Source organism: Pseudoclavibacter sp. 13-3, from assembly GCF_021168475.1.
Taxonomy (GTDB): domain Bacteria; phylum Actinomycetota; class Actinomycetes; order Actinomycetales; family Microbacteriaceae; genus Pseudoclavibacter_A.
This window is the reverse complement of sequence record NZ_JAJOZT010000001.1, coordinates 228,979-286,183: the sequence shown is the minus strand read 5'-3', so window position 1 is coordinate 286,183 and position 57,205 is coordinate 228,979. Positions and strand designations below refer to the sequence as shown.

Annotated in this window: 48 protein-coding genes and 1 riboswitch (1 of these 49 cut by a window edge); of the genes, 28 read left to right on the top strand and 20 right to left on the bottom strand. The window is 68.2% G+C overall.

Annotated features, from left to right (window positions below; translation table 11 throughout):
• The 7 genes from LRX77_RS01340 to LRX77_RS01310 all read left to right on the top strand — a co-directional run.
• On the top strand, positions 1–2,338 hold the final stretch of the coding sequence (locus tag LRX77_RS01340) for an ATP-dependent helicase (RefSeq protein ID WP_231831041.1). 2,441 nt of this gene lie to the left of the window's left edge; 2,338 of the gene's 4,779 nt are visible here — the last part of the coding sequence; its start codon lies off the left edge, out of view; the stop codon is at positions 2,336–2,338.
• Positions 2,338–3,150, top strand: coding sequence for a DNA-formamidopyrimidine glycosylase family protein (locus LRX77_RS01335; RefSeq protein WP_231831040.1), 813 nt, complete (start codon positions 2,338–2,340; stop codon positions 3,148–3,150). Before LRX77_RS01340 ends, LRX77_RS01335 begins: the two co-directional genes overlap by 1 nt.
• 27 nt (positions 3,151–3,177) lie before the next feature.
• Entirely contained in the window at positions 3,178–4,329 is a 1,152-nt protein-coding gene (locus LRX77_RS01330; protein ID WP_231831038.1) for a polysaccharide deacetylase family protein, read from the top strand.
• 292 nt (positions 4,330–4,621) lie between these two features.
• Complete coding sequence (locus LRX77_RS01325; protein ID WP_231831037.1) at positions 4,622–5,791, top strand: LLM class flavin-dependent oxidoreductase; 1,170 nt, start codon at positions 4,622–4,624, stop codon at positions 5,789–5,791.
• The gene (locus tag LRX77_RS01320; RefSeq protein ID WP_231831035.1) at positions 5,778–6,299 is read left to right on the top strand and encodes a MarR family winged helix-turn-helix transcriptional regulator; all 522 of its coding nucleotides are present in this window, start codon (positions 5,778–5,780) and stop codon (positions 6,297–6,299) included. Before LRX77_RS01325 ends, LRX77_RS01320 begins: the two co-directional genes overlap by 14 nt.
• Before the next feature lie 78 nt (positions 6,300–6,377).
• Positions 6,378–7,100: a CE1759 family FMN reductase gene (locus LRX77_RS01315; RefSeq protein ID WP_158031156.1), complete on the top strand. Its 723-nt coding sequence runs from the start codon at positions 6,378–6,380 to the stop codon at positions 7,098–7,100.
• 157 nt (positions 7,101–7,257) lie between these two features.
• A complete protein-coding gene (locus tag LRX77_RS01310; RefSeq protein WP_231831034.1) occupies positions 7,258–8,046 on the top strand; it encodes an isocitrate lyase/PEP mutase family protein in 789 nt (262 codons plus the stop codon).
• 84 nt (positions 8,047–8,130) lie between these two features.
• Here the strand turns inward: LRX77_RS01310 and LRX77_RS01305 are convergent, their stop codons facing one another.
• The 5 genes from LRX77_RS01305 to LRX77_RS01285 form a co-directional block, all read right to left on the bottom strand.
• On the bottom strand, positions 8,131–8,973 hold the full coding sequence (locus LRX77_RS01305; RefSeq protein ID WP_231831033.1) for a GTP pyrophosphokinase: 843 nt from the start codon (positions 8,971–8,973) through the stop codon (positions 8,131–8,133).
• A 10-nt stretch (positions 8,974–8,983) separates the two neighbouring features.
• Entirely contained in the window at positions 8,984–12,364 is a 3,381-nt protein-coding gene (locus LRX77_RS01300; protein ID WP_231831032.1) for a DNA polymerase III subunit alpha, read from the bottom strand.
• Between the two features lie 5 nt (positions 12,365–12,369).
• Positions 12,370–12,684 carry a DUF6504 family protein gene (locus tag LRX77_RS01295; protein ID WP_231831031.1) on the bottom strand — a complete coding sequence of 105 codons (315 nt, stop codon included), beginning with the start codon at positions 12,682–12,684 and terminating at the stop codon, positions 12,370–12,372.
• 80 nt (positions 12,685–12,764) lie between these two features.
• A complete protein-coding gene (locus LRX77_RS01290; RefSeq protein WP_231831030.1) occupies positions 12,765–13,619 on the bottom strand; it encodes an aldo/keto reductase in 855 nt (284 codons plus the stop codon).
• A 10-nt stretch (positions 13,620–13,629) separates the two neighbouring features.
• The gene (locus LRX77_RS01285) at positions 13,630–16,458 is read right to left on the bottom strand and encodes an ATP-dependent Clp protease ATP-binding subunit (RefSeq protein WP_231831029.1); all 2,829 of its coding nucleotides are present in this window, start codon (positions 16,456–16,458) and stop codon (positions 13,630–13,632) included.
• Between the two features lie 174 nt (positions 16,459–16,632).
• Between LRX77_RS01285 and LRX77_RS01280 the strand changes: the two genes are divergently transcribed.
• From LRX77_RS01280 to LRX77_RS01255, 6 genes are all read left to right on the top strand, one after another.
• Positions 16,633–17,841, top strand: coding sequence for a glycosyltransferase (locus LRX77_RS01280; RefSeq protein WP_231831028.1), 1,209 nt, complete (start codon positions 16,633–16,635; stop codon positions 17,839–17,841).
• Positions 17,838–18,794, top strand: coding sequence for a Ppx/GppA phosphatase family protein (locus tag LRX77_RS01275; protein ID WP_231831026.1), 957 nt, complete (start codon positions 17,838–17,840; stop codon positions 18,792–18,794). The genes LRX77_RS01280 and LRX77_RS01275 overlap by 4 nt, the downstream gene beginning before the upstream one ends.
• Positions 18,791–20,221, top strand: coding sequence for a sugar porter family MFS transporter (locus LRX77_RS01270; RefSeq protein ID WP_269453594.1), 1,431 nt, complete (start codon positions 18,791–18,793; stop codon positions 20,219–20,221). The genes LRX77_RS01275 and LRX77_RS01270 overlap by 4 nt, the downstream gene beginning before the upstream one ends.
• Positions 20,222–20,247: 26 nt before the next feature.
• Entirely contained in the window at positions 20,248–21,273 is a 1,026-nt protein-coding gene (locus tag LRX77_RS01265; protein WP_231831024.1) for a magnesium transporter CorA family protein, read from the top strand.
• A complete protein-coding gene (locus LRX77_RS01260) occupies positions 21,270–21,956 on the top strand; it encodes a LysE family transporter (protein WP_231831022.1) in 687 nt (228 codons plus the stop codon). Before LRX77_RS01265 ends, LRX77_RS01260 begins: the two co-directional genes overlap by 4 nt.
• Before the next feature lie 79 nt (positions 21,957–22,035).
• Complete coding sequence (locus LRX77_RS01255) at positions 22,036–23,958, top strand: DUF2207 domain-containing protein (RefSeq protein WP_231831021.1); 1,923 nt, start codon at positions 22,036–22,038, stop codon at positions 23,956–23,958.
• A gap of 10 nt (positions 23,959–23,968) precedes the next feature.
• Here LRX77_RS01255 and LRX77_RS01250 read toward each other — a convergent pair whose 3' ends face one another.
• From LRX77_RS01250 to LRX77_RS01235, 4 genes are all read right to left on the bottom strand, one after another.
• Positions 23,969–25,210: an acetyl-CoA C-acyltransferase gene (locus LRX77_RS01250; RefSeq protein ID WP_231831019.1), complete on the bottom strand. Its 1,242-nt coding sequence runs from the start codon at positions 25,208–25,210 to the stop codon at positions 23,969–23,971.
• Between the two features lie 62 nt (positions 25,211–25,272).
• The gene (locus tag LRX77_RS01245) at positions 25,273–26,529 is read right to left on the bottom strand and encodes an acyl-CoA dehydrogenase family protein (RefSeq protein ID WP_231831018.1); all 1,257 of its coding nucleotides are present in this window, start codon (positions 26,527–26,529) and stop codon (positions 25,273–25,275) included.
• A gap of 76 nt (positions 26,530–26,605) precedes the next feature.
• The gene (locus LRX77_RS01240; RefSeq protein ID WP_231831017.1) at positions 26,606–28,885 is read right to left on the bottom strand and encodes a 3-hydroxyacyl-CoA dehydrogenase NAD-binding domain-containing protein; all 2,280 of its coding nucleotides are present in this window, start codon (positions 28,883–28,885) and stop codon (positions 26,606–26,608) included.
• An 82-nt stretch (positions 28,886–28,967) separates the two neighbouring features.
• Positions 28,968–29,738, bottom strand: a complete 771-nt coding sequence (locus LRX77_RS01235) for a TetR/AcrR family transcriptional regulator (protein WP_231831015.1) — start codon at positions 29,736–29,738, stop codon at positions 28,968–28,970.
• A 116-nt stretch (positions 29,739–29,854) separates the two neighbouring features.
• Between LRX77_RS01235 and LRX77_RS01230 the strand changes: the two genes are divergently transcribed.
• The 7 genes from LRX77_RS01230 (at position 29,855) to LRX77_RS01200 (ending at position 39,743) form a co-directional block, all read left to right on the top strand.
• Positions 29,855–31,414, top strand: a complete 1,560-nt coding sequence (locus LRX77_RS01230; RefSeq protein ID WP_231831014.1) for a succinate CoA transferase — start codon at positions 29,855–29,857, stop codon at positions 31,412–31,414.
• Positions 31,415–31,490: 76 nt separating this feature from the next.
• Positions 31,491–32,567, top strand: coding sequence for an AI-2E family transporter (locus LRX77_RS01225; RefSeq protein WP_231831013.1), 1,077 nt, complete (start codon positions 31,491–31,493; stop codon positions 32,565–32,567).
• A gap of 105 nt (positions 32,568–32,672) precedes the next feature.
• The gene (locus LRX77_RS01220; protein ID WP_231831012.1) at positions 32,673–33,992 is read left to right on the top strand and encodes a uracil-xanthine permease family protein; all 1,320 of its coding nucleotides are present in this window, start codon (positions 32,673–32,675) and stop codon (positions 33,990–33,992) included.
• A 68-nt stretch (positions 33,993–34,060) separates the two neighbouring features.
• Positions 34,061–34,696 carry a uracil phosphoribosyltransferase gene (gene upp, locus LRX77_RS01215; RefSeq protein ID WP_231831010.1) on the top strand — a complete coding sequence of 212 codons (636 nt, stop codon included), beginning with the start codon at positions 34,061–34,063 and terminating at the stop codon, positions 34,694–34,696.
• 120 nt (positions 34,697–34,816) lie between these two features.
• A complete protein-coding gene (locus tag LRX77_RS01210; RefSeq protein WP_231831009.1) occupies positions 34,817–37,042 on the top strand; it encodes an NADP-dependent isocitrate dehydrogenase in 2,226 nt (741 codons plus the stop codon).
• Between the two features lie 394 nt (positions 37,043–37,436).
• Complete coding sequence (exaC, locus tag LRX77_RS01205) at positions 37,437–38,960, top strand: acetaldehyde dehydrogenase ExaC (RefSeq protein WP_231831008.1); 1,524 nt, start codon at positions 37,437–37,439, stop codon at positions 38,958–38,960.
• A gap of 237 nt (positions 38,961–39,197) precedes the next feature.
• Positions 39,198–39,743 (top strand): DUF779 domain-containing protein, encoded by a 546-nt coding sequence (locus LRX77_RS01200; RefSeq protein ID WP_231831007.1) that lies wholly within the window; start codon positions 39,198–39,200, stop codon positions 39,741–39,743.
• Here the strand turns inward: LRX77_RS01200 and LRX77_RS01195 are convergent, their stop codons facing one another.
• Positions 39,744–41,585, bottom strand: coding sequence for a sigma-54-dependent Fis family transcriptional regulator (locus tag LRX77_RS01195; RefSeq protein WP_231831006.1), 1,842 nt, complete (start codon positions 41,583–41,585; stop codon positions 39,744–39,746). It abuts the gene before it with no gap.
• 25 nt (positions 41,586–41,610) lie between these two features.
• Positions 41,611–42,414, bottom strand: a complete 804-nt coding sequence (locus LRX77_RS01190; RefSeq protein WP_231831005.1) for an alpha/beta fold hydrolase — start codon at positions 42,412–42,414, stop codon at positions 41,611–41,613.
• A 100-nt stretch (positions 42,415–42,514) separates the two neighbouring features.
• Between LRX77_RS01190 and LRX77_RS01185 the strand changes: the two genes are divergently transcribed.
• A complete protein-coding gene (locus LRX77_RS01185; protein WP_231831004.1) occupies positions 42,515–42,718 on the top strand; it encodes a hypothetical protein in 204 nt (67 codons plus the stop codon).
• Positions 42,719–42,808: 90 nt separating this feature from the next.
• Here LRX77_RS01185 and ybaK read toward each other — a convergent pair whose 3' ends face one another.
• The 3 genes from ybaK to thiE are packed head-to-tail and all read right to left on the bottom strand — an operon-like array spanning position 42,809 to position 45,032.
• Positions 42,809–43,324, bottom strand: coding sequence for a Cys-tRNA(Pro) deacylase (ybaK, locus tag LRX77_RS01180; RefSeq protein WP_231831002.1), 516 nt, complete (start codon positions 43,322–43,324; stop codon positions 42,809–42,811).
• Between the two features lie 22 nt (positions 43,325–43,346).
• Positions 43,347–44,246: a fructose bisphosphate aldolase gene (locus LRX77_RS01175; protein ID WP_231831001.1), complete on the bottom strand. Its 900-nt coding sequence runs from the start codon at positions 44,244–44,246 to the stop codon at positions 43,347–43,349.
• Between the two features lie 60 nt (positions 44,247–44,306).
• Positions 44,307–45,032, bottom strand: coding sequence for a thiamine phosphate synthase (thiE, locus tag LRX77_RS01170; RefSeq protein ID WP_331716120.1), 726 nt, complete (start codon positions 45,030–45,032; stop codon positions 44,307–44,309).
• A gap of 159 nt (positions 45,033–45,191) precedes the next feature.
• Here thiE and LRX77_RS01165 point away from each other — a divergent pair, with 159 nt between their 5' ends.
• The 4 genes from LRX77_RS01165 to moeB are packed head-to-tail and all read left to right on the top strand — an operon-like array spanning position 45,192 to position 48,676.
• Complete coding sequence (locus LRX77_RS01165; RefSeq protein WP_231831000.1) at positions 45,192–46,469, top strand: FAD-dependent oxidoreductase; 1,278 nt, start codon at positions 45,192–45,194, stop codon at positions 46,467–46,469.
• The gene (thiS, locus tag LRX77_RS01160; protein WP_231830998.1) at positions 46,466–46,702 is read left to right on the top strand and encodes a sulfur carrier protein ThiS; all 237 of its coding nucleotides are present in this window, start codon (positions 46,466–46,468) and stop codon (positions 46,700–46,702) included. Before LRX77_RS01165 ends, thiS begins: the two co-directional genes overlap by 4 nt.
• Before the next feature lies 1 nt (position 46,703).
• Entirely contained in the window at positions 46,704–47,489 is a 786-nt protein-coding gene (locus LRX77_RS01155) for a thiazole synthase (protein WP_231830997.1), read from the top strand.
• Positions 47,486–48,676 carry a molybdopterin-synthase adenylyltransferase MoeB gene (moeB, locus tag LRX77_RS01150; protein WP_231830996.1) on the top strand — a complete coding sequence of 397 codons (1,191 nt, stop codon included), beginning with the start codon at positions 47,486–47,488 and terminating at the stop codon, positions 48,674–48,676. The genes LRX77_RS01155 and moeB overlap by 4 nt, the downstream gene beginning before the upstream one ends.
• A gap of 15 nt (positions 48,677–48,691) precedes the next feature.
• On the opposite strand, the gene thiD is transcribed toward moeB, so the two are convergent.
• The 3 genes from thiD to LRX77_RS01135 all read right to left on the bottom strand — a co-directional run bounded on the left by thiD (position 48,692) and on the right by LRX77_RS01135 (position 51,746).
• Entirely contained in the window at positions 48,692–49,555 is an 864-nt protein-coding gene (thiD, locus tag LRX77_RS01145) for a bifunctional hydroxymethylpyrimidine kinase/phosphomethylpyrimidine kinase (protein WP_231830995.1), read from the bottom strand.
• A riboswitch (TPP riboswitch) is annotated at positions 49,545–49,641 on the bottom strand. (Overlaps the previous gene by 11 nt.)
• A 32-nt stretch (positions 49,642–49,673) precedes the next feature.
• Positions 49,674–50,387, bottom strand: a complete 714-nt coding sequence (locus tag LRX77_RS01140; RefSeq protein ID WP_231830994.1) for a DsbA family oxidoreductase — start codon at positions 50,385–50,387, stop codon at positions 49,674–49,676.
• A gap of 99 nt (positions 50,388–50,486) precedes the next feature.
• Positions 50,487–51,746: an MFS transporter gene (locus LRX77_RS01135; protein WP_231830992.1), complete on the bottom strand. Its 1,260-nt coding sequence runs from the start codon at positions 51,744–51,746 to the stop codon at positions 50,487–50,489.
• A gap of 124 nt (positions 51,747–51,870) precedes the next feature.
• Between LRX77_RS01135 and LRX77_RS01130 the strand changes: the two genes are divergently transcribed.
• On the top strand, positions 51,871–52,569 hold the full coding sequence (locus tag LRX77_RS01130) for a M48 family metallopeptidase (RefSeq protein WP_231830991.1): 699 nt from the start codon (positions 51,871–51,873) through the stop codon (positions 52,567–52,569).
• Between the two features lie 11 nt (positions 52,570–52,580).
• Here the strand turns inward: LRX77_RS01130 and LRX77_RS01125 are convergent, their stop codons facing one another.
• Together LRX77_RS01125 and LRX77_RS01120 are read right to left on the bottom strand one after the other, a co-directional pair.
• The gene (locus LRX77_RS01125; RefSeq protein ID WP_231830990.1) at positions 52,581–53,366 is read right to left on the bottom strand and encodes an SGNH/GDSL hydrolase family protein; all 786 of its coding nucleotides are present in this window, start codon (positions 53,364–53,366) and stop codon (positions 52,581–52,583) included.
• Complete coding sequence (locus tag LRX77_RS01120) at positions 53,359–54,078, bottom strand: DedA family protein (protein ID WP_231830988.1); 720 nt, start codon at positions 54,076–54,078, stop codon at positions 53,359–53,361. Before LRX77_RS01120 ends, LRX77_RS01125 begins: the two co-directional genes overlap by 8 nt.
• Before the next feature lie 154 nt (positions 54,079–54,232).
• Here LRX77_RS01120 and LRX77_RS01115 point away from each other — a divergent pair, with 154 nt between their 5' ends.
• The gene (locus LRX77_RS01115) at positions 54,233–55,021 is read left to right on the top strand and encodes a sulfite exporter TauE/SafE family protein (protein WP_231830987.1); all 789 of its coding nucleotides are present in this window, start codon (positions 54,233–54,235) and stop codon (positions 55,019–55,021) included.
• A gap of 48 nt (positions 55,022–55,069) precedes the next feature.
• On the opposite strand, the gene LRX77_RS01110 is transcribed toward LRX77_RS01115, so the two are convergent.
• Positions 55,070–56,629 carry a helix-turn-helix domain-containing protein gene (locus LRX77_RS01110; RefSeq protein WP_231830985.1) on the bottom strand — a complete coding sequence of 520 codons (1,560 nt, stop codon included), beginning with the start codon at positions 56,627–56,629 and terminating at the stop codon, positions 55,070–55,072.
• A 132-nt stretch (positions 56,630–56,761) separates the two neighbouring features.
• On the opposite strand from LRX77_RS01110, the gene LRX77_RS01105 reads away from it, so the two are divergent.
• Positions 56,762–57,172, top strand: coding sequence for a hypothetical protein (locus LRX77_RS01105; RefSeq protein ID WP_231830984.1), 411 nt, complete (start codon positions 56,762–56,764; stop codon positions 57,170–57,172).
• Positions 57,173–57,205: the final 33 nt, after the last annotated feature.

The window sequence follows — 57,205 nt, the reverse complement described above, 5'->3', positions numbered from 1 at the left end:
CCAGCGTTCGGCCCGACTGCTCGAGATCGCCGCACGGCATCCGCAGTTTCCGATCGTGCTCGAGACCGTGCGCGAGTGTCTGCAAGACGTCTATGACATCGACGCGCTCGTCGGTCTGATGCAGCGTGTCGACTCGCGTCGCGTGCGTCTGCGCGAGGTCGCCTGCGAGCTGCCCTCGCCCTTCGCCCGGTCGATGCTCTTCGGCTATGTCGGCGAGTTCATGTACGAGGGCGACCAGCCGCTGGGCGAGCGTCGCATCGCCGCGCTCACGGTCGACCCGCACCTGCTGCGCGAGCTGCTCGGCGAGGTGGAGCTGCGCGAGCTGCTCGACGCCGACGCGGTGACCGACGTCGAGGCCGAGCTGCAGCGCACGTCGCCCGCCTTTCGCGTGCACGGCGGCGAGGGCGTCGCCGACCTGCTGCGGATGCTCGGGCCGCTGAGCACGGCAGAGGTGTGCGCCCGTCTGGCGGCGGCGTCGCCTGCGGCAGCCGAGCTGTTGGGCGAACTCGAGAACGCACGACGGGTGATCTGTGTGCGCGTCGCCGGCATCGATCGCTGGGCTGCCGTCGAAGACGCCGGTCTGCTGCGCGACGCGCTGGGCACTGCACTCCCGGTCGGTGTCGCAGAGGCGTACATGAAGCCCGTCTCAGACCCGCTGCGCGAACTGATCGTGCGTTGGGCCGCCACCAACGGGCCGTTCACCGCTGCGTCGGCGGCTGCGCGCTTCGGCCTGGGCACGGCGGTGGTGCGGGGTGCCCTGGAGCGCTTGGTCGTCGAGGGGCTGTTGTTGCGCGGTCGGTTCCGACCGCAGCACGCAGCAGCTGCCGCGGGCGCTGATGACGACGCAGATGTCGAGTGGGTGCATCGCGACGTGCTGCGCCGCCTGCGGTCGCGCAGCCTGGCGAATCTGCGCGGCAGCATCGAGCCGGTGCCGCAGCGCGCCTTTTCGATGTTCCTGAGCGACTGGCAGGGGTGTACGAACCAGCAGCGGGGGCTTGACGGTCTGCTCTCGGTGATCGAGCAGCTCGCCGGTCTGCCCCTGGCGGCGTCGACGCTCGAGACGATGGTGCTGCCGCAGCGCGTCGTCGACTATGCGCCTGCGATGCTCGACGAGCTGATCGCTTCGGGGCAGGTGCTCTGGGTGGGCGAGGGAGACCTGCCCGGGCATGACGGGCGCGTCAGCCTGCACCTGGCCGACGCGCTCGATCTCACCAGACGCATCGCAGACGACGGCGATCAGGCGAGTGACGCGAGCGGCACCGGCGCCGGCCTGTCGGGACTGCCGCAGCTGATCGCCGAGGTGCTGAATGACGACGGTGCGCTCTTCGCCCACCAGCTTCGGCAGCACCTGATCGCACGGGGCGCCCGTTTCACGACCGAGCAGCTGACCGATGCCGTCTGGGAGCTCGCCTGGTCTGGGGCGATCACGACCGACAGTCTCGGCCCGCTGCGGGCGACGGTCGGCGGAACCCATGCCGCCCAGAAGACGCGACATCGCCCGAGTGTCGGCCGCAGCATCCGCCGGGGCGCGTTCGCGCGGGTGCGCGACGCCAGAGCCCACGGCCAGGTCGTCGGCGACGAGCGCGACCCTGCCATGCGCACCGGGGCCGCGCAGGCCGCCGCGACCGAGCCGCGGCTGGCCGGGCGCTGGGCGCTGGTGCCGCACAGCACCGCCGAACGCGCCGAACGGCTCTCGGCGCAGGCGGGGCTGTTGCTCGACCGGTACGGGGTCGTGACGCGTGGATCGGTCATGGCCGAGGGCTTTCCCGGAGGCTTCGCTCAGGTCTATCAGCTGCTCGCCGAGTTCGAGCGCAGCGGCTACTGCCGGCGCGGCTATCTGGTCGACGGGCTCGGCGGGGCGCAGTTCGCCGCATCTGGCACCGTCGACCGGCTGCGGGAGTTCGCCGATCAGCATGCATCGTCATCGGGTCAGTCGCTGACGCTCTCGGCGACCGACCCGGCGAACCCGTTCGGGGCGTCGCTGCCCTGGCCTGACGACGGCCCCTCCGGCGCAGGCCGCCCGAAGCGCAACCCCGGCGCGCTGGTCACCATCGTCGACGGCGAGCCCGTGCTGTATCTCGAACGAGGCGGGCGCACCGCCGTCTCGTTCGTTCCGGCCGATGCAGACTCACCCGACGAGTCGGCGGCGCGGCAGACGCTGCGCGAGACCGCAGCGCGCTCTCTGGTCGACACGGTGCAGAGCCGGCACCTGGCGACGTTCACCGTGCTGAAGGTCGACGGCGAACCCGTCGGCGGCTCGATCTGGCGACGGCCGCTGCTCGACGCCGGGTTCGAAGAGACGCCGCGAGGCCTGATTCTGCGCAGGAGGGTGCGCTGATGCCCGAAGGCGATACCGTCTACCGCACCGCCCGGCTGCTCGACGACGCGCTGCGCGGGCAGACGCTCACCCGGTTCGACGTGCGCGTGCCGCGGTCGGCCACGGTCGATCTGACCGGATGCCGGGTCGAGCAGGTCACCTGCTATGGCAAGCACCTCCTGCATCGCATCGGCGACTACACGCTGCACTCCCATCTGCGCATGGAAGGGCACTGGGATCGGTACCGTCCCGGTCAGCGCTGGCGTTCACCCGGCTATCAGGCACGGGCGGTACTCGCCACTGAGACGATCGTGACCGTCGGCTTCGAACTCGCCGAGGTGCGCGTCGTGCCGCGCGCCGAAGAGCACCTGCTGACCGACCTGCTCGGGCCCGACCCGCTGAAGCCGCAGTGGGATCACGGCGGGCTCGAGATCGCCGCCGAGCGCCTGGCCGCCGACGCACGCCCGGTGCACGTCGCCCTGCTCGATCAGCGCACCGTGGCCGGGTTCGGCAACGAGTACGGCAATGAGATCTGCTTTCTGCGCGGCATCGACCCGCACACCCCGGCGAATCAGGTCGACGCCGTGGCGATGCTGCGTCTCGGCGCGCGGATGATCCGCGCGAACCGCGACCGCGTCGAACGCACCACGACTGGCAACCGTCGGCGCGGCGAACGTCTCTATGTCTGCTTTCGCGCCGGGCTGCCCTGTCGACGCTGCGGGGCAGAGATTCGCTTCGACCGTCTCGGCGCCGATGCGACCCGGCTGCGCGATGTCTACTGGTGCCCGAAGTGTCAGCCGGTGGTGGCAGACTGTGGGTGGCCCGGTGCGTGACGGCACTCGGGTAAAGGGGGAGACCGAATGAGCAAGCCAAATCGACGCAGACCGCATCGACATGCCCGCGGGCGGCATCGGCTCGCCTCGATTCGTCTGCTGACGGCTGCCCTCGTCGCCCTCGCGGCGGTGCTGCTGATCGTCGGCGCGCTCATTCCGAGCACCGGCACCGTGTCGTCGCAGCCTGCCCGGGATGCCGCCCTCGCAGCTGCCGGCGCCGACGCGCCGGATTCGACGGCGGAACCGAGAAGCGACGGTGTCGACGACGCCGGCCTCTGCACGGTCTCGTTCGCCGGCGAAGACGTGCACGAGCCAGAGGTGCCCGAGACCGTCGGAGAGCTCTACCACGACCTGCCGGTGCCGAGTCGAACCGGGTGGGTGTTCGCCGGGTGGTACGCCGATGACGTGAGCGCCGCATCCGCCGATCAGCGCGCCCGGGTCAACGGGGCGCATCTGGTCGACTGCACTGACGGCGAGCGCACCCTGCATGCCGCGTGGCAGACGCCGGATGCGGTGCGTGCGGCCGACGTGCGGGTGCCGATTCTGATGTATCACCAGTTCACGACGAAGCCGGAGGGCGAGAGCGGCTGGCTGCGTCTGAACTACGCGTACATCGGAGACTTCGAGGAGCACATTCGCTATATCTCTGAGAACGACTACTACCTGCCGACCTGGGACGAGCTCGACGCGTTCGTCGACGGGCGCCTCGCCCTGCCTCGAAAGTCGGTGATCGTCACCGATGACGACGCCGACTCATCATGGATCGACCTTGCCGCGCCGATCGTCGAGCGGTACAAGGTGATGACCACCTCGTTCGTGATCACGAGTGCTCGCACCGATGCGGCGCCCAACCGCTTCGTGCTGCAGCGCTCGCACACGGACGACATGCACCGCGCCGGTGCGAACGGCAGAGGGCGCATGGTGAACGAGTCGGCGCAGGTCGTGGCGCAGGATCTGCAGACCTCTGCTGACATCCTGGGGGTCAAAGAGGTCGTCGCATACCCTTTCGGCCATCACAACGCCGTCGCAGAGCAGGGGGTGCGGCAGGCGGGATTCGATCTCGCGGTCACCGTCGCCGGCGGCACCGTGCATCAGGGCAGCGACAAGCTCGCCCTGCCTCGCGTGCGCATCGACTACGGCACGAAGCTCGCGACGGTGAAGGCCGTGCTCTCTCAGTGACCGCAGTGACAGCTCAGCGCGCGCACGCCGTGTGGCTGGGCATACTCTGCTGCTGTGTGCGTCGTTCGCCCACCACTGACGAATACCGCGAGCGGATGCATGGGCCGGGTGAGTGTGCAAGGCATCGTCTGCGGTTCGTCGTCGCTCATCTGCGGGAATATCTATTCAGTTGCATAAGTTGCAGAGACAAGTAGAATGACACCAGGCCGACGAATCGAGGCACAGCGCATCGATCGACGAGATCGCCGCAGCACCACGGCATCCACCGGCCACACGATGAGAGGCGGCAGACATGCAGTTCGGAATCTTCTCGGTCAGCGACATCACGCGCGACCCGGTCAGCGGCGAGACCCCCAGCGAGGCGCAGCGCATCAAGGCCGCGGTGACCATCGCGAAGAAGACCGAAGAGGTCGGCATGGACGTCTTCGCGATCGGCGAGCACCACAACCCGCCGTTCTTCTCGTCGTCGCCGACCACGCTGCTCGCCAGCATCGCGGCGCAGACCGAGCGCATCGTGCTGAGCACTTCGACCACGCTGATCACCACGAACGATCCGGTGCGACTGGCCGAGGAGTACGCGATGCTTCAGCACGTCTCTGACGGACGCATGGATCTGATGCTCGGCCGCGGCAACACCGCGCCGGTCTACCCCTGGTTCGGCAAAGACATCCGCGAGTCTCTGCCCATGGCGCTCGAGAACTACAACCTGCTGCACCGGCTGTGGCGAGAGGACGTCGTCGACTGGCAGGGCAGCTACCGCACGCCGCTGCAGGGATTCACCTCGACGCCGCGGCCGCTCGACGACGTGCCGCCCTTCGTCTGGCACGGTTCGATTCGCACACCAGAGATCGCCGAGCAGGCGGCCTACTACGGCGACGGCTTCTTCGCCAACAACATCTTCTGGCCCAAAGAGCACTACATGCGGCTGATCCGCATGTACCGGCAGCGCTTCGAGCACTACGGGCACGGCACGGCGGCCCAGGCGATCGTCGGACTCGGCGGTCAGGCCTACATCGCGAAACGCTCGCAGGATGCCATCCGCGAGTTTCGGCCGTACTTCGACCACGCGCCGGTCTACGGCAACGGGCCCACGATGGAGGACTTCACCAGTCAGACGCCCCTCAGCGTGGGCAGCCCGCAGGAGGTCATCGACAAGACGCTCACGTTCCGGGAGTCGTTCGGCGACTACCAGCGTCAGCTGTTCCTGATGGATCACGCGGGGCTGCCCCTGACAGCCGTGCTCGACCAGCTCGAGCTGCTGGGCGGCGAGGTCGTGCCCGTGCTGCGTCGCGAGCTGGCGGCGCTGCGCGCTCCAGGTGTGCCCGACGCGCCGACGCACGCGTCTCTGGTGCGTGCGAAGTACGGCGACGCCGAACCGCGCCAGCCGCGCCCGAACGCCAACCGCGGCGACAACGTCACCGGTGGCTCGCCCTACCAGGACACCGACGATGTGCGCCGGTGAGCCGTTCGCGACCGGCGCCGGTGCTGTCGCCGGCCGAGGCGGCGCGCACCGGTCGGCGCGCCGGTCGGTGCGCATCGCGAACGAGGCGTGGGAGGCGCTCTTTCGCGCTCAGGGACGACTGCTGCACGCCTTCGAGGCCGACGACATCTGGCAGCAGGTGTCGCTGAGCGAGTACGACGTGCTCTACACCCTGGCGAAAGAGCCGAACGGGCTGAGCATGGGCGAACTGAACGCGAGTGTGATGCTCACGCAACCGACCCTCTCGCGCCTGATCGAGCGGCTGGTCGGCCGTGGTCTGGTCGGTCGCGAGCGGATGCCGCACGACAGCCGGCGGGTCTGCGTCACGCTGACTGCAGAGGGAAACCGAGTGCAGCGGATGGTCGGCCGACGGCATGCACGACTGGTGGCCGACCGTCTGACGGCGGCGCTGAGCGACGCGGAGCTGGAGCAGCTGCGCGATCTGGCGGCGCGGCTGGCACGTTCGGCTGCCGAAGACGGCGAGGCATGAGCCGGGGGAATGGTCGTGCGCGAGACGACTCAGCACAGCGAGACGAGTCAGCAGAGTGAGAGAGAACAGGTGAGAACGATGGAACCGCAGAAAGACGAGGCGACCGGGCGCACCCGGCAGATCGTGGTGATCAGCGCCGGGGTGTCGCAGCCGTCGTCGACGCATCTTCTGGCCGATCAGTTCGTGCGGCGGGTGCTGCAGCGAGCCGAGGCGGCGCAGGTCACCGTCGAGGTGCGTCAGATCGAGCTGCGCCCGCTGGCACAGCAGATCGTGCAGGCGATGATCAGCGGTCTGCAGAGCGTCGAGATCGCACAGGCGATCGATCGGCTGGCCACAGCGGATGCGATCGTGGTCGCGACGCCGATCTACAAAGCCGGCATGAGCGGGCTGCTCAAGAGCTTTCTCGACATTCTCGACCAAGACCTGCTGCTGGCGAAGCCGACCGCGCTGCTGGCCACGGCCGGCACTGCGCGGCACGCGCTCGTGGTCGACGAGCAGCTGCGTTCGACGATGGCGTTCTTCCGCACGCTGACGATTCCGACCTCGGTCTTCAGCACATCTGAAGACTGGGGCTCGGCGAGTCTGGGCGGGCGGCTTGATCGCGCGGCAAGCGAACTGGTCGTGCTGCTGGCGAGCGACGTCGCGCGGGCGATCACCAGCAGCGGTTGGCAGCACTACCAGCATGAGTTCGGATCGGTCGCCGAGCAGACGGCGGCAGTGAGGGGCAAGACTAGTGCAGGGGATGCTGCCGGGCTCGACTTCGACTCTGACCTGATGCGGCTGGCTGCCGGTGGGCAGTGACGCTGCCGTTCGGCGACGTATACGGTGTTCGCGCTGGGAGGAAGCAATGCGGTTCGCCGGGCGACCGGTCGCTAGTCTCGTGGCAACGGGCCGGGACATCGGCTCGACCCCGGCCGACACGACCGGATCGGCCGGACTCCGACGAGAGGAACCGACCATGAGCGAGACGACGAGAGCCGAGACCGCGCGCAGGGCCGAGACGTTGGGTGCGCTGCATCGCGACCCGGGCATCCTGCAGGTGGTGAACGTCTGGGACGCGGTCACCGCCACAGTGGTCGCAGACCTGCCCGAGACCAAGGCCCTGGCGACCGCCGGGCACTCGATCGCAGCGAGTCACGGCTATGCCGATGGTGAGATTCCGCTTGATCTGCTGCTCGCAGCCACTGCGCGCATCGTGGCTGCGACCGAGCTGCCGGTGAGCGCTGATCTGGACGACGGGCACGGTGATGCCGCCGAGACGGTGCGCCGTGCGATCGATGTGGGCGTGGTGGGCGCGAACATCGAAGATCGTCTGCGGCCGTTCGAGACGTCGGTCGAGACGGTGCGCCGCGTCGTCGCAGCTGCGGGGTCAGCCGGGGTCGACTTTCAGCTCAACGCTCGTACCGATGCGTTCGTGCTCGGTGGCGACCGACCCGTTGACGTGATCATCGACGATGCGGTGACCCGAGGCCGCGCCTATTTGGAGGCCGGTGCGGCACTGGTGTTCGTGCCCGGAGTGCTCGATCGTGAGACCACCGAACGACTGGTCGATGGCCTCGGGCGAGGCCGTCTCAGCGTGATCGGGCTGCCGGGCGCGTTGAGCGCAGCAGAATACGAGCAGCTCGGCGTCGCTCGCATCTCATATGGGCCGATGACCCAGCGGCATGCGCTGCGCGCGCTGCGCGATCTGGCGACGAGTCTCTACGGCGACGGTGTGATTCCCGAAGACACGCCCGAGCTGAACTGAGTGAGCTGGGCGATCTGGGCGATCTGAGTGAGCTGAGTGAGCTGGGCCGAGCAGTGCGCGTCTGTCTCGCAGACGGCTGACTGATCAGGTCGCGTCTTGGCCGTATCGGTCTCGCAGATGGGCCAGGCGGTTGATCAGATGGTTGTGCAGCGGCAGCCCGGGCGTCTCGGTGCTGTTCGCTGCATGGCTGTCGCGCGGATGCGAGTGGAACAGATCGGGATCGTCGATCGTCTCGGCGTCGTCGAGGCCGTGCACCTGCTGATGCAGATCGGCCATCAGCTCGTCGAGTTCGGTCGCCGTCTGGGCCGATTCGTGCAGCTGGCGTCGAATCTGCTCGGGCACGTCATGGCGGTATTTGTAGTAGATCTTGTGCTCGAGCGACGCCCAGAAATCCATCGCGATGGTGCGAATCTGAATCTCGACCGTCACCGGAACCGTTCCCGATGAGAGGAACACCGGCACCGAGACGATCATGTGCAGGCTGCGGTAGCCGTTGGGCTTGGGCTGGTGCACATAGTCTTTGACCTGCAGCACGGTGAGATCGTCTTGGCGCAGCAGGGCGCGGTAGACCTGTTCGATGTCAGAGACGAAGCTGCAGGTGATGCGCACGCCGGCGATGTCGGTGATCTCGGCGCGGATGGAGTCGAAGTCGGGGGCGATGCCCTTGCGCTCGATCTTGTCGAGCAGGCTCTCGGGCGACTTGAGTCGGGACTTCACATGCTCGATGGGGTTCTCACTGTGCAGATGCGCGAACTCATCGCGCAGAATGTTCACTTTGGTGAGCACCTCGTCGATGGCGAACTTGTACTGCAGCAGAAAACCGGTGAACTGCTCTCTGAGCTGACGCCAATGAGCGACGTCGTCGTCTCCCAGCCGAGCCAGGTTCTGATTCGTGAGCCGAGGCACGAGCTCATAGTCAGCGTTCATGGAATACACGTTAGCCTGCCGTTCTCTGCAGCGACTGTGGATCGCGCGGCTGCAACGATCTCGGATGCCCGGCACCGGGCTGCTGCTGCGCCTGCACATCGTGCTGCGCCTGCACATCGACGAGATTCCAAGCCATCGAACCGGTGACGCTGATGCCCTTCGCCCCGCTGCGCCGGGTGACTCCGCGTACGAGCATGAACTGGGTGCGGAAGACCCCGCTGCGGATGCGCTCCTGGGCGTCGTGGAAGAAGACGATGTTGCTCACTGCGGTGCCGTCGTCGAGCGAGACGAACACCACGCGTCGGCCGCCGCGCATCGGGGGAGTGTTCGTCGCTCTGCGCACCCCGGCGACCAGCACCTCGGTGCCTCCTGGCAGCCCGACGAGATCTCGCGCCGGGGTCACCCCGAGTCGTCGGAACAGCGGGTGGAAGCGGGTGATCACATGGTGTCCGACGCCGACGCCGAGATGCTCGATCTCGAGATCGGTCTGGGTGGGGGTGCGCAGGTCGATCGCGGTGACCTCGGGATGCGGCGAGGTCGGCAGATCGAGGTCGAAGGCCAGCTGCTGGGCGGGAATGCGTATCGGTGCGGCGGTGATCGATCTGATCTGAGCGAGCAGCTCATGACGTCGTCGGGAATCGTGCCCGATGAACGCGTCGAGTGCGCCGACTCTGGCCAGCGCTTCGAACGTGCTGCGACGCGGACGCACACGATCGCGGAAGTCTTGCAGATTCGCGAACGGCTGATGCGCGACCAGGCGCTCCTGCTCGGCCCGGGCGCTGCCGATCAGCTCGGTCACCGGCACGCGGATGCCGAGACTCCGGTCTTGAGGCTCGGGCAGCCGCTCGACTCGGTAGTCGAGCCCGGAGCACTGCACGTCGAGCGGCAGCAGAGGGATGCTCAGGCGGCGTGCCTCGGCGAGCAGCAGGTCTTTGGGCCACATGCCGGGATCGTGGGTCAGCAGCCCGGCGAGGAACTCAGCCGGATGATGCGTCTTCAGCCAGGCGGACTGATAGGTGGGCAGAGCGAAGGCTGCGCCGTGGGCCTTCGCGAAGCCGAAGCTGGCGAAGCCCCGCAGCATTCGCCAGCAGCGGTCGAGCACCGACGGCGGAAAGCCGCGCCGCGCCGCCTGGTCGAAGACCATCTGTTCGATCTGGTCGAGCTGCTGGTCGTCTGCCATCGACCGCCGGTACACGTCGGCCTTGGCCAGGCCGCAGCCGGTGAGCTCGTCGAGCAGACGCATCACCTGCTCGTGAAAGACCACGACGCCCATCGTCTCGCGCAGAATCGAGTCGATGCGCGGGTGGATGCGCGCCGGCGACACCTCGCCGTGTCGAGCCTGCAGATACTGCAGCGGCATGTCGTTCTTCATCGGGCCGGGGCGAAACAGGCTGATGTCGACGGTGAGGTCGTTGAACACCTCGGGCTGCAGCTTGCCGACCAGCTCCATCTGCCCCGGCGACTCGATCTGGAAGATGCCCAAGGTCTGCGTCGAGCGAATCGTCTCGAACGTGGCCGGGTCGTCGAGCGGCAGCGCGTCGAGATCGATCGGCGTCTCGTGCAGCCGGTTCGCCTCGCGCACGGCGTAGGCCATCGCCGACTGCATGCGCACGCCGAGCACGTCGAGCTTGATCAGCCCCATCGGGTCGACGCTGTGCTTGTCGAACTGCGACATCGGCAGCCCGATGCCCGAGGGCTGCACCGGCGTGCGGTCGAGCAGCGACAGATCAGAGAGGATGACCCCGCAGGGATGCATGGAGATGTGCCGCGGCAGCGCGTCGAGGCGTTCGGTGGCGTCGACGAGCAGATCGAGCTGTGGAGTGGTGCGCACCTGCTCGGCGAACTCGGCGAGCTCGGGCTTCTCTGCCAGAGCGCGCCGAAAGCTGCCGGCGCTGAACCGCCACAGCTCTTTGGCGATCGCGTCGACGCGGCCGGGCTCGATGCCCAACGCGAGCCCGGCGTCGCGCACTGCGCCGCGCGAGCGATAGGTGTTCATCATCGACATCAACGTCACCCGCTGCTCGCCGAAATCGGCGAAGATGCGCCGGTAGACGTCATGGCGCCGAGCAGACTCGACATCGAGGTCGATGTCGGGCAGCGTGCGGCGTTCGGGCGAGAGGAAACGCTCCCAGAGCAGCCCGTTGTCGAGTGGTTCGACGCCGGAGATGCGCAGCAGATAGTTCAGCATCGAGCCGACCCCAGACCCACGGGCCTGCACCCGCACCCCCATGCCGCGAATCAGATCGACGACTCTGGCGACGGTCAGAAAATACGGGGCGAACCCCAGCGTCTCGATGTCGGCGAGCTCGTGATCGAGACGGTCGTGCACCGCCTGCAGACGAGCGGTGTCGGCCTGGGCGTACCGCTCGGGGACAGCGGCTCGGACCCGCTCGGTCAGTGCGCGCATCGGGTCTCTGTCAATGCCGATCACGCCGGCCTCGGGCATGCGCGGATGCCCCCAGCCGAGATCGACTTCGGGGTCGAGCATGCAGCGTTCGGCGAGACGCTCGGTGGCGGTGAGCAGGTCTGCGGCGGTGGTCGTGTGGTCGCTCACGTCGACGACCATGCGGGCGATGCGCCGCATGGCAGCTGCCGGCTTCAGCCACGCCTGCCCGGTGGCGGCGAGCCGCCGGTCGCGGTCGAGCTCGTCGAGCGGCAGCAGCGTGCGCGCGGAGTCTGAGATGTCTGCGGTGGCGGCCTCGTCTGGCTCGCCGTAGCGAACCTGATTGGTGAGCACGGCGGTGAGCCCCTGCGATTCGGCCAGCGAGAGCATCCGCGTGGCCGGCGTGACACTGCCGGGCCGACCGGGCTCGGCCAGCCAGCACACCACCTCGATCGCCAGCAGATCGCGCGGCACCAGCCGGCACCAGGCGTGCAATGCCGCAAGAGCCTCGGGCAGACGGTGCGCCTCGACCAGCCGGCCGACGTCGCTGGAGGGGCCGAGCAGCACACTCAGATTCGGCCGCTCACGCAGCAGCTCGCCGAGCGCGTCACGACTGAGCGAGGGCGTCGAACAACGACGTGCTCTCTGACCGGGAAAGTGGGCGGCGGTCACCATGCGGCACAGCGCTGCATAGCCGGCGCCGTGCCCAGCCTGCGACCACCCCGTGGAGTCGCTGCGGCCGACTGCTCCGTGGGCGAGCAGCACGACACGGCCCAGCTGCTCGGCGAAGCTGCCGTGCACGGCGAGATCTGCGCCCAGAATCGGCGCGAGCGACGCGTCTCGGCAGGCCTGCACATGCGCAGCCGCACCGTAGACGCCGTCGCGGTCGGTGAGCGCCAGACGCTCGGCGCCGGCGCTCGCCGCCAGCTCGGTGAGGCGTCTCGGCTCGGTGCAGCCGTAGTGTGTCGAGAAGCCCGAATGCACGTGCAGATGCGTGAACGGAGGCATGCCGGTCACTCCCAGACGAGCTGCAGCCGCCAGCCGTCGTCGGGCAGCCGCAGCAGGTCGTAGGTGTGAAAGTCGTCGCCTGTGCACGAGGCCTCGACGCGCCAGAGCTCCTGGTCGACGCGCTGGCGGGTGGCGCAGGTCGTCGAAGCGCCGCTCGCTGTGGGTGACTCCTGGGGTGCGTGCCACCAGCGTCGTCGGTGAAAGAAGCTCTGCGGCACCCCGACGATCTCGTACTCGAAACGACGCCAGACGAAACTGCGCGGCTCGCCCTCGTGCGAGAGCGCGACGGTGATCGTCTCATCGATCTTGCATGGCATCATGGCCTCCTGCTGTGATCAGTCGAACATATGTTCGAATGATCACAGCGTAGAGGGGCCCTCCGACATCGGCAACGCTGAACTCAGAACTCCTCGTAGGTCGCGGGATCCTGCCCCTTGAGCCGACCGTCTTCACGGGCGAGACCGTCGATCGCGGTGAGATCCTCGGTGCTCAGCTCGAAGTCGAACACAGCGAGGTTGCTGATCTGCCGATCAGCGTGCGAGGCCTTCGGAATCGGCACCACGCCGTTCTGCAGATGCCACCGCAGCACGATCTGAGCCACGGTGCGCCCGTGAGCCCGAGCGATCTGCTCGAGCGTCTCGTTCTGCAGAATCTCGCTGGCCCGGCCGAGCGGACTCCACGCCTCGGTGACGATGCCGTGCTCGGTGTTCCAGCGCACCGCCTCATGCTGCGGAAACCGCGGGTGCAACTCGATCTGGTTCACACTCGGCAGCACACCGGTCTCACGCTCGAGACGCTCGAGGTGCTCGGGCAGAAAATTGCTCACGCCGATGCGACGGGTCAGTCCGCGCTCGCGCGCCTCGATCAGTGCCTGCCATGCCTCGACGAACCGGTCGGTCAGCGGGTTCGGCCAGTGGATCAGCAGCAGATCGAGATGGTCGAGACCGGTGCGATACACCGACTCCTCGATCGTCGGGATCGCCTGATCGAACGCCTGGTGGCGGCCGGGCAGCTTCGAGGTGACGACGATCTCGTCACGCGGCACGCCGCTGAGGCGCACCCCGGCGCCGACCGCGCCCTCGTTCTCGTAGTTGAAGGCGGTGTCGATCAGGCGGTAGCCGTTGTCGATCGCCTGCGCGACCGTCTCGGCACCCACGTGCCCGTTGAGGCCGTAGGTGCCGAAACCGATCGCCGGCAGTCTCGTGCCGTCGTTCAGGGTGTGTGCGGTCTGAATGCTCTCGGGCGAAGTGCTCATGCCAACGACCTTAGGCCGCGGCATCGTCTCCTGCCACCCCCTCGCGCGCGCCGACCGCATTCGTCCCTGGGGTCATCCCCGCAGTCGCCGAACCAGCTCGATCTGAGCCGTCTCGGGCGGCATCGAAGCGCACCCGCAGGCGGGCGTCGGCCGACGAGCCCGCCGCGGCGGCATCCGCCGTCTCAGCTGGCACCAGATCGACCGTCACCGCCGAGCCGCTCGCGCCCGAGACCAGCAGATCGGCGATGCGATCGTCGACCTCGCGCTGCACCGTGCGACGCAGCGGGCGAGCGCCGTACTCGGGCTCGTAGCCGCGCTCGGCGAGCCAGTCGACCGCCCGATCGCTGACCTGCAGACGGATGCCCTGCTCGGCCAGCCGCTCGGCCGTCGCCGCGATCATGGTGCGTGCGATCGCCCCCACCTGCTCGCGCGAGAGCCGACGGAACAGCACGATCTCGTCGATGCGGTTGAGGAACTCCGGTCGCATCGCCTCACGCAGTCGACCCATCACCCGATCGCGCAGCGCCTGCTCGGAGCCGAAGCCCGTCGCATCGTCGCCGGCGTTCGCGACGAAGCCGAGCGCTCCCGACCGCGAGGCCAGAAACTCTGAGCCGATGTTCGAGGTCATGATGACCACGGTGTTGCGAAAGTCGACGGTGCGCCCCTGGCCGTCGGTCAGCCGCCCGTCGTCGAGCACCTGCAGCAACAGGTTGAACACGTCGGGGTGCGCTTTCTCGATCTCGTCGAGCAGCAGCACCGAGTACGGCCTGCGCCGCACGGCCTCGGTGAGCTGCCCGGCCTCGTCGTAGCCCACGTAGCCCGGGGGAGCGCCCACCAGCCGCGCCGCGGTGTGCTTCTCGCCGAACTCCGACATGTCGAAGCGCAGCAGCGCGTGCTCGTCGCCGAACAGGCTGGCCGCCAGCGTCTTGGCCAGCTCGGTCTTGCCCACGCCGGTCGGGCCGAGAAACAGAAAGCTGCCCACGGGCCGGTTCGGGTCGCCGAGCCCCGTGCGGCCACGACGTACGGCGCGAGACACCGCGGCGACCGCGTCATGCTGACCGACCACGCGGTCGTGCAGCTCGGTCTCGAGATGCGCGAGCCGCGTGCGCTCGCCCTCGCTGATGCGATCGACGGGGATGCCCGTGCGACGCGCGATCACCTCGGCGATCTGGCGCTCGTCGACGACGGCCTCCGCGGGAGTCGTCGCCGAACCTGTCGTCGCGGCATGCGCGTGCTCGATGCGGGCGTTGTGTGCGCTCGCGGCGTCGAGAGCCTGCTGCACCTGTTCGATGCGATCGCGGATCTCACCGGCCTGCTCATAGTGCTCGGCCGACGCTGCGGCGTTCTTCTCGGCCTCGAGCTCCATGAGCTCGCGCATCAGCGCCTGCGTGTCGATGCGATCGCCGAGCTGCAGCCGCAGCCGGGCTCCGGCCTGGTCGATGAGGTCGATGGCCTTGTCGGGCAGCCGACGATCGGGCAGGTAGCGGGCCGACAGCCGAACGGCGGCGTCGAGGGCGGCATCCGTGTAGCGCACGTCGTGATGCTCGGCGAAGGCGGGCGCCACCCCGTGCAGAATGCGCACGGCGACATCAGTCGACGGCTCGTCGACGGTGACCGGCTGGAACCGGCGCTCCAGAGCGGGATCCTTCTCGATCCTGCGGTACTCGTCGAGCGTGGTCGCGCCGATCATGTGCAGCTCGCCGCGGGCCAGCCTCGGCTTGAGCACGTTGGCCGCATCGAGGCCGTCGCCTGCGCCGCTGCCGCCGGCGCCGACGACCGTGTGCAGCTCGTCGATGAAGACGATGAGCTCGTCGCGATGTGCGGTGATCTCGTCGAGCAGCGTGGTCAGGCGCTCTTCGAAGTCGCCGCGAAAGCGCGTGCCGGCCACCATCGACGCCAGGTCGAGCGAGATCAGCCGACGCCCGGCGATCGCATGCGGCACCTCGTCGGCCGCAATCGCCTGCGCGAGGCCCTCGACGACGGCGGTCTTGCCGACGCCGGCCTCGCCGACCAGCACCGGGTTGTTCTTCGTGCGCCGAGAGAGGATCTCGACGGTCTGCTCGATCTCGTCGGCGCGCCCGATCACCGGGTCGAGCCGGTCGTCGCGCGCCTGCGCCGTCAGATCGGTGCCGAAGCGGTCGAGCATGGGCGTCTGCGATTCGGCGGATGCCCCGCTCGCCCCCGCCTCGTCGCCTGCGACCGCCTGAGTGTCGCCGGCGTTCGCAGCCGAAGCGTCGCCGAGAGAGGTCGCATCGGCGGGCTGCGGCACAGGCTGCCGCATCGAATCGGTCAGCGACTGCGCGGTCACGCCGAGACTCGAGAGGATCTGCCCGGCGGGCGCATCCTGCGCGAGCACCAGCGCGAAGAAGAGATGCTCCAGATCGACATAGGTCGAACCCGAGGCTCGGGCGACCTGGAAGGCATGGAAGAGCGCGCGCTGCAGCGAGGGCGTGATGTTCGGGGCCTCGGTCACGGTCGCACCGTCACGGGCGACGGGGAGCCTAGCCTCGACCTCGCGCCCCAGCTGCTCGACGCTCACGCCCATGCGGGTGAGCACCTCGTGCACCGGAGCGTTCTCGGCGAGCACGCGCAGCATGTGCAGGGCGTCGACCTCGGTCTGACCGCGCCTGACCGCGTATGATCCAGCCTCGGCCAGGGCCTGCTGGGTGCGCTGGGTCAGAAACCGGCCGATGTCGATGCTGCGCTGGCTCTCAGCGGCTTGCTGTCGCGCCTGCTGTCGAGCCTGCTCGGCATTCAGGTAGCGTGCGAGAAACTCATCGAATGAGCCCTGCCCGCCCTGTTCGCGTTCGCTCCCGTTTGGGGTGTTGTTCTCTGGCACAGTACCTCCTCAGCGGTGTTCGCGAGGGTGATGCCGGTCAGAATCAGTCGTTCAGACGTCGCCACCCTCAAAGTTGAGTGCCGTACGCTCAACCTAACGTCAGAGTGCTGCAGGTATTCCCTGCTGTTGCCTTCGATCGGGGGAATCCGCACGCCATGCCTTAAACTGAGCGTCATGCCCTCCGCCAGCCCGCTGCGCATCGCCATGATCTCGCTGCACACGAATCCCTATGGCGACCCCGGCACGGGCGACGTCGGCGGCATGAACATCGTGATCCAGCACATCTCGGCCGAGCTGGCCGCACTGGGCCACCACGTCGACGTGATCACCCGCCGCAGCGCTCCCGAGCAGCCCGATGCGATCGAACTCGCCCCCAGACTCACGCTGCGCACCATCACGGCCGGCCCCGAGCATCCGCTGCCCAAGGCCGAGCACGAGGCCTGCATCGAACCCTTCGCCGATCAGCTGCGCACCTTCGGCGACTATGACGTGATCCATGCGCATCACTGGTACTCCGGGCTGGCTGCGCTGCCCGTCGCGCGGGAATGCGGTGCGGTGCTGCTGCAGAGCTTTCACAGCATCGCGGCCGACGCCGACACCGCGCTCGACAACGGTGAGCCTCCTGAGACGCCCAGACGCCTCACCGCAGAGCGCACCCTCGCGCGCGAGGCCGATGCGGTGATCACGGTCAGCCATGCCGAGCAGCGCACGGTGGTCGAGCGGCTGGGCGGCGATGCGTCGCGCGTGCACGTGGTGTCGCCCGGTGTGGATGCCCGGTGCTTTCACCCGGGCACGGCGGCCGTTCCGAGATACGTCGCCGCCGCAGCCCGCATCGAACCGCTCAAAGGGCTCGACCTCGCCGTCGCCGCGATCGCGTCGACGGACGCGGCGCTGCGGCCGGATCTGCGCATCGCGGGCGGGCCGAGCAGCCAGGATGGCGGCTGTCTGAGGGCCCTGCGCCAGCAGGCCGCAGACGCTGGCATCGGCGAGCGGGTGCGCTTCGACGGCGCGATGTCGCACGCCGAGCTCGCCGAGCTGATGCGCGCCGCCTCGGTGTTCCTGGTGCCGTCGCACTCTGAGACCTACGGCCTCGTCGCGCTCGAGGCGGCCGCGAGCGGCGTGCCGGTGATCGCGATGGCGACCGGCGGTCTGCCCGAGGCGGTGCACGACGGCGAGACCGGCCTGCTGCTGCACGACCGCTCGCCCGAGACCTGGGCGCGCGCGCTGACCAGGCTGCTCGACGACGCCGAGCTGCGGGAGCGCATGGGGCGTGCGGGTCGTGCTCTCGCGCTGCAGCGCAGCTGGGTGAAGAGCGCCCAACGGCTCGTGCAGATCTACGGCCGGCAGCGTCGCCTGATGCGCACGGCGGTGCAGCCCGCATGACCGTTCGCGACCGCGTCGCCGCGATCGACTGCGGCACGAACACCGTGCGACTGCTCGTGCTCGACGGCCCAGACCCGACGCGGCAGCTGGCACGCCGTACGACGACCGTTCGGCTCGGCGAGGGCGTCGACCGCACCCACGCCTTCGCACCTGCGGGGCTCGACCGCCTGGCCGTCGCACTGCACGACTACCAGAACGAGCTGACGCGTCTCGGCGTCGCACCCGACCGGCTGCGTTTCGTGGCGACCTCGGCGAGCCGCGATGTGCATGATTCGACGCCGCTGCGCGACGTCGTCGAATCGATTCTCGGAGTGCGGCCCGAGATCATCAGCGGTGTCGAAGAGGCCGATCTCTCCTATGCCGGCGCCCTGACCGGGCTGCCGTCACAGCCCACGACGCTGGTCGTCGACCTCGGCGGCGGTTCGACCGAGCTCGTCGTCGGGCGCGACGGCCGGCCGCTCGCCGCCTGGTCGATGAACGTCGGCGGTGTGCGCCTCACCGAACGGCACCTCGACGCGCGCCGGCCGATGACTGCGGCGCAGCATGCGTCGATCGTCGCCGACGTCGACCAGGCGCTCGACGAAGCCGAGACGCGGGTGTCGCTTGCGGGCGTCGAACGGGTGATCGGCGTCTCGGACTCAGTCGGCATGATCGCCGCGGTGGCCGCGGGCGTGCGCGCCGAGCGGTTCGGCGAGCTCTCGGGCGGATGCTGGAGTCTCGACGCGCTGCAGGCAGCCTGCGCCCGGCTGGTCGCCGCCGATTCGCAGGCCCTGACCGAGTTCGGCGTCGACGACACGCGCACCGACGTGATCGCTGCCGCTGCGGTCATCTGGTCGCGGGTGAGTGCACGCATCGCCGCACGCACGCACTGCGACCAGGCCGTCTACAGCGAGCATGACATCCTCGATGGCGCCGCTCGGGCGCTGCTGGCGGGCGGCCGAGATCGGCGATGACCAGTTCACGGGGGAGCGCGACTGAGAGCGATCGGATGCCCGACGGGTCACCTGACCGCCGGGTGACGACCATCGTGCTGATCGCGACGATGGGTGCCGTCGCCTTCGGCTATGACACCGGCGTGCTCGCGGGCGCGCTGCCGTTCCTCAGTCAGCCGCGCGATGCCGGCGGCCTGGGCCTCGACGCGCTGGCCGAGGGCATCGTCACCTCTGCACTCGTCTTCGCGGCGAGTCTCGGCGCCCTCGTGGGCGGGCGTCTGGCTGATCGTCTCGGTCGCCGTCGAACGCTGATCTTCGTCTCGCTCGTCTTCGCCGGCGGCGCACTGGGCACCGGTTTCGCGCCCAGCGTCGAATCGCTGGTGGCCTGCCGCGTCGTGCTGGGGCTCGCCGTGGGCGCCAGCTCGACGATCGTGCCCGTCTTCATCGGCGAGATCGCGCCGGCGCGGCGGCGCGCGGGGCTGGTCACCCGAAACCAGCTGATGATCGTCACCGGGCAGCTGCTCGCGGCCGTCGCGAACGCCGCGATCGCGCGTGTGTCGTCTGACGGCGAAGCCTGGCGGCACATGCTGCTGGTCAGTGCGACCCCGGCACTGCTGCTCTTCGTCGGGCTCTGGTTCGTGCCCGAGTCGCCGCGCTGGCTGGCCATGCACGGACGGTCTGCTGCAGCGCGCCGCGTGCTTGGCCTGATTCGCACTCCGGGTGAGGGCGAGCACGAGCTGCAGAGTGTCGCGGCGCTGCACGAGCGGGCGAATGAGACTGCAGGTGCGACGGACGGAACAGACCGACATCCGCTGCGCGCCCGCTGGGTGCGCCGTCTCGTGCTGATCGGCGCGGGCCTCGGCATGGTCTCGCAGCTCACCGGCGTGAACTCCGTGATGTACTTCGCACCGAGCATCCTCGCGACCAGCGGGCTCGGCACGCAGGCGGCGCTCACCGCGACCATTGCGACGGGCGTGATCTCGGTGCTCGCGACGCTCGTCGGCATCCGCGTGCTGCGTCGCCTCGGTCGGCGGCCGATCATGATCACCGGGCTGATCGGCGTCGCCTCGTCGCACCTGCTGCTGGGCCTCGCCTTCGCACTGCCGGTCGGCCCGGCCCAGCCCTGGCTCGTGCTCACGCTCATGCTCGTGCTGCTCTGCTTCGTGCAGGCGATGGTGTCGGTGGTGTTCTGGCTGATGACGGCCGAGCTCTTTCCGCTGCGGGTGCGCGGCATGGCGGCAGGTGTGGCGGTCTGCGTGCAGTGGGTGACGAACGGCGTGGTCGCGCTGCTCTTTCCGGTCGCCTTCGCGCACTTGGGCGGCGACGTCTACTTCGTGTTCGCCGCGGTCAACGTGCTGAGCGCGTGGTTCGTCTGGCGGGCACTGCCCGAGACGCGCGGGCTGGCACTCGAAGAGGTCGAGGGGATGCTGCGGCGGCGTCTCGGCTAGCGCGATCGACTGCGTAGACTCGAACCATGCGCGCTGAGACCGACACTGAGACGACCGGTGAGCGTCCGACCGTCTGCACTCCGGCGATTCGCGTCTACCGTGGTGGGCGACTCGAACGTGAGACCACGTCGCTGGCCGAGATCGAGCAGCTGCAGCACGACGCCGAGCGCACCACCTGGGTCGACCTGCCGACGGCCGATCACCAGGCGCTCGTGCAGATCGCCCAGACCCTGCACCTGCACCCGCTCGCCATCGAAGACGTCGAAGAGAGCCACGAACGCGCCAAGCTCGTGCGCTATGAGACGCATCTGTTCCTGACGCTCTATGCCATGGCCGCCCCGGCAGACATCGAGGCAGAGCTTGAACGGCACCAGATCGACATCTTTCTGACCAGAAACGTCGTGGTGACCGTGCGACACGGCGACGGCTTCGATCTCGGCGGGGCGCGCCTGGCGTGGGAGGCGCATCCGACGCTGCTCGCGATCGGCGGCATCACCGTGCTGTGGGCGATCGTCGACCAGATCGTCGACTCCCACTTCGACACCGTGCAGCAGCTCGACGAGGGCATCGACGCTCTCGAAGACGAGCTTTTCAGCGACGCGCCGAACTCCCGCGACATCCAGCGCACGGCCTACCACCTGCACAAGCGACTGGTCACTCTGCGTCGGCTGGCGCTGCCGACCCGAGAGATCCTCAGCAGCGTGATCAACCGGGCGACGCCGCCGCTGCCCGAAGCGCTGCGGCCATATTTTCTCGATGTGTACGACCATGTGCTGCGCGTCAGCGACTGGACCGACTCGTTGCGAGACCTGGCCAGCACGATCATCGACACGAACCTCTCGAGCCAGAGCAACCGGATGAACCTGGTCATGAAGAAGCTGACGTCGTGGGCGGCCATCATCGCCGTGCCCACGCTGATCACCGGCTTCTTCGGCATGAACGTGAACTTTCCCTACTTTCAGACCGGCGTCGGCGCGGTGATCGCCGTGACGCTGATCACGCTGACCTCGGTGGGGCTCTACGCCTGGTTCAAGCGCCTGGACTGGCTGTGAGTCTGGCGGTCTGGGGAGCACTCCTGGCTGCGTCGATCATGGTGAGCCTCACCCCGGGCGCCGGAGCGATCTCGACGATGACGAATGCGCTCAACGTGGGCTGGCGGCGTTCGATCTGGGGCATCCTCGGTCAGCAGGTCGGGCTGCTCGTGCTGCTGATCATCGTGGCCAGCGGACTGGGCGCTCTGATCGCACACGCGCCGGGCGTCACCACGGTGATCCGCTATGCGGGCGCCGCCTATCTCGGATACCTCGGGGTGCGACAGCTGCTGCTCGCCCGAGCGGTCGGCCGGGTCGCCGAAGACGGCGTCTCTGATGGCGGCTCGGCGGTCGGCCCCGACGTCGCCGATTCGGCGGATGCTGCCGGCGTCAGCCGCTACCTGCGGCCTGGCGCGATGGTGATGCGCGGAACCTGGGTGAACCTCAGCAATCCCAAGGCGATCATCTTCTTTCTGGCGTTCATGCCGCAGTTCATCGACGCGTCGAAGCCGGTCGTGCTGCAGTATGCGACAGTGATCGTCACGATGATCGTCGTCGACGTCGGTGTGATGTGGGGCTTCTTCGCTCCCGCCGCGCGGGCGGTCGGCCGGTTCGCGCGCAACGCACACGGCCAGCGCGTGATGAACGCGGTGTTCGGGGCGCTCTATCTTGCGGTCGGCGTGCTGCTGGTCTTCCTGCACTGAAGCCCGTCTCGGCGAGGGGCATGGCGCGCATGACCGGGCGATGTCGGCGCGACGAAGTACCATGGGCGGCATGAGGCCGATGCGAACGTCCCCAAACTCCGCACCGACACCAGCCACGGTGCCCGCGCACAGATCGGTGACCGCGACCCAGGCGCTGCGCCTGCCGCGGTCCGCCCCGGTGCGGCTCGCGGCTGTGCTCCTGGCGACCGCACTGCTCGCGTTGGCGGTGATGGTGACATCGGCGAGACCGGCCGCGGCATCTGTCGACGACTTCAGCTTCGAATCGATGTCGGTCGACTACCATCTGAGCCGTGACGCCGGGGGAAGGGCCCGACTCGATGTCACCGAGACGCTGATCGCCGATTTCCCGTCCTTCGACCAGAACCGTGGTCTCGTGCGCAAGATCCCGCTCGACTACGACGGAGTGTCGCTCGACCCGACGATCACGGCGGTGACAGACGAGGCCGGCCGTGCGGTGGTCTACGACACCAAACGCTCCGGCGGCCAGCTCGAGGTCTCGCTCGGCACCGATGACTTCGTGCACGGCAGACAGACCTACGTGCTGAGCTACACCATGCAGAACACCGTGCGTCATTTCACCGACACCGGCACCGACGAGTTCTACTGGGACGTCAACGGCGAGAGCTGGCAGCAGCCCTTCGCCGTCGTGTCTGCGACGGTCACGGTCGATTCGTCGCTCGTTCCCGCACTGAACGGCCAGTCCGCCTGCTATCAGGGCGCACACGGTTCGACCGCGCAGTGCCACATCGTGCGCGCCGACGACTCCGACACTTCTGCCCGGTTCACCGCACAAAGCGATGGCGGGCTCGCCCCCGCACAGACCATGACCGTCGCGGTCGGCTTCGCCCCGCAGACCTTTGTGATTCCCGAACCTCCCTCACGGGCCTGGTGGGCGACGTGGCTGCCGCTGGGGCTGAGCGCGGCTGCCCTCGCGCTCGCCGTCGCCCTGGTCGTCGTGCGAAGCCGTCGATGGCGAGACGCCCCGGGTCGTGGTGTGATCATCCCGGAGTACGCCCCGCCCAAAGGGCTTCCGCTCGTGGCAGGCGCCGACCTGGTGAACCGCATGAACAGCTGGATGCCGGCCTCGGTCATCGATATGGCGGTGCGTGGCGTCGTCCGCATGGTCGACATCGAACATGTCGGCGTGTTCGGCTCCAAGAGGGCGAGCTTCGCGATCGAGATGGTCGACCCCACGCGCCTGCAGGCTCATGACGCCGAGGTGCTCGCTGTGCTGACCGGTCCTCGTCAGCTGCAGCCGGGCGAGCGCGTGCCCATTGAGACGAAGCCCGACCAGCATCGTGCCGAGCGTGCGCAGTCCGTGATCAGCGACGCCCAGCAGAGACTCCTCGCCGGGGGCTTGCGCGCCGTGCCGGCCACCGCGCTGCCGCTTGCCCTCCGGGTGGCCGGGTGGGGCATGATGGCCGTCTCAGCGGCCTACGGGCTCTGGGCTCTGGTGCAGGCCGAACGCATCACCTGGTGGCTCATCGCTGCCGGGGCGGCCACTGTGGGCTCGCTGCTGCTGCTGTTCGTGGCTCTGCCGCGCCCGAAGACGCTGACCGAAGCGGGCGCCGAGGCGCGAGACGCGGTCAAAGGCCTGAAGATGTATATGGAGCTGGCCGAGCGAGATCGCTTCGCCGTGCTGCAGAGCGTGCACGGCGCCGAACGCGTCGACCTGTCTGACGGCTCTACCGGCGTGCGTCTGAACGAGAGGCTGCTGCCGTGGGCGGTGCTCTGGGGCATCGAGGGCACTTGGGCGAGGCAGCTGCAGATCGACTACGAGCGCACCGGCAGCCAACCGGGGTGGTACGACTCGACGACTCCGTTCACTGCGGGAGTCCTCGCCGCGAGGCTCGCCGCATTCAACACCGCCACGACCACCTCGGTGCAGCCGCCCTCGTCGGGAGGCAGCTTCTCGGGTGGTGCCGGTGGCGGTGGCTTCGCAGGTGGCGGCGGTGGCGGGGGCGGCGGCGGAGGCAGGTAGCCTGCTGGAATCACTGCGACGCGAGCACGATGGCATCGCCCTGACCGCCGCCACCGCAGATGCCGATCGCTGCCCAACGCGTCTCGCCGTCGGCATCCGCGCCGATCGCCGTCTCGCCGAGTCGTCTCAGCTGCATGGCGGCGCTCAACGCGATTCGTGCGCCCGAGGCGCCGATGGGGTGCCCCAGAGCGACTGCACCGCCCAGCGCGTTGCAGCGTTCGTCAGGCAGATCGAGCAGCCGTGCGGTCTGCACGGCGACCGCGGCGAAGGCCTCGTTGACTTCGAGCACCTCCAGCCGGGCGACGTCGACGCCAGCTCGTCGGCAGGCCAGCCGAATGGCCTGAGCCGGCTTGTCGAGCAGCCCGGTGTCGGGCCCGGCGACCTGGGCGAAGCCGGCGATGCGCGCCAGCACAGGCAGACCCGACCGAGTGGCGTGGGCCCGCGTGCTCACGAGCAGCACCGCCGCACCGTCTGAGATCGGCGACGAGTTCCCGGCCGTGATGGCGCCTTCGGCTGCGAACGCCGATCGCAGCCCGCCGAGCGTCTCGGTCGTGCTCTCGGGTCGTACGCCTTCGTCGGTGGCGACCTCGATCTCGCCGCGTCGGGTGCGCACCTGCACCGGTATGATCTCCGCGGTGAGCAGTCCGCGGTGCTGCGCGTCGTCCGCACGTCGATGCGATCGCGCGGCCAGGGCATCCTGAACCGAGCGATCGATGCCGGCTGCCGCGGCGTCGCGCTCGGTGAGCACGCCCATCGCCTCGCCGGCGAAGGCGTCGGTCAGGCCGTCGGCACCGAGTGAGTCGATGACCGAGGCGTCGCCGAAGCGGTAGCCGGCACGAGCGCCGGGCAGCAGATGCGGAGCGTTCGTCATCGACTCCTGCCCGCCGGCGGCGACCAGGTCGGCCTCACCCGTGCGCAGCAGGCGCACCGCCTCGATGATGGCGCTGCTGCCTGACAGACAGACCCGATTGACCGTCGTGGCCGGGGTCGTCAGCGGCACTCCCGCGGCCACGGCCGTCTGCCGAGCCGGATTCTGCCCGCAGCCGGCCTGCACGACGTGCCCCATCACCACGTGGCCGATCGCATCGGGCTCGATGCCCGCACGCTCGATTGCTCCGCGCAGGGCCGCCGCGCCGAGGTCGACGGCGCTGAGCGTCGCGAGCTGCCCGCCCATGCGGCCCTGCGGGGTGCGTGCGCCGCTGACGATGACGACGTCGTCGGGTGACGTCTGAGGTGCGGATGCTGTGGTCATGGTGCTCCTGTCAGGTCTGTTCTGGTCGATGGTCGATGGCCGATGGCCGGTCGCCGTTCGGTTCAGCGGCCGCTGAACGCGCTGTGTCTGGTCAGATCGCGGCCGACCAGCAGAGCCTGCACGCTCTCTGTGCCCTCGTAGGTGTGCAGCGCCTCGATGTCGGTGAAGTGCCGCATCACGCCGTAGTCGAGCAGAATGCCGTTGCCGCCGAGCATGTCGCGACCGATCTGTGCGATGCGCCGGGCACCGCGGGTGGCCACGTACTTGGCGAGTGACGCCTGCTGCGGGCGCATGGTGCCGGCGGTCTCGCGATCGGTCAGCGTGCGCAGGTGCAGCTGGATCGTGGTGAGCTCTGAGAGCATCTGCACGAGTCGCTCCTGCACCATCTGGAAGTCGCCGAGGGTGCGCCCGAACTGCTCGCGCTGCCGTGCGTACTGCAGCGCAGACTCGAAGATCGCCTGAGCATGGCCGAGCGCCGACCAGGCGATGCCGAGACGGGTCGCCGCGAGCACACGGTTGGTGTCTGCGAACGAGCGCGCGCCGGGCAGCGCAGCGTCGGCGGGCACCCGCACGTTGTCATAGGTGATCTCGGCCTGATGGATGGCACGCAGCGACCCTTTGCGACGGATCGTCTCACCGTGATAGCCGGGTGCGTCTTGGGGAACGAGGAAGGCGCGCACGTCGCCCTCTTCGTCGCGCGCCCAGGTCACCGTGACGTCGCCGACCGAACCGTTGCCGATCCACTTCTTGCGACCCGTGATGATCCAGTCGTCGCCGTCCCGGCGAGCCGATGTGGCCAGTGCCACGGAGTCGCTGCCGTGATCGGGCTCGGTGAGGGCGAAGGCGCCGAGCCTCTTGCCGCGGGCGAGTGGAACCAGCCACTCGGCCTTCTGCTCGTCACCGCCGAACATGGCGATCGTGCGCAGCGCCAGCGCGCCCTGCACTGCGATGATCGTGCCCAGCGAACCGTCGCAGCGGTGCACCTCGGCGGCGACCAGGCCGGCGGCGAGCGCAGACATCGGGGTGAGACCGGGGCCCTCGACACCATCGGTCAGCAGGTCGAGCTCGCCCAGGCGCCGAGCGAACTCGAGACGATACTCGCCTTTGTCCCACGCGTCGTCGATCAGGGGCAGCGCCTCGGCGGTGAACTGTCGCGCGCGATCGAGAAAGACCCGATCAGCGGCCGGGATGTCGGCGAACACCCCGTAATAGTCGGTGTCGAGGGCCTGCAGCACGTCGTATTCCGGCAGCGGCGGCAGGGGAGCGCGGCTGGTCTCGGTCTCGGTCTCGGTCTGTGTCTGAGCGTCGGCAGTGGTCATGGTGGTCCTTTCAGAGAGCCCGGCACGGGGTCGTTCGCGTGCCGAAGCGTGAATCGATGAGATGAGGCGGAGGGCGTCAGCGCTGCTCGGGCACGTTCGCGGTGCCGCGCGGCAGCAGGTCGCCGCCGGTCACCCGACGGCTCGCACCCGAGCGGTCGAGCAGCGGGATGAGACCGCCGGTGTGCCGAGGATAGTTCGCCCCGAGCATGAGTGCGGCGTCGACGGCCTGAGGGCTCTCGGCCGTTCCGTCGGCCAGCACGAGGTTGACCTCTTGAGCCAGGCCGTCGAGCAGCAGGCCCCGGGCCTCGGCTGCATCGCCGTGCCTGGCGGCTCGAGGCGTCTCGGCCGACTGGGCGCTTCGGGCTCGTGCCGTCGCGATGGCCTCGGCGGCCTCTGGCGTGAGCTCGCCCGCAGCGGTGAGGTAGCGCAGACGGCTGCGCCCGCCGACCTCGACCATCTGCTGCAGACTCGCGCTCACCGGGAACCGCGCCGGCCAGGCGGCGTGCAGCGTCTCGAAGATGTGCAGCTGCACGCCGTGCCCGATGTAGTCGAGCAGCGTCAGCGGGGTCATCGGCAGGCCGTCGCCGACCAGTGCGCCGTCGACTGTTGCGACGTCCCACCCGGAATCGATGAGGTGCAGCGCGTCGCCGATCAGCCGTGAGAGCAGCCGGTTGACGAGAAAGCCCGGATGATCCGCGACGTGAACGGCCGTCTTGCCGAGTCGGGCCGCGAGGCTCAGCGCAGTGTCGGCGACACGGTGTGCGGCGGCCTCGTCGTGGGCCGTGGCGCCCTTCGGCAGGATCAGCTCGACCAGCGGCAGCACCGCGACCGGGTTGAAGAAGTGAAAGCCGATCAGGCGCTCTGGGTGCTCCAGCACGCCCGCCTGGTCGCCGACGAGCAGCGAGGACGTGTTCGTCAGCAGCAGGGTCTGTGGTGAGACCAGCGCCTCGACCTCACGCCACACCTGCTGCTTGACCGCGAGATCTTCGAAGACCGCCTCGATGACGACGTCGCTGCCGACGAGCCTCTCCCGGTCAGCCGCCGTCGTGACCAGGGCCCGCACTCGGGCATGGGAGGCCTCGTCGAGAGTGCCTCGATCGCGTGCCTGCTCCAGCAGCATGTCGATGCGCGACGACGCCAGATCGGCGCGATCCTGATCGACTTCGACGACCACGACGGGCACCCGCAGACGAGTGGCGAACACCACGGCGAGCTGGGTGGCCATGAGCCCGCCGCCGACGACGCCGACCTGTCTGATGTCGAGCTGGGCGCCGCCGGGGCGCGCCGCGCGCCGAACCCGCTGCAGCGTGAAGAAGGCATAGATGCTCGCCCGTGCCTCGTCTGTCAGCAGCAGGCGGCCGAAGGCCTCGACGGTCGCCTCGGCGAGCGGCTCGGTCGGGGCTTCGGAGCGGGCGTAGGTCGCGATGCGTTCGCGCGCCGTCGCGAGACCCGCGGATGCCGTGGGCACTCCCGCCGCGGCAGTACAGCCCGGCAGCGGCGAAGTGGCACGCCCGATCAGCTCGACGGCAGCATCCACCGCAGGCAGATCGGTGGGAATGCGTCGCCGCACCCGGGCACGCACGTCATCCGCCTTCCAGAGGCCTGCCCCTTCGGCCGGTCGACGGGGCACCGCGACGCTGCCGGCCAGCACGCCCGCCGCAAAATCGAGCGATGCATCCGTCAGCCGATCAGCCGGCACGACGGCGTCGATCACTCCGAGATCGCGAGCCCGGGCGGCTGAGAGACTCCTGCCGGCCAGTGAGTCGACGACGGCGATGCGGGCCGCGACGTCTGGGCCGACCAGAGCGGTCAGCCAGGTCAGGCCGCCCCAGCCGGGCACGAGCCCCAGACTGAGCTCGGGCAGGCCGATGCCGGTGACCCCGGCGGCCGCCAGGCGAAAGTCGGTGTGCAGCGCGACCTCGAGACCCCCACCGAGGGCAGCGCCGTTCAGCAGGCTGAACGTCGGCACCGGCAGAGCGAGCAGGCCGGCGAAGGCGCGAAAGGCACGTGCGGCCGACTCCGTCGCCTCGGCCGGGGTCGCGACCCGCTGAAACTCGCTGAGATCGGCACCGGCGCCGAACACGCTGCCCGCAGCGGTGAAGACCAGAGCGTCGAGGTCGGCGTCGCGAATGTGACCCGGGAGCGTGTGCAGGTAGCGCTCGAACGCGGTGATCGCCTCGGCTGACCAGACGAGCAGCTTCGCAGTCGGCCGCATCGTGATCATGCCGATGCGAAACGAGTGGCCGCTGCCCGCGGCATCGTTGCCGGCGTCGCTCGGAGCGCTCACGGTGCGCACATCGAAGGCGAAGTCTACCGGCGCCTCGGCGGTCGCTGATGCTGGACTGGATGCTGACATGGGGGCTGATTCCTCTCGCGCGTCATCGGACTGCATCCGAGCATGGCATGAGACGAAGTCGCATCGCAAGTGAGACGGAGTTTCAGATACGATTCTGGCGATGCTGCTGCAGCGCCTGCTGCACCACTCGGCCGACTGTGGACATCGGTGCGTCGACGTCGAAGACCACGACGACCGATCCGGCGTCTGCTGCGGGTGACTGGCGTGAGGGGTCGTGGGTCTCGCCGATGGCGGCCGCCTGTGCCGGCGCTGTCGACGGCTGGGGTGCGTGGCCCGGAGTGAAGAGGGCGAGCAGTCGATCGAGCTCTGCCGTCAGGTCTCGACGGGCCTGGTCGGGCGAGAGCTGGTCTCGGATGGCCTGCCGCAGCACGGCGTTATGGGTCGTCGCGACAATATCGGCGAACTGCAGCGCTTCGATGTGTCGCAGTGCCGGCAGCTGCTCTCGCAGGTACCGGTCGAACGCCTTCTGGTAGCGGGTGATGGTGACGATCTCGCGGTCGCGCAGTTTGGGTGTCGCGCGTACGATGCGATCACGAGAGCGGATGCTGGGCAGGCGGGCGAGAAAGCGATCGAACACCAGCAGCGCGGCGTCGATCACGTCTGTGCGGGCGTCGACGGTGACCACGTCGCCGCGCAGGCGCTCGGCGAAGAACGTGTCGACCTGTTCGAGGATGTCATCGTGGTCGGCGAAGATCACGTCGTCTTTGGTGCCGAACTGGCGGAAGAAGGTGCTGCGCGAGATGTGGGCGGCTGCCGCGATGTCTGCGGCGCTCACCTCGTCATAGCCACGGGCGGTGAACAAGGCGAGGGCGATATCGGCCACTTCGACTCGACTCAGTGATGCGGTGCTCATTGGGTCACGCTACCACGCAGAGGCCACCCGGAGAATGGTACCGCATCCCGTGTGCTATGACACGCAGTGTCGTATAGCATTTCCCAACCGGTGCGCTCGTGCTTAGAGTGCCGAGCATGACGAACCTCGACATCTTCACGGCTCAGACCTCCGCAACGACGCGGGTCGCTGACCGACGCTTCCGACAGCTTCTTCGCACATCTCGGCAGGCGGCCGAGCTCATTCGGCCCGACGCAACGGTGGCGATCAGCGGCTTCGGGGGAGCGGGCCATCCCAAAGCGGTGCTGCCGGCCCTCGCCGACCTGGCAGACGAGGCCGGACGGGCCAACGGCGACGGCAGGCACCCGTACGCGCTCACGCTGCTCAGCGGAGCGTCCACCGCGGCCGATCTCGACGGTCGGCTCGCCGACGCCGGCGTCGTCGCCGGCCGCGTGCCCTACAACGCCGACCCCAAACTGCGCCGCCAGATCAACGCACTCGACGTCGACTATGTCGAAGTGCATCTGTCTCGGCTCGCGCAGCAGGTGCGCGAAGGCTACTTCGGTCGCGTTCACACCGCCGTCGTCGAAGTCGCTGCGATCACCGAGACCGGGGAACTGGTGCCCGGCAGCTCGATCGGCAACAACCAGGCCTGGCTCGACGAGGCTGACGAAGTGATCATCGAGGTGAACCGGTGGCAGCCCATCGAGCTCGACGGCGCCCACGACATCTACCAGAACACCGGACTGCCGTTGCACGGCACCCCGATTCCGCTCGAGCACGTCGACCAGCACATCGGTCGGCCGCACCTGACCGTCGACCCGCAGAAAGTCGTCGCCGTGGTCGAGACCGATCTGCCCGATGACAGTCCGAGCTTCACCCCGCCTGACGAGGCCAGCCGAGCGATGGCCGGGCACATCCTCGAGTTCCTCGATCACGAAGTGCGCGCGGGGCGTGTGCCGGCGGGCAGCCTGCTGCCGCTGCAGTCCGGCGTGGGCAACGTCGCCAATGCGGTTCTCGCAGAGCTCGCAAATTCGAGCTATCGCGATCTGCAGTGCTACAGCGAGCTGATCCAGGACGGCATGATCGAACTCATCGACTCGGGCGTCGTCTCGTTCGCCTCGGCGACGGCGCTGGCGCTCAGCCCCGAGATGTTCGACCGGGTCAAGCGCAACATCTCGTTCTACCGTGATCGCATCGTGCTGCGCCCGCAGGAGATCTCGAACAATCCCGAACTGATCAGACGGCTCGGCGTCATCGCCATGAACAGCATGGTCGAGGCCGACATCTACGGCAACGTCAACTCGACGCATGTCAACGGAGTGAACGTGGTCAACGGACTCGGCGGGTCGGGAGACTACGGACGCAACGGGTACCTCTCGATGTTCATCAGCCCCTCGACGGCGAAGCGCGGATCGATCTCGAAGATCGTGCCGTTCGTGTCGCACGTCGATCACACAGAGCACGACACGCAGGTGCTGATCACCGAGCGCGGGCTGGCCGACCTGCGCGGTCTGAGCCCTGTGCGGCGTGCACGGGTGATCATCGAGAACGTCGCCCACCCCGACTACCGGCCGCTGCTGCAGGACTACCTCGAGCGAGCCAGCCAGCGGGGCGGTCATGTGCCGCACCTGTTCGCCGAGGCCTTCGGCTGGTACGACCGCTTCGAACGAACCGGGAGCATGATTCCCGGCTGAGCATCCCGGTCGCTGAGATCCTGCGCCGCCGGCACGCCCTACGCTGAGAGCAGACGTCTGCAACCGGGAGGATCACATGTCGACCCCAGAACCACGCACGCGCGCGAAGTGGCTGCCTCGTGGCCCGGGCGTGAGATCAGGCTTCTCGACCACGGTCGGCGTGCTGCTCGCCGTGCTGCTGGCGGCAGGCATCGTCGCGATCATCAAACCGCTGACCCTGGTGTTCTTCGCGCTCTTCATCACGCTCGGGCTCGAGCCGGTGATCCGCTGGCTCGAAAGCCGAGGCATGAGGCGCCCGCTGGCGCTCGGCACGGTGATCGGCGCCGGTCTGCTGATCTTCGGCATGGTCATCTGGATGATCGTGCCCGGCATCGTGCAGCAGATTGGCCAGTTCGTCGACACGGCGCCGAAGAGCTTCGACGAGGTGAGCCAGCGACCCTGGTTCCTGAACCTGGACGAGCAGTTCAACGGCGCGGCGACCACGACCCTGCAGAGCATCGAGACGCAGGTCACCAGCCCGGACTTCTGGTGGGGCGTCGGCGGCGGCGCCTTAGAGGTCGGGCGCGGTGTCGTCGACGCCGTGACGGGCACGGCCTTCGTGCTGATTCTCACGCTCTACTTCGTCGTCTCGCTCGACCGCATGAAGCAGGCGTTCTCGCTGCTGGTGCCGAAGTCGAAGCGGGCGAACGTCATGGACATCACCGAAGAGATCACCGAGTCAGTCGGCAGCTACCTGGGCGGTATGGTCGTGCTCGCATTCTGCAACGCGGTCTTCAGCCTGATCGTGATGACGATCTTCGGCGTGCCGTTCTCGCTGGTGCTCGCCGTGCTCGCGCTGTTCGTCACGATGATCCCGCTCATCGGCAGCGTGATCAGCACCGTGCTGATCACTGCCGTGGCCCTGCTCGGCTCCCCGCTCACCGCGCTTCTCGTGGCCGTCTGCCTCATCATTTACATGCAGGTCGAGGCATACGTCCTGACGCCGCGCATCGTCGGCAAGAGCGTGAACATCCCCGGTTCTCTCGTGCTGATCGGTGCGATGGTCGGTGCGACGCTCGCCGGGCTGATGGGTGCCCTCGTCGCGTTCCCGGTGGCCGCTTCGATCCTGATCATCGTCAATCGCGTGATCGTGCCCGCTCAGGAGCAGCGCTGAGCAGACCTGGCCCGAAACCTGCCGGCAACGCACGTCGCGTAGAATCTTCCATCGGCGTGGCAGGCTCCACGACTGTTCGCCACATCGCGACCCTGAGGAGACGACATGGCTCGAGGAGCTTTCGACTGGCGGCTGCACGGCGACGGCGTGCACATCGGCCCGGGTGAGGCGGTTGCCCCCGATGAGCGACTCACCTGGCCGCGCACGATCGGCATCGGCACTCAGCATGTGGTGGCCATGTTCGGCTCGACCTTCCTGGTGCCGCTGCTGACGGGCTTTCCGCCGGCGACGACCCTGCTCTTCTCCGGTCTCGGCACGATCATCTTTCTGCTGCTGACCCGCAACCGCGTGCCCAGCTATCTCGGGTCGAGCTTCGCGTTCATCGCTCCGATCGCCGCCGCGCAGAGCGAGCACGGGTATGCGGGCGCGCTCGGCGGCGTCGTGATCGCCGGTGTGACGCTGTTCGTCATCGGCCTGATCGTGCAGCGGGCCGGCGTGCGATGGATCGAATGGCTGATGCCGCCTGTCGTCACCGGCGCGATCGTGGCGCTGATCGGCCTGAACCTCGCGCCCAGCGCGAAGGCGAACTTCGAGATCGCCCCGGTCACGGCACTGGTGACGCTGGGATCGATCATCCTCTGGGGCGTGCTCTTCCGCGGGTTCCTCGGTCGTCTCTCGATTCTCTTCGGCGTCTTGATCGGCTACCTCACCGCGATCCTGCGCGGCGAGGTCGACTTCTCAGCCATCGCCGACGCTGCCTGGTTCGGTCTGCCGCACTTCCAGACCCCCACCTTCCACGTCTCGACGCTGGGCCTGTTCGTGCCCGTCGTCTTCGTGCTGATCGCCGAGAACATCGGCCACGTGCGCTCGGTGGGCATGATGGTCGGCAGAAACCTCGATGACAACATCGGCCGTGCGCTGATCGGCGACGGTCTCGCCACGGTGCTCGCCGGCTCGGGCGGCGGCTCCGGCACGACGACCTATGCCGAGAACATCGGCGTAATGGCCTCGACCAAGGTGTTCTCGACCGCGGCCTACTGGGTGGCCGGCGTCGTCGCCGTGCTGCTCAGCCTCTTTCCCAAGTTCGGCGCGGCGATCGCCACAGTGCCCGCCGGCGTGCTGGGCGGTGCCGGCGTGGTGCTCTACGGCATGATCGGCGTGCTCGGCGTGCGCATCTGGGTCGAGAACAAGGTCGACTTCTCGAAGTCGATCAACCTGACCACCGCCGGCGTCTCGCTGATCATCGCGATCGCGAACTTCACCTGGCAGGCCGGCGACCTCGTGTTCGGCGGCATTGCGCTGGGCACCTTCGCCGCCATCGCCGTCTACCACGTCATGCGCGGTGTCACCCGGGTGCGCGGCGGGCGCAGCACGACGCCGGTCTCTCCGGCGAGCACGGACCGCATCGACGAAGCCGCGCACTGACCTTCGTGAGCCGGGGAGCAAGCCCGGCCGTGACATCCCCATGACCACGACACGACTAGGCTGAGAGCATGCGCCTGATCACTCCCAATCATCCCCTCATCGACCACAAACTGACCGTGCTGCGCGACCGCAGCACCCCTCAGCCGGTGTTCCGTCAGCTCGTCGAAGAGCTCATGACGCTGTTGGCCTACGAGGGAACCCGCGACGTGGCCGTCGAAGCGGTGAAGGTCACGACGCCCGTCGCCGAGACCACCGGCGTGCGGTTTCAGCACCCGCTGCCACTGGTGGTGCCGATTCTGCGAGCCGGCCTCGGCATGCTCGAGGGCATGACGAAGCTGCTGCCCACCGCCGAGGTCGGGTTTCTGGGCATGGTGCGCGACGAGCAGACGCTGCAGCCCACGACGTATGCGAAGCGCCTGCCCGACGACCTCAGCGATCGTGCCTGCTTCGTGCTCGATCCGATGCTCGCCACCGGCGGCTCGCTGATCGGCGCGATCGACTACCTCTTCGAGCGCGGGGCGCGCAAGGTGACGGCGATCTGCATCTTGGGAGCACCGCAGGGTGTCGCCGCCGTCGAGCAGCACTTCGAAGGCCGCGATCTCACCGTGGTGCTCGGCGCCGTCGACGAGGGGCTGAACGATCAGAGCTACATCGTTCCGGGCCTCGGCGATGCCGGCGATCGGCTCTACGGCACCATCGACTGATCCGTCTCGAGGCTGTCAGTCCCGCCTCATGGCATCCGGTATCGTGGGATGCGGAAGTTCCACGGGTCTTTCGCAGGGCGAAAGACCTCACCGAACCTGATCAAGGGAGACAGTTCATCCATGGCGAAGATCATCTATACGCACACCGACGAGGCTCCGCTGCTCGCCACGTATTCCTTCCTGCCGATTCTGCAGGCGTTCACCTCGACCGCCGACATCGACGTGCAGACGAAAGACATCTCGCTGGCCGGCCGTATTCTCGCAGCGTTCAGCGATCGCCTTCCTGCAGAGCAGCAGGTGGGCGACGCGCTGGCCGAGCTCGGTGCGCTGGCCAAGACGCCTGAGGCCAACATCCTGAAGCTGCCGAACATCTCGGCCTCGGTGCCTCAGCTCAAGGCCGCCGTCGCCGAGCTGCAGAACACGGGCTTCGACGTGCCCGACTATCCAGACGAACCGGCAGACGACGACGAGCGGGCCGTTCGCGCCGCCTACGACAAGATCAAGGGGTCGGCCGTCAACCCGGTGCTGCGCGAGGGCAACTCCGATCGTCGCGTGCCGGCCGCGGTCAAGAACTATGCGCGCAAGCACCCGCACTCGGTGGCCGAGTGGTCGCCCGAATCGAAGACGCGCGTGCTCACTCTGAGCGACCACGACTTTCGTCACAACGAGCAGTCGGTCGTGCTGTCGAAGGCGGACGACCTCACGGTGCGGCTCGTCGGCGACGACGGCACGGTCACAGTGCTCAAAGAATCGATCCCGGTTCTCGAGGGCGAGGTCTTCGACGGCACGTTCCTGAGTGCCAAGGCTCTGGACGAATTCCTGCGTCAGGCCATTCGGCAGACGAAGGATGCCGGCGTCATCTTCTCGGTGCACCTCAAGGCGACCATGATGAAGGTCTCCGACCCGGTCATCTTCGGTCACGTGGTGCGTGCGTTCTTTCCCGACCTGTTCGAGCAGTACGGCGACGCGCTCGAAGCTGCGGGAATCAGTGCGAACAACGGTCTCGGCGGCGTGATCGCCGGCATCGACTCGCTGCCCGAGAACATTCGCGAGGGCGTGCGTGAGGCCATCGAGGCCGGCTACCAGAACGGTCCGCGCCTCTCGGCGGTGAACTCCGACAAGGGCATTAGCAACCTGCATGTGCCGAGCGACGTCATCATCGACGCCTCGCTGCCGGCGCTGATCCGCAACGGCGGTCGTCTCTGGGACATGACCGGTGCCGAAGACGACACCTTCGCAGTCATCCCCGACAGCTCCTACGCCGGGGTCTACGAGGCCACCATCGAAGACGCCGTGCGCAACGGCAAGTTCGATCCCACCACGGTGGGCAGCGTTCCCAACGTCGGTCTCATGGCGAAGAAGGCCGAAGAATACGGCAGCCACGACAAGACCTTCGTGATCGAGCGCCCCGGCACCGTGCAGGTGCTCGACCAGGCCGGCGAGGTGCTCATCGAGCAGCACGTCGAGGCCGGCGACATCTGGCGCGGCGGCCAGGCCAAAGACGAATCGATTCGCGACTGGGTCAAACTCGCGGTCACCCGTGCCCGTCTCTCCGACACCCCGGTGGTGTTCTGGCTCGACGACAGCCGTGCCCACGATCGCAACCTCATCGCGAAGGTGAACGCCTCCCTCGCCGACCTCGACACCGACGGGCTCGACATCCGTGTGCTCTCGCCGATCGAGGCCACGAAGTTCACACTCAAGCGCTTCCGCGCCGGCGAAGACACCATCTCGGCCAGCGGCAACGTGCTGCGCGACTATCTGACCGATCTGTTCCCGATTCTCGAGGTCGGCACCAGCGCCAAGACCCTGTCTGTGGTTCCGCTGCTGGCCGGCGGCGGTCTGTTCGAGACCGGTTCGGGCGGCTCGGCGCCCAAGCACGTGCAGCAGTTCCTGGCCGAGAACCATCTGCGCTGGGACAGCCTCGGCGAGTACCTCGCCATCAGCGAGAGCCTGCGGTTCCACGCTCGCAAGACCGACAGTCCGCGAGCTGCGGTGCTGGGCGACGCTCTCGATCAGGCCACCGAACGCTACCTGAACGAAGATCGCTCTCCGTCGCGCAAGGTCGGCGAGATCGACGACCGCGGCAGCCACTACTACGTGGCTCGATTCTGGGCCGAGAACCTGGCGCAGCAGACAGCCGACGCCGAGCTCGCAGCACTCTTCGCGCCCGTCGCCGAGGCCCTGGTCGAAGGCGAGCAGCAGATCACCGGCGACCTGCTCGCAGTGCAGGGCAGCCCGGTCGACATCGGCGGCTACTATCGCCCTGACGACGCCCTCGCCTCGGCTGCGCTGCGCCCCTCCGTGGCGCTGAACGAGATCATCGACTCGATCGGCCGCGCCTGAACGGTGCAGCCTGCGGCGGCGAGCAGCCGACGCTGAGCACCTGATCCCACGAGACGCCGGCATCCACGTGCAGAACGCGGATGCCGGCGTTTCGCGTCTGCGCGGTTTGGGGCCTAGGGGGTCTCGGGGGCTGGGGCGGTCTCGGGGCTGGGGCGGTCGCTGTCGACGGTCGCTGCGCCGGCGATCCGGCTGATCGGTCGTTCACTCCGCCAAGTGTCGGCGAAAGGTTCCTGCGGGTGAACCGAAATGTGCCATTCTGACACGACCGCGTCCGACATCGTATACACAGGTTGTTTCCCCTTTCCGCACTGTCAGAATGAGTCATGTGCGGCCAAAGATGGCCGCGAGGCCGCCGGGTCAGAGAGATCCGGCGACGAGGCGAAGAAGGAGCATCATGACGATCTATGCAGCGCCCGGCAGCGAGGGCAGTCTGATCACGTTCCAGGAGCGGTACGACAACTTCATCGGCGGCGCCTGGGTGCCACCGGCAGACGGCGAGTACTTCGAGAACATCACTCCGGTCACCGGCAGGGTCTTCACCAAGGTGGCACGCGGCAAGGGCGCCGACATCGAGAAGGCACTCGATGCCGCTTGGAAGGCGTTCCCGAAGTGGAGCAGCCTCTCGGCCACCGAGCGCGCCGACATCCTCTGGAAGATCGGCGACCGCATTGACGCGAACCTCGAGAAGCTGGCCGTTGCCGAGACGTGGGACAACGGCAAGCCGGTGCGCGAGACCCTCGCCGCCGACATTCCGCTGGCAGCCGATCACTTCCGCTACTTCGCCGCTGCGATCCGTGCGCAGGAGACCAACACCAACGAGATCGACAGCGACATGGTGGCCTACCACTTCAAAGAGCCGCTGGGCGTCGTCGGCCAGATCATCCCCTGGAACTTCCCGATCCTGATGGCCGCGTGGAAGATCGCTCCCGCCCTGGCCGCCGGCAACACCATCGTCTTGAAGCCTGCAGAGTCGACTCCGGTGTCGCTGCTCGAGCTGATCAAGACGATTGAAGATCTGCTGCCCGCAGGCGTGCTGAACATCGTCAACGGCTTCGGCGCCGAGGCAGGTGCCGCCCTCACGTCGAGCAACCGCATCCGCAAGATCGCGTTCACCGGTTCGACGACCACCGGCCGGTTCATCGCGCAGCAGGCCGCGAACCTCATCATCCCGGCAACGCTGGAGCTCGGCGGCAAGAGCCCGAACGTCTTCTTCGAAGACGTCGCCGACAAGAAGGACGACTTCTACGACAAGGCGCTCGAGGGCTTCGCGCTCTTCCAGCTCAACCAGGGTGAGATCTGCACCTGCCCGTCGCGCGCGCTGATCCAGGAGTCGATCGCCGACACCTTCCTGCCAGATGCGGTCGCCCGCGTCGAGAGCTCGATCCAGGGCAACCCGCTCGACACCGCCACACAGGTCGGTGCGCAGGCCAGCGAGGCTCAGCTGAAGAAGATCCTCAGCTACCTCGAGATCGGCAAGCAGGAGGGCGCCGAGCTGCTCACCGGCGGCGAGCGCAACGTGCTCGACGGCGACCTCGCTGGCGGCTACTACATCAAGCCCACGATCTTCAAGGGCAACAACAAGCAGCGCATCTTCCAGGAAGAGATCTTCGGACCGGTCGTCTCGGTGACGACGTTCAAAGACTTCGACGAGGCGCTCGAGATCGCCAACGACACCCTCTACGGCCTCGGGTCGGGCGTGTGGAGCCGTAACGGCAACATCGCCTACAAAGCGGGACGCGGCATCCAAGCCGGTCGCGTCTGGACGAACACCTACCACAACTACCCGGCAGGTGCGGCGTTCGGCGGTTACAAGGAATCGGGCATCGGTCGCGAGACCCACAAGATGGTGCTCGATGCGTATCAGCAGGTCAAGAACCTGTTGGTGTCGTACAGCGAGAAGCCGCAGGGCTTCTTCTAAACCGACGCACACCACGTGTGATCTCGGTGCTCGCGGCGGCCGAGACCACGCGGGGGTGACTGCAGGCTGAGCCGCAGCTGTGCCGGCTCAGACACCGACATGACGGGGCGTGCCCGATCGTTCCGATTCGGAACGGCGGCTCGCCCCGTCATCGTCTTCGATGGCTGGCGCTCGACGTGAGCGTGCGCCACGATGGAAGCACAGGCATCTTCGATGCCCTCGACGAAGGAGTCAATCATGAGCGCACACGCTGAGCCAGTCGACGGCACGCCAGCCGCTCTGCTCGAACAGGCGCTGCATTCGCGAGTCGTGATCACGACTGCGGCTGCGGCGGTGCTGCACACCATCCGTGAGAAGCACGGCGACGTGATCTTTCATCAGTCCGGCGGCTGCTGCGAGGGGTCGGGGCCGGCCTGCTTCAGAGTGGGCAGCTACATCGTCTCACCCCTTGACCGGCTGCTGGGCTTCGTTCGCGACGGCAGCAGCGCAGATGCCTTGGGCACGCCAGTCTGGATCTCTGGCACCCAGTTCTCGGCGTGGGAGCACACGCAAGTCGTGATCGACGTGGCCGAAGGAGTGGGCCTGGGAGGATTCTCACTCGAAGGCCCAGAAGGCTATGTGTTTCTGTCGCGCGGTCGTCTCTTCAGCCCCGAAGAGGCCGCCCGACTGGCACCGGCTCCGACGAAGGCCGAGGTCGACGCCGGAGCGGTCATGCCGGCCGCGCTGCCGCCGGTCGACCTTGAGGGCGAGTTCGGCTCGGTCTGCCAGCTGCCGACGTTCTGATCAGATGTCTTCGAGACCGTAGGCACGCATCTTGCGGTAGAGCGACGACCGCGAGATTCCGAGCGCCTGTGCCGTCGCCGACTTGTTGCGGTTGCACTCGTAGAGGTTCTGCACGATGGCATCCCGCTCGATCGCCTCCATGGCGGTGAGCACCATGAGGTCGCTGAGACTGGCGAAACGCGGAATGTCACTGCGCTGCACGGTCTGACCCGGCTCGAGGCTCGAGACCAGCGTCGCGAGCACGTCGTGCAGCTGCTTGAGGTTGCCCGGCCAGCTGGACTGGGTCAGCGCGGCCATGGCGTCGTCAGCGACGTGCAGCGGCTGCTCGTGGCCGGCGAGCACCTGCAGAAACTGCTCGACGATGCCAGAGATGTCGTCTGGTCGATGACGCAGCGCGGGAATCAGCGTGGTGTGCTGAAAGAACGGGAGCAGCTGGGCCGAGGGCATGCGGTCGCTCATGTGCGAGGGGTTGTAGGTCGCGGCGACGAGCACGTCTGCCGATCGGGTGATCAGGAATTGGGCCAGCGGCTCGATGGTCTCTGCCGGCAGCGAGTGAATGTTGCGCAGGATCAGCAGGTCTGGGCGCCCGGCGAGCAGCTGGGCGAAGCCGCGGCCGCGACGAACGCGACGGTACAGGTCTTCGGGCTCGACGACGGTGCTGCGTCCGTCTGGCTTGAGCTGGTGGAAGATCTCGTCGACGGCTGAGGTCTTGCCCGTGCCGGTCTCGCCGACCGCGAGCACCGACTCGCGACGACGCAGGGCCGCACCCAGATCGGTGCGCGTCTGCAGCCACAGAGGAGACTTCCCCGAGAGCAGCTGCACATCGGCGAAGCGCCGATAGTTCTCGCCGAGGCGCATCGTGCTGCTCGTGCCGGCATGCCCGATGATGCCGAGTGACCGGCTGGTGCCGATGAATTCGAGCTCGAGCACCAGACCGTCTTGGGTCAGCCCAGAAGACATCAGCAGCGTGGGCTTCATCACGCACTCGGCGCCGGTGTGCAGCCGCACCTGTCGACGGTCGGCGCTGTGCTGGGTGATCATGCGCTGCGCGGTGCGCTGCAGCATGGCCCGGTCTTCGACGTCGAGCGTGAGGGTCGCCCACGTATTGCAGATCTCGAAGCCGTCGGCGTAGGCGAGCACCGGCCCGGTGGCCAGCGCGTCACGGTCGCTGAACAGGCGCAGCAGGGGCTGACGTTCGCTGGTCGTCTCGTCGAGCAGCCGATGCTCGATGCGCCGCTTCGCGATGCTGAGTGCGTGTCGCATCAGTTTGGTCGCCAGTTCGTCTTGGGTGGCCTTGGTGGTCATCTCGACGACACCGATGAGCTGACCGCTGATCGGGTGGCGCAGCGGCAGCCCGACACAGGCGTACTGCTGGAATGCATCGTTGAAGTGCTCGGCGCCGATCACCGCGGTGGGCCGGCCGGTCGCGAGGGTGGTGCCGATGCCGTTCGTGCCGACCGAGGCCTCGGCGAACGAGTAGCCGGGCAGCATGTTGATCTGGCTGAGCGAGTCGCGACCAGAGATGTCGCAGAACGCCGCTGAGACGATGTTGCCGGTGGTGTCGGCGACGACGACGCCGGCGCTCACCTCGCTCAGGTCGCCGGCCAGCGTCTGCAGGGCCTCGGTCGAGTGCCGCGCCAGCGGCGTCTGAGCGACGCTGCTGATCGGCGAGATCGGCTGCAGATCATGCGCCGGCACCTCGGCCTCGCGGCAGCGTCTCCAGGAGTCGGCGATCTCGGGTCGCAGCAGGCTGTCGTCGATGGCACCCGAGTCGATCAGCCGCCGGCGCGCTTGAACGGCTCCATGGGGGGTCAGTGGCGCAAGAGACGATGAGACGGACACGGGTGCAGTCTATGCGATGCCGCACTCACCGAGCGAGGAAATCGGCGGTCGCCTGGCACGCTGTCGGCGAACGCAGAATTCCGCTGTGGGTGACACCGGGCAGCAGACGGATGCGGGCGTGCGGCAGGTGTGCGGCGGCCAGCCTGGCAGCCCGCTCGCGTTCGGCATCCGCACACCCGGCCAGCAGCAGCGTCGGCATGCGCATCTCGGAGAGCGCGCCGGTCGGCACGCCGCGATCCTGGTCGGCTGCCGTCATGTATGCGGCGAGGGCGAGAGGATCGTTCGCCTGCATGGCCATGGCCGTCGACGCTGAGAGGGGGCGGCCGAGGTGCCGTTCCCAACGCTCGACGAAGAGCTTCATGGAGCCCTGTCGCAGCGTCTCGATGATGCCGGGAAAGAAGACCCGGTCGAAGGCGCCGGGGGAGTTCTGGGGCGAGCCGGCGACACTCACCATCGCCGAGACCCGGGCAGGATGGTCGGCCGCGAGCGAGAACATGATGCGACCGCCGAGGGAATAGCCGACGACCGCGGCTCGTGAGACCTGTGCCGCATCCAGCACGTCGCAGACGTCGGCGACGAAGCGATTCATGCCGTAGGCGGCCGCCTCGTGCGGTCGGCCGCTGCGGCCGTGCCCGCGGAGGTCCATGGTGAGCACCTCGCGAGCGGGAAGCAGCGGATCGATCCAGCCCATGCCACGCCAGATCGACTGCGAGAGTGCAGTGCCGTGCAGCATGATCACCGGATCGAGTGCGGTCTGCGTCGTGGCGGCGAAGCGGCGGCAGCGCAGCTCGACGCCGTCGAGCGACGAGTGCACGGTGAACGACTGCATGTGTGGAGAGTACCTCATGCGCTGATTCGCCTTCGGCCCGACAGATATATCATCGCGTGGTTCTGAACCGTGTGTCAGGCGCCCGGCCTAGACTGCAGGCATGAGCACGAACCGAGAGAAAGACCCGGGGCGCAAGGCCCGGAAGGAAGCTGGGCTCGATGCTGATCTCGAACAGATCTGGCAGGATGAGTCCCCGATGACTGCGCAGAGCACAGACTTCGCCGACCAGGTCGACGGAGAGCTCGGCACGCGCCGTCGCGCCGGATCGACGCAGGGCGATTCGGCTGCCGTCTCTGAGAGCTGACCTGAGCTCTCGCCCCGGTGGCGGTGTCATGCAGAGGTGACGCCGTCACCGCTCCTCGTTGTCAGGCGCCGTGCGACCTGCGAGACGAGGTCAGTCGCGTTTGGCGATCGCAGCATATCGGGCCCCGGCAACCGCGCAGAGGTCGTCGGGCTTCAGCTCGACGTCGAGCCCGCGCTGGCCGCCTGAGACCAGCATGGTCTCGATGCTGCGGGCACCCTCGTCGACGAAGATGGGCAGGCGGCTCTTCTGGCCCAAGGGGCTGATGCCGCCGACCACATAGCCCGTGCGGCGCTGCGCCAACTGCGGATCGGCCATGTGGCAGCGTTTGACGCCCAGAGCGTGCGCCATGGCTTTGAGATCGAGACGGGCGTCCAGACTCACGACGCCGACGGCGAGATCCTGGCTGCGAGATGTGGCGCCGTCGACCTCGACGACCAAGGTCTTGAAGATGCGGTCGGCCGGGAGGTCGAGCTTTGCGACGGCCTCGTCGCCGAAGTGGTGGTCGTCGGAGTCATGCTCGAAGCCGTGCAGCCGGTAGTCCACGCCGGCACGGTCGAGGGCACGGGTCGCCGGCGTGGCCGACCCATGCCCTCTGCTCGCTGCCATCAGTGGTGATCTCTTGTGCTGCTCAGCCGGCGATCGACGCCTGGTAGATGCTCTCGATGGCGGCGTCGAGCGTCTGGTTGAACTCGTCGTCGCTCTGCTGGGCCGTGAGGCCCTGCGTGAGGGCGCGGCTGAAGCTCGCGATGACGCCCGGGTTCTTGGCCAGCAGCGCGTTGGCCTCGTCGCGGCTGTAGCCGCCGGAGAGCGCGACGACGCGCACGACGCGGTCGTGCTCGACGAGCGGGGAGTAGAAGCCGGCCTCAGACGGCAGTGAGAGCTTCAGCGTCACGTTGCGTGCCTCGGGCAGCGCATCAAGATGCTGCAGAAGCTGATCGCGCAGAATCGCCTCGGAATCGGCCTTGTCCGCTGCGGTGATGTCGACTTCGGGCTCGATGATCGGAACGAGCCCGGCGTCGAGCACCTGATCGGCCAGCTCGAACTGCTGGTCGACGACCGCGACGATGCCCGCCTCGTTGGCCTGCTTGATGAGCGAGCGCTCTTTCGTGCCGAAGACCTCGTTCGCGTTCGCCTTGTCGAGCTGCTGCTGCAGCGTCGGGATCGGCTTGAGCACCTGCACGCCGTCTTTGAGATCGGCGAGCCCCTTGTCGATCTTCAGGAACGGCACGATGCCGAGCTCGTTCCACAGGTACTTCGCGCTCGGAGCGCCGTTGATCTCACGATCGACGGTCTGCTCGAACAGAATCGCGCCGAGCACGCGCTGGCTGGTGAAGGCCGGGCTAGTGATGATCCGGGTGCGCAGCTCGTGAATGAGATCGAACATCTCGGTCTCATTGCCGTACTGAGATTCGTCCACGCCGTAGAGACGCAGCGCCTTGGGCGTGCTGCCCCCGGACTGATCGAGCGCGGCCAGGAAGCCGGCGCCGGTCGAGAACCGCTCGTACTGGGCATCGAACACTGATGACATGGTCACCGCTTTCTTTGTTTGGTCAGCAGGGTGCCGTCGCGCGACACGACGATCATTATCTCACGCCGTCACGGGCTCGGGCAGCCGAGGCAGCGCGGTTCGCAGCTCGCGAGCAGCGGCCTCGGGGTCGTCCGCCTGCGTGATCGCACGGACGACCACGATGCGCTGCGCGCCGGCGTCGAGCACCTGTTCAAGGGTCTCGGCGTTCACGCCGCCGATGGCGAACCAGGGCTTTGCATCGCCACGGCCCTGAGCGCGCACCTGCCGCACGGCGTCGAGGGTCACCGGAGCACGACCGGGCTTCGTGGGCGTGCGCCAGACCGGCCCGATGCAGTAGTAGTCTGCATCGCCCAGGCGAGCCTGCTCAGCCTGCACCCGCGAATGCGTCGACAGTCCGACGAGCGTGTCGCCGGGCAGCAGTGAGCGGGCGTCGGCGATGCTCAGGTCGCGCTGCCCCACATGCAGGATGTCGGCGCCGGCCAGCGTGGCCACGTCGGCTCGATCGTTGGCGGCGAAGAGCCGCCCGTGTCGGCGCGCCGCAGCCGCCAACAGCTCGAAGTACTCGAGCTCGTCACCGGCATCGAGATGCTTGTCGCGCAGCTGGATGACGTCGACGCCGCCGCGGTAGGCCGCGTCGACGAACTCGTCGAAGTCTCCGGTGCCCAGTCTGGCGTCGGTGCACAGATACAGCTGCGCCTGATGCAGCATGCTCAGTCGCCATTCGCGGCTGCGTGGCGAGGTGTTCGGGTCGGTGGCGCCCTGAGCGCGCTGAGACGTGACGGTCATGTTTCCAGTGTACGAACCGGGCGCTACAATTGCCGCAGATGAGCACGGGAGCCGAGACCTCGGCTGAGAGTGCACCCGATCCTGCAGACCGATGAGGTCGGCGATCGCGTGCAGACCGTCGACCTGATCCGGGTCATGCCGGCGTAGGAAGCGAGCAGAATGAACAAGCATGTCATCGTCATCGGTGCCGGCGTCGTCGGCCTGGCCACCGCCTGGCGGCTGCATCAGCGCGGTCACGCGGTGACGATCGTCGATCCGGCTCCGGCCTCAGGTGCGAGCCATGCGGCGGCCGGAATGCTCGCCGCGGTCAGCGAGTACGCCTTCGAAGAAGAGAGTCTGCTCGCGCTCTCCGTGCCCGCCGCCCGGCTCTACCCGCAGATCGTCGCCGAGCTCCAGCAGGCGACCGTTGTCGGCACCGGCTACCGGTCGACGCCGACCATCGTCGCCACGGCCGATGCGGCCGACCGTGCGCTGCTGCGGAGCCTGCGCGCCCAACAGCTCGAGCTGGGACTCGACGTGCAAGACCTGACCTCGCGAGAGGCACGAGCTCTCGAGCCGATGCTCGGCCCGGGCATCAGCGGCGCATTCCTGGCCCGCGACGATCATCAGATCACCCCGCGTCGCCTCGCCGGGGCCTACATGTCGGCCCTCGAAGTGTGCGACGACGTGCACGTGGTGCCAGAACGTGCCGTGGAGCTGGTCTGGCGCGACGACCGGGTGGTCGGCGTTCGCCTGCAGCCCAGCGAGCGTCGCGAGGGGCCGGTCACGCACCGGTTCGACGAAGAGCTCGCCTGGCCGTCGAACGAGGTCGTGGCCGACGTGCCGCCGGCGAACCCAGACCCGACCGCCGCTGCTCAGCAGACGATCGAGGCAGACGAAGTCGTGGTGGCCAACGGGCTGGCCAGCCCGGCGCTCGACGGGCTGCCGAGGGGTCTGGTCTGGCCGATCCGTCCGGTGCACGGCGACGTGCTGCGGCTGCGCACGCCGGAACGGCTGCGACCGCTCACGACTCACACGATCCGCGGTCTCGTCCACGGCCGAAGCGTCTACATCGTGCCGCGCGAAGACGGCACGATCGTGATCGGGGCGACTGAGCGCGAAGACGCCCGCGATGCCGTGCTCGCCGGCAGTGTGCTGCAGCTGCTGCGCGACGCCCACGAGCTGCTGCCGGCAGTCGACGATCTCGAACTCATCGAGGCCACCGCCCGTGCCCGGCCGGGCACTCCCGACAACGCGCCTCTGCTCGGCCGGGTCGCCGCCGGTCTGCTCGCCAACACCGGCACTCATCGCCACGGCATCCTGCTCAGCGCGCAGAACGCCGTCGTGATCGCCGATCTCGTCGACGGCACGACCGCACCCTCCGACTGGCAGGCATTCGATCCCTGGCGCTTCTCGTCGGGCGACCGACCAGAGATCTCGACGGGAGCATCCGCATGACACAGATCATTCTGAACGGCGAGGCGGTCGAGACCGAGGCCGACACGGTGCTCGCCCTCGTGGCCGAGCACACCTGCACCCCGCTCGCAGCCGACGGCCGCCCGTCCGACGGCTCTCGACTGGGCATCGCGGTGGCCGTCGACGAGGCGATCGTGCCGCGCGGCCGGTGGGCGCAGACGGTGCTCGCGCCGCAGGCCCGCATCGAACTCGTGACCGCGAAACAAGGAGGCTGAGATGGCTGACCACAACGACGACGATCTCTTCGAGGTGGCGGGGCGCGCATACCGATCGCGCCTCATCATGGGCACCGGCGGTGCACCGAGCCTCGACGGACTGGAGCAGGCGCTGCTGGCCAGCGGCACCGAGCTGACCACGGTCGCGATGCGGCGGCACACGCCCTCGGCGGGCCCGAGCCTGTTCGACATCCTGCGACGCAACGACATCGAGGTGCTGCCCAACACGGCCGGCTGCTTCACCGCCCGTGAAGCCGTGCTCACCGCACAGCTCGCCCGCGAGGCGCTCGAGACGAACCTGGTGAAGCTCGAGGTCATCGCCGACGATCAGACGCTGCTGCCCGACGGCCTCGAACTCGTCGATGCGACCGAGCAGCTGGTCAACGACGGGTTCGACGTGATGGTCTACACGAACGACGACCCCATTCTGGCGCGTCACCTGGAGCAGGCCGGCGCGGCGGCGATCATGCCGCTGGGCGCCCCGATCGGCACGGGGCTGGGCATTCTGAACCCGCACAACATCGCGGCGATCACCGCAAACGCCGGCGTGCCGGTGGTGCTGGACGCCGGCGTGGGCACGGCCAGCGACGCGGCGCTCGCCATGGAGCTCGGCTGCGACGCGGTGCTGCTGGCCACGGCGGTGACTCGCGCAGAGCACCCGGCGATCATGGCGCGCGCGTTCCGACACGCCGTCGAGGCCGGGCGGCTCGCGGCTCGCGGCGGGCGCATCCCCAAGCGGGCGGATGCGCTGGCGTCGTCGCCGGTGGAGGGACGGCCCGACCTGTGAGGGGCCTTGGCCACGCCGGATCGTTCGTCGAGCGGCTGCAGCCCCTCGACCGCCTGGCGCCGCTCAGCGACGAGGAGCGGCGACGCTACTCCCGCCAGCTCATCCTGCCCGGCGCGGGAGAGGCGGCGCAGCGTCGGCTCAAGGCCGCACGCGTGCTGGTGATCGGTGCCGGCGGGCTGGGATCGCCGGTGCTGGAGTATCTCGCCGCAGCCGGTGTCGGCACGCTGGGCATCGTCGACGACGACCGGGTCGACGAATCGAATCTGCAGCGACAGGTGATCCACGGCGTCGACCGCATCGGCGAGCTCAAGGTGACCTCGGCGGCGCAGACCGTGGCCCGGATCAATCCGCTGGTGACCGTCGAGGCGCACGCCGTTCGACTCGATCGCGACAACGCGCTGGGGCTGTTCACCGAGTACGACCTGGTCGTCGACGGCGCCGACAACTTCGCCACGCGCTATCTCGTGGCCGACGCGGCAGAGATCACCGGGCGCGCGGTCGTCTGGGGATCGATTCTGCGCTACGAGGGGCAGGTCAGCGTCTTCGGCATCGGCGCCGGCTATCGCGACCTGTTCCCAGAGCCGCCTGAACCGGGTGCGGTGCCCTCCTGCGCCGAAGGAGGCGTGTTCGGTGTGCTGCCAGGCATGATCGGAACGATGATGGCCGGTGAGGCGATCAAACTCATCACCGGCATCGGCGCCCCGCTGATCGACCGCGTGCAGGTGCTCGACGCGGCCGCGGGCCGGTGGCGCGAGCTGCGGCTGGCCGCCGATCCCGATCGTGCCAGAACGCGTGAGCTCGAACCCGACTACGTCGAGCTCTGCGGCACGCCCGGCGCTGCACGGGGCACCAGCGTGACGGTTCAGCAGCTGCAGTCGCTGCTGCAGCGTCGAGCTGCCGGCGAGCTCGACTTCGAACTCGTCGACGTGCGGGAGCCGGATGAGTTCGACCTGGTGCACATTCCGGGTGCACGGCTGCTGCCGCTTGACCGTCTGCAGAGCGAGGTGCGCGGGCACGCCTTCGAGGTGCCCGACGATCGCGACGTGATCCTGGTCTGCAAGACCGGTGCCCGCTCGACTCGGGCGTTAGAGATGCTGCGTGACTCCGGCCGCACCAACGTGCGGCAGGTCGTCGGCGGCACGATGGGCTGGGTGCAGACGGTCGACCCGTCGCTGCCACGCTATTGAGCCGCGGCAGGGGCCTCAGCGCAGATCGACGAAGTGATCGACCGGGCCATGCCCCTGACCGACGTGCAGCGCGTCGGCGCCCCGCAGCGCACGGGTGAGCCAGCCCTTGACCGTGGTCAGCGCCGTGGGCCAGTCATCGCCTGCCGCGAGGCGAGTCGCCATCGCCGACGAGAGCGTGCAGCCGGTGCCGTGCGTGCAGGTCGTGTCGACGCGTGGCGCATCGGCCTCGAAGATGCCCCCGGGCACAGGTGACGCCGCGGCGCTGGAACGGGCGTCGACGAGCGCGTCGTGCACCCGATCGCCGACGAGGTGACCGCCTTTGACGAGCACGACGGTCTCGCAGCGGGCGCTCACCAGACGGGCCTGCGCCACAGCATCCGCCCAGGTCTGGGCCTCGGGCTCGTCTGCGAGCACCGCGAGCTCGGGCACGTTGGGGGTGATCAGGTCGGCGCTGTGGCAGAGATCGCGCACAGCCTCCTCGGCATCCTCGGCGAGCAGGCGGTCGCCGCTGGTCGCGACCATCACCGGATCGAGCACCACGATCGGCGGGCGCACCTCGTCGAGCCAGGCCCTGACGGTCGCGACAGTGGCGGCGTCGGCGAGCATGCCGATCTTCACACCGTCGATCTGCACGTCGTCAGACACCGCATCGAGCTGCTCGCGCAGAAACGAGACCGGCGGAAGGTGCACCGAGCGCACTCTCCGCGTGTTCTGCGCGACGAGCGCGGTGACGACCGCCATGGCATAGCCGCCCATCGCCGAGATCGATTTCAGATCGGCCTGCACACCGGCGCCACCGGTGGGGTCGGTGCCGGCGATGCTGAGAACGCGAGGCACACCCGCGTGCTCGAGGCGTGCTGCGGCGTGGTTGACGGTCATCTGACGATCCCTTCGCTCGTGCTGACGAGAGCAGGTTCGACGGGTCTCTTCTCAGCCCTCGGTCGAGGGCACCCCGTGTCACACGCCCAGAGTATACGCTTGACCGGAACGCTGCGGATCAGTTGGCGTCGGCGGCGACCCGCGTCTGCACTTCGTGCAGCACCTCGAGCAGCGCCTCGACCGGCTGCGCGCCAGAGACGCCGTAGCGGTCGTTGCACAAGAAGAACGGCACTGACGAGATGCCGAGTTCAGCGGCCCGGCGTTCGTCGGCCTGCACCTCTCCGGTGTGCGAGCGGGTGGTCAGCTCCCGGCTGATCGATGCGACGTCGAGACCCTGCTCGCCGGCGATCTGTTCGAGCGTCTCGAGACGCCCGATGTGACGCCCCGCGCTGAAATGCGCGTGAAAGAGCGCGAGTGCTATCTCGCGTTCCCGATGATCGACGCGGGCCGCGTGCAGCAGCTCGTGAGCGAGCCCGGTGTTCGACTGCTGCAGACGGTCGAAGCGGAAGTCGAGACCGGCGTCAGCGGCGACCGCGGCGACCCGATCGAGCTCGGTCGCGGCGTGCTCTACCGTGATGCCCTTGACGTCGGCGAGATGCTGCGCCTCGGTTCGGGTGTCGTCGTCATCGGCATTCGGATTGAGCTCGTAGCTGCGCAGGCCGAGCAGCACGTGGCTCTCTGGTCGCTCGTCGCTGAAGCGCTGCACGGCGGCGAGCAGGTTGCTCAGCCCGATGTAGCTCCAGGGGCAGACGAGGTCGACCCAGGCCTCGACGCGCAGTGCAGGCGCTTCGTCTGACGGCGACTGCCGGGTGGGCGTGGGGGAGTCTGACATGTTCGGTCTCTCATCCGTCTGAAAGGGGCGACTTCATGCTAGACGCTCATCGGGGTGTCGAAGGGTCGGGCCGCGCGATGCCTCGCGATTCGTCTGCGCTCAGACCCTGCCCCGGCCAGAGAGCTCTGGAGGCAGGAACTTCGGCGTGAAGTGCCACAGCATCCAAGCGCCGACGATGCCGAGACCGGCCATAACCGCGGCAGAGGCAGCGATGCCTGCGGCGGCGGTGAGCCCGGCGAGAATCAGGGGCGAACTCGCGCTGCCGGCATCGGCGACCAGGCGCCAGGCGCCCAGGAACGCTGCCGGGTGGTGCTCCGGGGCCAGATCGGCGCCCATCGTCATGATGATCCCAGAGCCGAGGCCGTTGGCCAGCGACATCAGGGTCGCCGTCACCATCAGCCCCCACGGGCCGTGCACCGGCAGCAGCGCCAGATGCGTCAAGGCCAGCCCGAGCAGCGTGGGCAGCACCACCCAGAGCCGCCCGAAGCGATCCATGAGCTGGCCTGACACATAGAAGAGCGCCAGGTCGACGGCGCCCGCGACGCCCATGATCAGGGCGATCGTCTCTGGATCGGCCCCGATGTGGGTGCCCCAGAGCGGCAGAATGACCTGGCGGCTGGCTCGCAGCAGCTGCACGGACGCAATGCCGAGACCCATGGTCGCGAGCACGTGCCGAGAGTCGACGAGGGTCTGCCAGAGCGACGGGGCGGATGTCATGGCGTCACAGGTGTGGGCCGTGTCTGGCCGATCTGCGCTGGTCAAGCCGGAGCCGGTGGTCTCAGCGTCGAGCCCGGCTCGCAGCAGCACCTCGGGATCTGGCATCACGAGCAGCAGGACGGCCACCAGGATGCTGAGCACGATGCTGGCCAGGAACGCGGAGGTGCTGCCCAGCCACGCGACAAGCGGGGCGACGAGCATGGGGCCGAGAAACAGTCCGCCGCGGACGGTGCCGCCGAGCACCGACATTGCGCGGGCTCGATGCGAGACGGGCACGAGTTCGGTGAGCAGCGCGTGCCGAGCCAGGTTGAAGGCGGCAGCGGCCATGCCCACCAGAAGCGTGCCGATCAGCAGCACGGTCACCGACGAGCCGATCACGGCGACCGCGGCACCGACGGCGCCGAGGGCTGCTGCGACGATCATCGTGCGCTGTTCTCCGAGCCGGGCGACCAGCCAGCTGCTCGGCAGGTCGCCGAGCACCTGGCCGATCATGAGCATGCCGGCGATGAGCCCGGCGAGTGCGGTGTCAGCGCCCAGCTCGACTGCCCTGGCAGGCAGCACCGGCACCAGACAGGCCTCAGCGGTCGCGAAGAGCAGAGCCGGAAGAAAGATCGGCACCGCATACCGACGCAGCTGATTCATCCGGCCAGTGTAGACCCAGCCACGACGGCTCACCTTGGGGCACACGGTGTCTCGCGGGTTCGGTGTCGTCGGGTCGGGGTAGAGTCAGCGCGACGGAATTCGATGAACGAGAGCAGAGGGCATCATGGCGGCATCGCGTGGCGCAGTCGACGAGCTGCTGCAGGTCGACGACCTGCTCTGCGTGCTGCGCCGCCGGCCGGTGCGCCGGGTGAGCCTCAGAGTCGGGCGTGTGGGCGGCGCGCCGAAGAGCGAGCTGGGTGCCCTGAGCTCGGTCGTGGTGACGGCTCCGGCGCGCATGCGAGAGTCCGAGCTGCGGCGCTTCATCCGAGACAACCGCGGCTGGGTCGACCGATGCCTGACCGAAGAGCGGCGCCGAGATCTCGAGGTTCCTCGACTCGAATGGTCTGCCGAGCAGGCCGCCTGGGCGAAGACCCGACTGGCGGCACTCGTGCCAGGGCTGATCGGCACGTGGACTCAGCGCCTCGATCTGCCGCAGCCGACATGGACGGCACGTCAGATGCGTACACGCTGGGGAAGCTGCACGCCTGCCACGCGGCGCATTCGTCTCAGTCTCGAGCTGGCCCGATACGACGAGGCCTATATCGAATACGTCGTGGTGCACGAACTCGTGCACCTGCGAGTGCACAACCACGGTGTGGAGTTCCAGTCGATGATGAGCGCTGCGCTGCCCTCGTGGCGTCGGCTGCGGGCCGCACTCGGGCATCCCCGTGCCGACATGCTCGCCGTCGGCGGCCGTGATGCCGAGGTCGGCCGCATCAGCCGAAGTGCGAACCACGACCTGGCGCAACCCGATCAGAACTGATCAGATCCGGCTTAAGACGGACTGGGGTGCACCGGGTGGTCGAGCTTGGCGTGTCGACCGTCTGCCGAGGATCGTCCGGTCATGCGACGCATGACCCAGGGCCAGAGAAACTGCCTGGCCCAGTGGACGTCTTCCTGCGTCACGTGCCAGCGGCCGACGGGCGGCCCGGCCACGTGCTCTGGGCTGAGATCGTGGTCGAGGCCGAGCGTCTCGAGCACGCGGATGGCCATCAGATGGTGGCCCACAGGAGACAGATGCAGACGATCCTGCGACCACCGGCTGGCGTCATGGAGCGCGCGCAGGCCCCATTGATCCACGACCAGCGCCCCGCGTCGTTCGGCGCTGGCACGCATGTTCTCGTTGTAGATGGCGACTTTGCCGCGAATGAGGGCGAAGGCGGGCATGGTGCGCAGGTCGGGGCCGGTGAAGATCACGACGGTCGCACCCGTGGCGGTCAGCCGTGCCAGTGCGCGATCGAAGACGGCTGCCACTCGGTCGGGGTCGCTGCCCGGGCGCAGGATGTCGTTGCCGCCTGCGCAGAAGGTGATGAGGTCGGGGCGCATCGCGATGGCTCGGTCGACCTGTTCGCGAACGATCGGCTGAATGAGCTTGCCGCGCACCGCGAGGTTGGCATACTCGAAGGCAGGATGCTGTCGGGACAGCACCTCGGCGACCCGGTCAGCCCATCCGCGCACGCCGCCCGGAGCCTGTGGGTCTTCGTCGCCGACGCCTTCGGTGAAGCTGTCGCCGATGGCGACCAGCCGGTGAAAGAGCTCTGGCGTGGGCGTGTCAGTCATGCAGGCTGCTCTCGTGGCTCGTTGCAGGTGCGGTCGCTGTCGATCGCACCGCATTCGCTCGTTCGCACACAGCATCCTCGCGAACGCGGGCACGCAGCACGCGGCGGCGATGCCGCTGCCAGCGTTTCACCGACCAGTCGATGATCACACCGAGTGAGAGCGCGATCGCGATCGCGAGCACGGCGGCGAGAAACGGCGACTGCTTCGCCCATGCACCGGCGAGCAGGCCGATGAGCACAGAGTAGACCGACCAGCTGGCCCCGGCGAGCAGGCTGAGCGGCAGGAATCGGCGCCAGGGAAAACCAGTGGCCCCCGCGGTCATGTTGACGACGACGCGGCCGACGGGGATGTATCGGGCTGTGAGGAGGAGCATGGCGGGGCGGCGATGCAGGGTGTGCCGCGCGGTCTGGATCAGTCGCTGCATGCGCGGCCGGGCAGCCCAGACGCGCTGATCGAGGTGCAGCCGGGAGCCGAACCAGAATGCGACGTTGTCGCCGGCGGCTGCGGCGACGGCTGAGACGATCAGCAGCAGCCACAGTTGCGGCTCGCCCTGTGCGACGGCCAGCGCGGCCAGGGCGACGACCAGCGTCTCGCTGGGCACCGGTGGAAAGAACGCGTCGATTGCGATGAAGAGAAAGAGAATGACGAGCACCCACGGGCTGGCCGACATGGTGAGCAGGGTGGCGTCGATAGCGTCGAACATCTCAGTCATGCACAGCCTCTCGTACTCCGACAGTCTACGGTCAGCCGCTGTCGTCATCGTCAGCCGAGCCGGATCTCATGGTCGGCTCACAATGAATTGACAGCCTCGCTGGCGCGGCTCGCTGCAGAGGCTGGTGCCTCCGCGCGCGGTAGGCTGAATGACTATGTTCGAGAGTCTCGAGGCCCTGCCCGTCTGGGTGCCGGTCAGTCTGGCCGCGGCCTCACTGGTCGCGGGACTGATCGACTCGATCGTCGGCGGCGGCGGGCTGATCCAGCTGCCGGCTCTGCTGCTCGTCCCGGGGTTTCAGCCGGTGCAGGCGCTGGCGACCAACAAGGTTGCCTCAGTGTGCGGCACGATCACGAGCTCGATCACCTTCGCGCGACGCGTGCGGCTCGACTGGCGCATGCTCGCCCCGGTCGTCGTGGCGGCGTTTGCGGCCTCGTTCGGCGGGGCGGTGCTCGCCGCGCTGCTGCCGCCCGGTGTCTTCACACCGATCATCGTCGTGGTGCTGGTCGGTGTGCTGGTCTTCACGCTGATGAAGCCGGATCTCGGCAGTCGGCCCACGGGCGACGTCGGCGACGTCTCATTCGCGGTGCTGCGCGGGCTGGCGCTCGGCCTCGTGGTCGGCTTCTACGACGGCCTGCTGGGCCCGGGCACGGGGGTGTTCCTGGTGCTGGGCATCACACTGGTGCTGCAGGCCGACCTGCTGCACGCCGCTGGCGGAGCCAAGATCGTCAACGTGGCCACCAACCTGGGTGCGCTGGCCTACTTCATTCCGCTGCAGGCGGTGCACTGGCCGCTGGCGATGCTGCTGGGTGCGGCGAATCTCGTCGGCAGCTATCTCGGCGCGCGGCTCACGATGCGCCTGGGCGCCCGTTTCGTGCGGTGGATGCTGGTGGCCGTGGTCAGCGTGCTGATCGTCCGCCTGGTGCTGCAGCTGCTCGGCGTGTGACCGAACAGCCGCAGCGGGCGGCGAACGGCGCGGGGGAACCGACGGGGATCAGTCGAAGAACGTCTCGATGTCGGCGCCGAGCGAGACGAGGCGCTCTTGCAGCTGCTCGTAGCCGCGGGCGATGATGTCGACGTCGCGCAGCACACTCTCGCCTTTGGCCGCGAGCATGGCGATCAGAATGACGACTGCCGGCCGCAGTGCCGGCGGGCAGCTGATCTCAGCGCCGGACCAGTGCGTCGGGCCGGTGACGTCGAGGCGGTGCGGGTCGCGCAGCCGAACGTCGGCGCCCAGCCTGGTGAGGTCGGTCAGATGGATGGCACGGCCCTCGTACACCCAGTCGTGAATCAGCGTGTGCCCGTCGGCGCAGGCTGCGATGACCGTGAAGAACGGCAGATTGTCGATGTTCAGACCGGGGAACGGCATGGAGTGGATCTTGTCGATCGGCGCGCGCAGAGTCGAGGGCAGGACGGTGATGTCGACCAGACGGGTGCGGCCGTTGTGTGCGGCGTACTCGGCCGAGAGCGAGTACTGCAGGCCCATCTCGTGCAGCGTCGCGAGCTCGATCTCCATGAACTCGATCGGCACGCGACGAACCGTGATCTGCGAGCCGGTGACGATGCCGGCGGTCAGCAGGCTCATGGCCTCGATCGGATCCTCACTGGGCCAGTAGTCGACGTCGGCGTCGATGTGGCTGCGGCCGGTGATGCGCAGCGTGGTCGTGCCGATGCCCTCGATCTCGATGCCGAGCAGCTCGAGGTAGAAGCAGAGATCCTGCACCATGTAGTTCGGGCTGGCATTGCGGATCGTGGTGACACCGTCATGCACGGCGGCGGCCATGATCGCATTCTCGGTCACGGTGTCGCCGCGCTCGGTGAGCACGATCGAGACGTCCTGAGGGGTCTCCTGCGAGACCGTGGCGTGGTACCAGCCGGCTTCGGCCTTGATGCCCAGTCCGAAGGCCTGCAGCGCGATCAGGTGTGGCTGCACCGATCGCTCGCCGAGATCGCAGCCGCCGGCGTAGGGCAGCTCGAACCGGGAGTGGCTGCCGAGCAGCGGCCCGAGGAACATGATGATGCTGCGGGTGCGTCGGCCCGCAGCCTCGTCGATGTGCGTCAGATCGAGATCGGCCGGAACTCGGATCTCGACGTCGTTGCCGTCGTCTGTCCAGGTCACGCTGACACCCAGGCTGCGCAGCACGTCGATGATGCGATCGACCTCGACGATGCGGGCGACGCGATGCAGGCGGGTGGTACCGCGGTTCATGAGCGAGGCGCAGAGCAGAGCCACAGCGCCGTTCTTGCTGGTCTTGACGTCGATCTCGCCGTGCAGCTTCTTGCCGCCGTGCACGCGCAGGTGCGTGTGACGGGGTCGGTCTTCGAGGTTGATCAGCTCACGGCCCAGCGCGTCGCTGATGCGCCCGAGCAGCTCGACGCCGATGTTCTGGCTGCCGTGTTCGATGCGGTTGATCGCCGACTGGCTGGTGCCGACCTGTTCGGCGAGTTCGGCCTGCGTGAGATTACGGCCCTGACGGGCGCTGCGAATCAGCAGCCCGACCTGCTTCACGAAGGGCGAGGGAGCGGGGGAGGTGGTCTTGATCGCCTGAGTCATATGCGCGAGTGTATCTCGTATCTGAGATATTCGAAATATGACACGCAGGTGCGGCACCGGCGGTCTGGGGCTGGGGTCGGTAGTCTGAACGCGGCGCGGATGTGCCGCAGCCTGCCACGAAGGAGCACTCAGATGAACGCCGACTCCCGCAACCCGAAACCACGACTGAGCGCCTCGAGCGGGCCTCGTGAACGAGGATGGGCCGGGTGGAGGCTGACCGCTTGGGCTGCGGGCATCATGCTGGTGCCCCTGATCGCACTGCTCTTCGTGCCGAATCATGAGATCTGGACGCTGGCCTGGTTCGCGTACGTCTCGCCCATCATCGCCGTCGTGTTCGGTGCCATCTGGGGCAGGGGCAGGGAGCACCCGAGCGAGCTGTGGCAGATGCCCGCGGCCGTCGCCGTCATCGCGGCCGTCGTGGTGTTGATCTTCATGCGGCCCTTCGAAGTGATGTCAGCCACGATCATCGTGGGCGAGTGCTTCGTGGTCGGTATGATCGGCACGCTGGTCGGGCTCGGCCTGCGCAAACTCTCGGGCAGGTAGATCGCACGCGCTGAAAGGCCCGGTCGACCTCGC

What these genes read in the sequence shown, in the direction of transcription:
- LRX77_RS01115 (WP_231830987.1), top strand. Translation starts at nt 54,233, where the DNA reads ATGTTCGAGAGTCTCGAGGCCCTGCCCGTCTGGGTGCCGGTCAGTCTG.
- LRX77_RS01330 (WP_231831038.1), top strand. Translation starts at nt 3,178, where the DNA reads ATGAGCAAGCCAAATCGACGCAGACCGCATCGACATGCCCGCGGGCGG.
- LRX77_RS01125 (WP_231830990.1), bottom strand. Translation starts at nt 53,366, where the DNA reads ATGACTGACACGCCCACGCCAGAGCTCTTTCACCGGCTGGTCGCCATC.
- LRX77_RS01275 (WP_231831026.1), top strand. Translation starts at nt 17,838, where the DNA reads ATGACCGTTCGCGACCGCGTCGCCGCGATCGACTGCGGCACGAACACC.
- LRX77_RS01155 (WP_231830997.1), top strand. Translation starts at nt 46,704, where the DNA reads ATGGCTGACCACAACGACGACGATCTCTTCGAGGTGGCGGGGCGCGCA.
- LRX77_RS01230 (WP_231831014.1), top strand. Translation starts at nt 29,855, where the DNA reads ATGACGAACCTCGACATCTTCACGGCTCAGACCTCCGCAACGACGCGG.
- exaC (WP_231831008.1), top strand. Translation starts at nt 37,437, where the DNA reads ATGACGATCTATGCAGCGCCCGGCAGCGAGGGCAGTCTGATCACGTTC.
- LRX77_RS01105 (WP_231830984.1), top strand. Translation starts at nt 56,762, where the DNA reads ATGAACGCCGACTCCCGCAACCCGAAACCACGACTGAGCGCCTCGAGC.
- upp (WP_231831010.1), top strand. Translation starts at nt 34,061, where the DNA reads ATGCGCCTGATCACTCCCAATCATCCCCTCATCGACCACAAACTGACC.
- LRX77_RS01305 (WP_231831033.1), bottom strand. Translation starts at nt 8,973, where the DNA reads ATGAACGCTGACTATGAGCTCGTGCCTCGGCTCACGAATCAGAACCTG.
- LRX77_RS01190 (WP_231831005.1), bottom strand. Translation starts at nt 42,414, where the DNA reads ATGCAGTCGTTCACCGTGCACTCGTCGCTCGACGGCGTCGAGCTGCGC.
- LRX77_RS01300 (WP_231831032.1), bottom strand. Translation starts at nt 12,364, where the DNA reads ATGCCTCCGTTCACGCATCTGCACGTGCATTCGGGCTTCTCGACACAC.
- ybaK (WP_231831002.1), bottom strand. Translation starts at nt 43,324, where the DNA reads ATGGCAGCGAGCAGAGGGCATGGGTCGGCCACGCCGGCGACCCGTGCC.
- LRX77_RS01140 (WP_231830994.1), bottom strand. Translation starts at nt 50,387, where the DNA reads ATGTCAGACTCCCCCACGCCCACCCGGCAGTCGCCGTCAGACGAAGCG.
- LRX77_RS01200 (WP_231831007.1), top strand. Translation starts at nt 39,198, where the DNA reads ATGAGCGCACACGCTGAGCCAGTCGACGGCACGCCAGCCGCTCTGCTC.
- LRX77_RS01280 (WP_231831028.1), top strand. Translation starts at nt 16,633, where the DNA reads ATGCCCTCCGCCAGCCCGCTGCGCATCGCCATGATCTCGCTGCACACG.
- thiD (WP_231830995.1), bottom strand. Translation starts at nt 49,555, where the DNA reads ATGACCGTCAACCACGCCGCAGCACGCCTCGAGCACGCGGGTGTGCCT.
- LRX77_RS01235 (WP_231831015.1), bottom strand. Translation starts at nt 29,738, where the DNA reads ATGAGCACCGCATCACTGAGTCGAGTCGAAGTGGCCGATATCGCCCTC.
- LRX77_RS01130 (WP_231830991.1), top strand. Translation starts at nt 51,871, where the DNA reads ATGGCGGCATCGCGTGGCGCAGTCGACGAGCTGCTGCAGGTCGACGAC.
- LRX77_RS01135 (WP_231830992.1), bottom strand. Translation starts at nt 51,746, where the DNA reads ATGAATCAGCTGCGTCGGTATGCGGTGCCGATCTTTCTTCCGGCTCTG.
- LRX77_RS01240 (WP_231831017.1), bottom strand. Translation starts at nt 28,885, where the DNA reads ATGTCAGCATCCAGTCCAGCATCAGCGACCGCCGAGGCGCCGGTAGAC.
- thiE (WP_331716120.1), bottom strand. Translation starts at nt 45,032, where the DNA reads ATGACCGTCACGTCTCAGCGCGCTCAGGGCGCCACCGACCCGAACACC.
- LRX77_RS01270 (WP_269453594.1), top strand. Translation starts at nt 18,791, where the DNA reads ATGACCAGTTCACGGGGGAGCGCGACTGAGAGCGATCGGATGCCCGAC.
- LRX77_RS01220 (WP_231831012.1), top strand. Translation starts at nt 32,673, where the DNA reads ATGGCTCGAGGAGCTTTCGACTGGCGGCTGCACGGCGACGGCGTGCAC.
- LRX77_RS01225 (WP_231831013.1), top strand. Translation starts at nt 31,491, where the DNA reads ATGTCGACCCCAGAACCACGCACGCGCGCGAAGTGGCTGCCTCGTGGC.
- LRX77_RS01335 (WP_231831040.1), top strand. Translation starts at nt 2,338, where the DNA reads ATGCCCGAAGGCGATACCGTCTACCGCACCGCCCGGCTGCTCGACGAC.
- LRX77_RS01120 (WP_231830988.1), bottom strand. Translation starts at nt 54,078, where the DNA reads ATGACTGAGATGTTCGACGCTATCGACGCCACCCTGCTCACCATGTCG.
- LRX77_RS01310 (WP_231831034.1), top strand. Translation starts at nt 7,258, where the DNA reads ATGAGCGAGACGACGAGAGCCGAGACCGCGCGCAGGGCCGAGACGTTG.
- LRX77_RS01255 (WP_231831021.1), top strand. Translation starts at nt 22,036, where the DNA reads ATGCGAACGTCCCCAAACTCCGCACCGACACCAGCCACGGTGCCCGCG.
- LRX77_RS01325 (WP_231831037.1), top strand. Translation starts at nt 4,622, where the DNA reads ATGCAGTTCGGAATCTTCTCGGTCAGCGACATCACGCGCGACCCGGTC.
- LRX77_RS01185 (WP_231831004.1), top strand. Translation starts at nt 42,515, where the DNA reads ATGAGCACGAACCGAGAGAAAGACCCGGGGCGCAAGGCCCGGAAGGAA.
- LRX77_RS01315 (WP_158031156.1), top strand. Translation starts at nt 6,378, where the DNA reads ATGGAACCGCAGAAAGACGAGGCGACCGGGCGCACCCGGCAGATCGTG.
- LRX77_RS01250 (WP_231831019.1), bottom strand. Translation starts at nt 25,210, where the DNA reads ATGACCACAGCATCCGCACCTCAGACGTCACCCGACGACGTCGTCATC.
- LRX77_RS01210 (WP_231831009.1), top strand. Translation starts at nt 34,817, where the DNA reads ATGGCGAAGATCATCTATACGCACACCGACGAGGCTCCGCTGCTCGCC.
- LRX77_RS01165 (WP_231831000.1), top strand. Translation starts at nt 45,192, where the DNA reads ATGAACAAGCATGTCATCGTCATCGGTGCCGGCGTCGTCGGCCTGGCC.
- LRX77_RS01245 (WP_231831018.1), bottom strand. Translation starts at nt 26,529, where the DNA reads ATGACCACTGCCGACGCTCAGACACAGACCGAGACCGAGACCGAGACC.
- LRX77_RS01290 (WP_231831030.1), bottom strand. Translation starts at nt 13,619, where the DNA reads ATGAGCACTTCGCCCGAGAGCATTCAGACCGCACACACCCTGAACGAC.
- LRX77_RS01320 (WP_231831035.1), top strand. Translation starts at nt 5,778, where the DNA reads ATGTGCGCCGGTGAGCCGTTCGCGACCGGCGCCGGTGCTGTCGCCGGC.
- LRX77_RS01110 (WP_231830985.1), bottom strand. Translation starts at nt 56,629, where the DNA reads ATGACTCAGGCGATCAAGACCACCTCCCCCGCTCCCTCGCCCTTCGTG.
- thiS (WP_231830998.1), top strand. Translation starts at nt 46,466, where the DNA reads ATGACACAGATCATTCTGAACGGCGAGGCGGTCGAGACCGAGGCCGAC.
- LRX77_RS01295 (WP_231831031.1), bottom strand. Translation starts at nt 12,684, where the DNA reads ATGATGCCATGCAAGATCGATGAGACGATCACCGTCGCGCTCTCGCAC.
- LRX77_RS01265 (WP_231831024.1), top strand. Translation starts at nt 20,248, where the DNA reads ATGCGCGCTGAGACCGACACTGAGACGACCGGTGAGCGTCCGACCGTC.
- LRX77_RS01175 (WP_231831001.1), bottom strand. Translation starts at nt 44,246, where the DNA reads ATGTCATCAGTGTTCGATGCCCAGTACGAGCGGTTCTCGACCGGCGCC.